Source organism: Aphanothece hegewaldii CCALA 016 (assembly GCF_003007785.1).
Lineage (GTDB): Bacteria > Cyanobacteriota > Cyanobacteriia > Cyanobacteriales > Microcystaceae > Chroococcus > Chroococcus hegewaldii.
The window spans coordinates 57,672-115,342 of sequence record NZ_PXOH01000004.1 but is presented as its reverse complement, the minus strand read 5'-3'; the positions used below and the strand labels follow the sequence as shown (position 1 = coordinate 115,342).

57 protein-coding genes and 1 pseudogene (1 of these 58 only partly in view) are annotated in these 57,671 nt (G+C 36.6%); 30 read left to right on the top strand and 28 right to left on the bottom strand.

Translation table 11 applies throughout. The annotated features are described in order from the left end of the window. The first annotated feature begins 170 nt into the window (after positions 1–170). Together C7H19_RS05185 and C7H19_RS26990 are read left to right on the top strand one after the other, a co-directional pair. Positions 171–650, top strand: coding sequence for a calcium-binding protein (locus C7H19_RS05185; protein WP_106455827.1), 480 nt, complete (start codon positions 171–173; stop codon positions 648–650). Between the two features lie 85 nt (positions 651–735). After that, positions 736–864: a hypothetical protein gene (locus C7H19_RS26990; RefSeq protein WP_281261714.1), complete on the top strand. Its 129-nt coding sequence runs from the start codon at positions 736–738 to the stop codon at positions 862–864. A gap of 195 nt (positions 865–1,059) precedes the next feature. On the opposite strand, the gene C7H19_RS05180 is transcribed toward C7H19_RS26990, so the two are convergent. Beyond that, complete coding sequence (locus C7H19_RS05180; RefSeq protein ID WP_106455826.1) at positions 1,060–1,521, bottom strand: CBS domain-containing protein; 462 nt, start codon at positions 1,519–1,521, stop codon at positions 1,060–1,062. 183 nt (positions 1,522–1,704) lie between these two features. Here C7H19_RS05180 and C7H19_RS05175 point away from each other — a divergent pair, with 183 nt between their 5' ends. From C7H19_RS05175 to C7H19_RS05160, 4 genes are all read left to right on the top strand, one after another. After that, entirely contained in the window at positions 1,705–2,733 is a 1,029-nt protein-coding gene (locus C7H19_RS05175) for a glycosyltransferase (RefSeq protein ID WP_106455825.1), read from the top strand. 62 nt (positions 2,734–2,795) lie between these two features. Then, on the top strand, positions 2,796–3,671 hold the full coding sequence (locus C7H19_RS05170; protein WP_106455824.1) for a Tab2/Atab2 family RNA-binding protein: 876 nt from the start codon (positions 2,796–2,798) through the stop codon (positions 3,669–3,671). Between the two features lie 49 nt (positions 3,672–3,720). Next, positions 3,721–4,380 carry a hypothetical protein gene (locus C7H19_RS05165; protein ID WP_181280534.1) on the top strand — a complete coding sequence of 220 codons (660 nt, stop codon included), beginning with the start codon at positions 3,721–3,723 and terminating at the stop codon, positions 4,378–4,380. Continuing rightward, positions 4,373–5,098, top strand: a complete 726-nt coding sequence (locus tag C7H19_RS05160) for a pantothenate kinase (RefSeq protein WP_106455823.1) — start codon at positions 4,373–4,375, stop codon at positions 5,096–5,098. Before C7H19_RS05165 ends, C7H19_RS05160 begins: the two co-directional genes overlap by 8 nt. Here the strand turns inward: C7H19_RS05160 and C7H19_RS05155 are convergent. Further along, positions 5,093–5,314 (bottom strand): hypothetical protein, encoded by a 222-nt coding sequence (locus C7H19_RS05155; RefSeq protein WP_106455822.1) that lies wholly within the window; start codon positions 5,312–5,314, stop codon positions 5,093–5,095. The genes C7H19_RS05160 and C7H19_RS05155 overlap by 6 nt on opposite strands. A 130-nt stretch (positions 5,315–5,444) precedes the next feature. On the opposite strand from C7H19_RS05155, the gene C7H19_RS05150 reads away from it, so the two are divergent. After that, on the top strand, positions 5,445–6,257 hold the full coding sequence (locus tag C7H19_RS05150; RefSeq protein WP_106455821.1) for a TlyA family RNA methyltransferase: 813 nt from the start codon (positions 5,445–5,447) through the stop codon (positions 6,255–6,257). Here the strand turns inward: C7H19_RS05150 and C7H19_RS05145 are convergent. The 11 genes and pseudogenes from C7H19_RS05145 to C7H19_RS05095 all read right to left on the bottom strand — a co-directional run bounded on the left by C7H19_RS05145 (position 6,254) and on the right by C7H19_RS05095 (position 17,123). Beyond that, entirely contained in the window at positions 6,254–6,835 is a 582-nt protein-coding gene (locus C7H19_RS05145) for a Uma2 family endonuclease (protein ID WP_106455820.1), read from the bottom strand. The genes C7H19_RS05150 and C7H19_RS05145 overlap by 4 nt on opposite strands. Before the next feature lie 101 nt (positions 6,836–6,936). Continuing rightward, entirely contained in the window at positions 6,937–7,686 is a 750-nt protein-coding gene (locus C7H19_RS05140) for a HEPN domain-containing protein (RefSeq protein ID WP_106455819.1), read from the bottom strand. Further along, positions 7,670–8,743 (bottom strand): ParA family protein, encoded by a 1,074-nt coding sequence (locus C7H19_RS05135; protein ID WP_106455818.1) that lies wholly within the window; start codon positions 8,741–8,743, stop codon positions 7,670–7,672. Before C7H19_RS05135 ends, C7H19_RS05140 begins: the two co-directional genes overlap by 17 nt. A 284-nt stretch (positions 8,744–9,027) precedes the next feature. Further along, positions 9,028–10,467, bottom strand: a complete 1,440-nt coding sequence (gene gltX / locus C7H19_RS05130) for a glutamate--tRNA ligase (protein ID WP_106455817.1) — start codon at positions 10,465–10,467, stop codon at positions 9,028–9,030. 34 nt (positions 10,468–10,501) lie between these two features. After that, complete coding sequence (gene ggt / locus C7H19_RS05125; protein WP_106455816.1) at positions 10,502–12,301, bottom strand: gamma-glutamyltransferase; 1,800 nt, start codon at positions 12,299–12,301, stop codon at positions 10,502–10,504. Positions 12,302–12,386: 85 nt separating this feature from the next. Then, positions 12,387–12,986, bottom strand: coding sequence for a Uma2 family endonuclease (locus C7H19_RS05120; RefSeq protein WP_106455815.1), 600 nt, complete (start codon positions 12,984–12,986; stop codon positions 12,387–12,389). Positions 12,987–13,034: 48 nt separating this feature from the next. After that, positions 13,035–13,634 carry a Uma2 family endonuclease gene (locus C7H19_RS05115; protein WP_106455814.1) on the bottom strand — a complete coding sequence of 200 codons (600 nt, stop codon included), beginning with the start codon at positions 13,632–13,634 and terminating at the stop codon, positions 13,035–13,037. Positions 13,635–13,682: 48 nt separating this feature from the next. Next, positions 13,683–14,258: pseudogene (locus C7H19_RS05110) on the bottom strand (Uma2 family endonuclease). Positions 14,259–14,330: 72 nt separating this feature from the next. Continuing rightward, positions 14,331–14,930: a Uma2 family endonuclease gene (locus tag C7H19_RS05105; RefSeq protein ID WP_181280532.1), complete on the bottom strand. Its 600-nt coding sequence runs from the start codon at positions 14,928–14,930 to the stop codon at positions 14,331–14,333. Positions 14,931–14,996: 66 nt separating this feature from the next. Then, positions 14,997–15,881, bottom strand: coding sequence for a hypothetical protein (locus C7H19_RS05100; protein ID WP_106455812.1), 885 nt, complete (start codon positions 15,879–15,881; stop codon positions 14,997–14,999). A 6-nt stretch (positions 15,882–15,887) separates the two neighbouring features. Continuing rightward, entirely contained in the window at positions 15,888–17,123 is a 1,236-nt protein-coding gene (locus C7H19_RS05095) for a tRNA nucleotidyltransferase/poly(A) polymerase-related protein (protein ID WP_106455811.1), read from the bottom strand. An 86-nt stretch (positions 17,124–17,209) separates the two neighbouring features. Here C7H19_RS05095 and C7H19_RS05090 point away from each other — a divergent pair, with 86 nt between their 5' ends. Together C7H19_RS05090 and C7H19_RS05085 are read left to right on the top strand one after the other, a co-directional pair. Continuing rightward, on the top strand, positions 17,210–17,458 hold the full coding sequence (locus C7H19_RS05090; RefSeq protein WP_106455810.1) for a Ycf34 family protein: 249 nt from the start codon (positions 17,210–17,212) through the stop codon (positions 17,456–17,458). Between the two features lie 57 nt (positions 17,459–17,515). After that, positions 17,516–17,833 carry a DUF3067 family protein gene (locus C7H19_RS05085; RefSeq protein WP_106455809.1) on the top strand — a complete coding sequence of 106 codons (318 nt, stop codon included), beginning with the start codon at positions 17,516–17,518 and terminating at the stop codon, positions 17,831–17,833. Here the strand turns inward: C7H19_RS05085 and tatC are convergent. The 3 genes from tatC to C7H19_RS05070 form a co-directional block, all read right to left on the bottom strand. Further along, positions 17,830–18,594, bottom strand: coding sequence for a twin-arginine translocase subunit TatC (gene tatC / locus C7H19_RS05080; protein WP_106455808.1), 765 nt, complete (start codon positions 18,592–18,594; stop codon positions 17,830–17,832). The two genes, C7H19_RS05085 and tatC, sit on opposite strands and share 4 nt — an antisense overlap. A 246-nt stretch (positions 18,595–18,840) precedes the next feature. Next, a complete protein-coding gene (locus C7H19_RS05075; protein ID WP_245927315.1) occupies positions 18,841–19,593 on the bottom strand; it encodes a hypothetical protein in 753 nt (250 codons plus the stop codon). Positions 19,594–19,677: 84 nt separating this feature from the next. Next, entirely contained in the window at positions 19,678–19,950 is a 273-nt protein-coding gene (locus tag C7H19_RS05070) for a hypothetical protein (RefSeq protein ID WP_106455807.1), read from the bottom strand. Positions 19,951–20,117: 167 nt separating this feature from the next. Between C7H19_RS05070 and C7H19_RS05065 the strand changes: the two genes are divergently transcribed. Further along, positions 20,118–21,038: a LysR family transcriptional regulator gene (locus tag C7H19_RS05065; protein ID WP_245927313.1), complete on the top strand. Its 921-nt coding sequence runs from the start codon at positions 20,118–20,120 to the stop codon at positions 21,036–21,038. Here the strand turns inward: C7H19_RS05065 and C7H19_RS05060 are convergent. Further along, positions 21,025–21,777 (bottom strand): GAF domain-containing protein, encoded by a 753-nt coding sequence (locus tag C7H19_RS05060; RefSeq protein WP_106455806.1) that lies wholly within the window; start codon positions 21,775–21,777, stop codon positions 21,025–21,027. The two genes, C7H19_RS05065 and C7H19_RS05060, sit on opposite strands and share 14 nt — an antisense overlap. 153 nt (positions 21,778–21,930) lie before the next feature. Here C7H19_RS05060 and C7H19_RS05055 point away from each other — a divergent pair, with 153 nt between their 5' ends. The 8 genes from C7H19_RS05055 (at position 21,931) to C7H19_RS05020 (ending at position 31,998) form a co-directional block, all read left to right on the top strand. Continuing rightward, positions 21,931–24,426, top strand: coding sequence for an EAL domain-containing protein (locus C7H19_RS05055; protein WP_106455805.1), 2,496 nt, complete (start codon positions 21,931–21,933; stop codon positions 24,424–24,426). Between the two features lie 86 nt (positions 24,427–24,512). Continuing rightward, a complete protein-coding gene (locus C7H19_RS05050) occupies positions 24,513–26,663 on the top strand; it encodes an EAL domain-containing protein (protein ID WP_106455804.1) in 2,151 nt (716 codons plus the stop codon). A gap of 443 nt (positions 26,664–27,106) precedes the next feature. Then, positions 27,107–28,915, top strand: coding sequence for an EAL domain-containing protein (locus C7H19_RS05045; protein ID WP_106455803.1), 1,809 nt, complete (start codon positions 27,107–27,109; stop codon positions 28,913–28,915). Between the two features lie 285 nt (positions 28,916–29,200). Further along, entirely contained in the window at positions 29,201–29,980 is a 780-nt protein-coding gene (locus C7H19_RS05040; protein WP_106455802.1) for a hypothetical protein, read from the top strand. 5 nt (positions 29,981–29,985) lie between these two features. Continuing rightward, positions 29,986–30,831 carry an urease accessory protein UreD gene (locus tag C7H19_RS05035; RefSeq protein WP_106455801.1) on the top strand — a complete coding sequence of 282 codons (846 nt, stop codon included), beginning with the start codon at positions 29,986–29,988 and terminating at the stop codon, positions 30,829–30,831. A 52-nt stretch (positions 30,832–30,883) separates the two neighbouring features. After that, on the top strand, positions 30,884–31,186 hold the full coding sequence (gene ureA, locus C7H19_RS05030) for an urease subunit gamma (RefSeq protein WP_106455800.1): 303 nt from the start codon (positions 30,884–30,886) through the stop codon (positions 31,184–31,186). Between the two features lie 11 nt (positions 31,187–31,197). Further along, positions 31,198–31,533, top strand: a complete 336-nt coding sequence (locus tag C7H19_RS05025) for an urease subunit beta (protein ID WP_106455799.1) — start codon at positions 31,198–31,200, stop codon at positions 31,531–31,533. 36 nt (positions 31,534–31,569) lie between these two features. Next, positions 31,570–31,998, top strand: coding sequence for a hypothetical protein (locus C7H19_RS05020; protein ID WP_106455798.1), 429 nt, complete (start codon positions 31,570–31,572; stop codon positions 31,996–31,998). 8 nt (positions 31,999–32,006) lie between these two features. On the opposite strand, the gene C7H19_RS05015 is transcribed toward C7H19_RS05020, so the two are convergent. From C7H19_RS05015 to uvrB, 3 genes are all read right to left on the bottom strand, one after another. Then, positions 32,007–32,465 (bottom strand): hypothetical protein, encoded by a 459-nt coding sequence (locus tag C7H19_RS05015; RefSeq protein ID WP_106455797.1) that lies wholly within the window; start codon positions 32,463–32,465, stop codon positions 32,007–32,009. After that, on the bottom strand, positions 32,440–34,596 hold the full coding sequence (locus C7H19_RS05010) for a cation:proton antiporter (RefSeq protein WP_106455796.1): 2,157 nt from the start codon (positions 34,594–34,596) through the stop codon (positions 32,440–32,442). The genes C7H19_RS05015 and C7H19_RS05010 overlap by 26 nt, the downstream gene beginning before the upstream one ends. 183 nt (positions 34,597–34,779) lie before the next feature. Beyond that, a complete protein-coding gene (gene uvrB / locus C7H19_RS05005) occupies positions 34,780–36,783 on the bottom strand; it encodes an excinuclease ABC subunit UvrB (RefSeq protein WP_106455795.1) in 2,004 nt (667 codons plus the stop codon). A 149-nt stretch (positions 36,784–36,932) separates the two neighbouring features. On the opposite strand from uvrB, the gene C7H19_RS05000 reads away from it, so the two are divergent. Continuing rightward, positions 36,933–37,361 (top strand): hypothetical protein, encoded by a 429-nt coding sequence (locus C7H19_RS05000; protein ID WP_106455975.1) that lies wholly within the window; start codon positions 36,933–36,935, stop codon positions 37,359–37,361. A gap of 231 nt (positions 37,362–37,592) precedes the next feature. Here C7H19_RS05000 and C7H19_RS04995 read toward each other — a convergent pair whose 3' ends face one another. From C7H19_RS04995 to coxB, 6 genes are all read right to left on the bottom strand, one after another. After that, a complete protein-coding gene (locus tag C7H19_RS04995) occupies positions 37,593–38,192 on the bottom strand; it encodes a Uma2 family endonuclease (protein ID WP_106455794.1) in 600 nt (199 codons plus the stop codon). Positions 38,193–38,201: 9 nt separating this feature from the next. Then, complete coding sequence (locus C7H19_RS04990; RefSeq protein ID WP_106455793.1) at positions 38,202–38,666, bottom strand: DNA phosphorothioation-associated protein 4; 465 nt, start codon at positions 38,664–38,666, stop codon at positions 38,202–38,204. Between the two features lie 98 nt (positions 38,667–38,764). Next, positions 38,765–39,619, bottom strand: coding sequence for a sulfotransferase (locus tag C7H19_RS04985; protein WP_106455792.1), 855 nt, complete (start codon positions 39,617–39,619; stop codon positions 38,765–38,767). 167 nt (positions 39,620–39,786) lie between these two features. Then, entirely contained in the window at positions 39,787–40,410 is a 624-nt protein-coding gene (locus C7H19_RS04980) for a cytochrome c oxidase subunit 3 (protein WP_106455791.1), read from the bottom strand. A 70-nt stretch (positions 40,411–40,480) separates the two neighbouring features. Continuing rightward, the gene (ctaD, locus tag C7H19_RS04975; protein ID WP_106455790.1) at positions 40,481–42,148 is read right to left on the bottom strand and encodes a cytochrome c oxidase subunit I; all 1,668 of its coding nucleotides are present in this window, start codon (positions 42,146–42,148) and stop codon (positions 40,481–40,483) included. A gap of 14 nt (positions 42,149–42,162) precedes the next feature. Beyond that, positions 42,163–43,092, bottom strand: a complete 930-nt coding sequence (gene coxB, locus C7H19_RS04970) for a cytochrome c oxidase subunit II (RefSeq protein WP_106455789.1) — start codon at positions 43,090–43,092, stop codon at positions 42,163–42,165. 313 nt (positions 43,093–43,405) lie between these two features. Here coxB and C7H19_RS04965 point away from each other — a divergent pair, with 313 nt between their 5' ends. The 8 genes from C7H19_RS04965 (at position 43,406) to C7H19_RS04930 (ending at position 54,725) form a co-directional block, all read left to right on the top strand. After that, positions 43,406–44,338, top strand: coding sequence for a COX15/CtaA family protein (locus C7H19_RS04965; protein WP_106455788.1), 933 nt, complete (start codon positions 43,406–43,408; stop codon positions 44,336–44,338). A 4-nt stretch (positions 44,339–44,342) separates the two neighbouring features. Further along, complete coding sequence (locus C7H19_RS04960; RefSeq protein ID WP_106455787.1) at positions 44,343–45,308, top strand: heme o synthase; 966 nt, start codon at positions 44,343–44,345, stop codon at positions 45,306–45,308. Positions 45,309–45,420: 112 nt separating this feature from the next. Beyond that, entirely contained in the window at positions 45,421–46,461 is a 1,041-nt protein-coding gene (cobW, locus tag C7H19_RS04955) for a cobalamin biosynthesis protein CobW (RefSeq protein WP_106455786.1), read from the top strand. A gap of 19 nt (positions 46,462–46,480) precedes the next feature. Then, the gene (era, locus tag C7H19_RS04950; protein WP_106455785.1) at positions 46,481–47,437 is read left to right on the top strand and encodes a GTPase Era; all 957 of its coding nucleotides are present in this window, start codon (positions 46,481–46,483) and stop codon (positions 47,435–47,437) included. 120 nt (positions 47,438–47,557) lie between these two features. Continuing rightward, positions 47,558–50,749: a hybrid sensor histidine kinase/response regulator gene (locus tag C7H19_RS04945; protein WP_106455784.1), complete on the top strand. Its 3,192-nt coding sequence runs from the start codon at positions 47,558–47,560 to the stop codon at positions 50,747–50,749. 160 nt (positions 50,750–50,909) lie between these two features. Then, the gene (locus tag C7H19_RS04940; protein WP_245927310.1) at positions 50,910–52,427 is read left to right on the top strand and encodes a SpoIID/LytB domain-containing protein; all 1,518 of its coding nucleotides are present in this window, start codon (positions 50,910–50,912) and stop codon (positions 52,425–52,427) included. 238 nt (positions 52,428–52,665) lie between these two features. Further along, complete coding sequence (locus C7H19_RS04935; RefSeq protein ID WP_106455782.1) at positions 52,666–53,175, top strand: MgtC/SapB family protein; 510 nt, start codon at positions 52,666–52,668, stop codon at positions 53,173–53,175. 113 nt (positions 53,176–53,288) lie between these two features. Beyond that, positions 53,289–54,725, top strand: a complete 1,437-nt coding sequence (locus C7H19_RS04930; RefSeq protein WP_106455781.1) for a phosphoglucomutase/phosphomannomutase family protein — start codon at positions 53,289–53,291, stop codon at positions 54,723–54,725. 2 nt (positions 54,726–54,727) lie between these two features. Here the strand turns inward: C7H19_RS04930 and C7H19_RS04925 are convergent, their stop codons facing one another. Continuing rightward, entirely contained in the window at positions 54,728–55,333 is a 606-nt protein-coding gene (locus C7H19_RS04925; protein ID WP_106455780.1) for a PEP-CTERM sorting domain-containing protein, read from the bottom strand. A gap of 183 nt (positions 55,334–55,516) precedes the next feature. Here C7H19_RS04925 and rdgB point away from each other — a divergent pair, with 183 nt between their 5' ends. Continuing rightward, entirely contained in the window at positions 55,517–56,092 is a 576-nt protein-coding gene (gene rdgB, locus C7H19_RS04920) for an RdgB/HAM1 family non-canonical purine NTP pyrophosphatase (protein ID WP_106455779.1), read from the top strand. 18 nt (positions 56,093–56,110) lie between these two features. On the opposite strand, the gene C7H19_RS04915 is transcribed toward rdgB, so the two are convergent. After that, positions 56,111–56,446, bottom strand: a complete 336-nt coding sequence (locus C7H19_RS04915; protein ID WP_106455778.1) for a hypothetical protein — start codon at positions 56,444–56,446, stop codon at positions 56,111–56,113. Here C7H19_RS04915 and aat point away from each other — a divergent pair. Beyond that, a complete protein-coding gene (gene aat / locus C7H19_RS04910; protein ID WP_245927308.1) occupies positions 56,445–57,062 on the top strand; it encodes a leucyl/phenylalanyl-tRNA--protein transferase in 618 nt (205 codons plus the stop codon). The two genes, C7H19_RS04915 and aat, sit on opposite strands and share 2 nt — an antisense overlap. Before the next feature lie 11 nt (positions 57,063–57,073). Beyond that, positions 57,074–57,671 carry the 5' portion of a potassium channel family protein gene (locus C7H19_RS04905; protein WP_106455777.1) on the top strand. It continues 77 nt past the right edge of the window, so only the first 598 of its 675 coding nucleotides appear in the window; its start codon is at positions 57,074–57,076; its stop codon lies beyond the right edge, outside the window.

Genomic DNA, 57,671 nt, shown 5'->3' with positions numbered 1-57,671 from the left:
TTATTTTGTCAATAAATTTAGATTTACCTAAAAGACTATTGCATTTTTTGATTGAGCGCATATAATATCAGGGTGAGCATCTCAAATAATATATTTCTATGTTGTTGAGTTACTGCTCAGGTTCGTGATATTTACTTAATCTAACCAATTTTACATAACAGGGGAAACTAATGTCAGCAGTTATTGATAATGTTGAAATCGAAGAACAGTTAACGGACGGGTTCTTGGTTATTGGATCTGGTGATCTAGGTGATTCTACCGTCAGTCTTCCTGGTGCTACTAACGATGTGATTTATACTTCGACATTCTTTGCCAGTAATGATGATATCGACGCTGGCTTTCTGGATGATGTGGTCAATGCTGGTGCTGGGGATGATGTCATCAACGGTGGCAACGGTAACGATGCTCTAGTTGGTGGAACGGGCGAAGATACATTCGTTTTCGAGTTTTTCGACAATGCTCAAAGTGATTCTATCCTTGACTTTACCCTAGGTGAAGACAGCATTGTGATTGATGGTGAGACTGTTTCCGATTCATTTTTCATAGATAACGGAATTGGAGACGGCGAACTCTCAGTCGAAATCAGTGCCGATGGTGATGTGACTATCAACGGGTTTGAAGTTGATGATGATGATTTTGAACTTCTCTAATGAGTCAAAAGGCTTAAGCAACAAAGGTTATGACAATTTTTTTTGATTTATCTAAAAAAAAATACAGTCAGTTTATATGTCTTAAGTGGTTTTCGCACTCTGGTATATAAGCTTTGTTGCCCAAGCTTTATTGACAACATCTCACAAGGTTACAACAATTAATTATGCGGCAGCTAAACCGATGTTGCTTATTCCTGAAGTCTATCGTCAGTAGACTTTTAGGAATTTTTTATAGTTAAATGGTCTGAGAGTTAAAGCAAAATCACCTCCTATATATCAAGGTTTTGTGACAAAACTCAGCTAAAGATCAAGTTAATCAGCAAAAGGGGTCGAGGGAGAAAGTTCTCTTTTCCCCTTTTTTCCTAAACTTGAAGGCGTACTATCTGAAGGCGTATTATCTGAAGAAATTTTAGTTACTAGCCATTGCTTTAATGATATCACCACGAGTGACAATCCCGCTTACTGTTCCGTCTGTTTCATCCGTTACAATTAGACGGCCAATTTTTCGCTCAGTCATCAAATGGGCGGCTTCTCGCAGGGTTTGATCTGGTTTAATAGTAATAGGCCTATCGGTCATCACTTCGCCGACAGTTTGCCCTAAAACCTTATGAACCAGCTTTTCATGACGGTTAGGATTTTGTAAATAAATTACACTATCAAGAAACATAATGTAAGGTGGCGGATCAATTCCAGTTTCTTGCCACATTAAATCAGCTTCTGAGATTACACCGACTAATTGTCCTGAATCATTGACGACAGGCAACCCGCTAATGTTTTTTTCAGCGATAATTTGAATTGCCTCTTGTAGTGAGCTTTGAGGCGTTACCGTGATCGGATTAGGGGTCATGATTTCGGCAACCGTTTTGGTCATGGTTTACCTGAAAATAAGACTTTCATTTTTTTATTGTAGGGGATTGCGTCACCTAAACCAAGCAGCGATATAAATATATATGTTGGAGGGGGGAACAAAAAATGCGATCGCTTCGTTGACCTAAGAATCTAGATTTGACCGATTTGTGATAGCCTAAGATCAAATTTTTTTCTTTAACATAATATGTCTCAGACTTTTTCGACTCATTTAATATCTTCCAATTCCCGCTCACAACCAGAGTTATTTTTATCGATCGTCATTCCGATTTATAATGAAGTGGATAGTCTACCGCAATTAATTAATACGATCGCAACGACCCTACAAACTCATCAATATAAATATGAAATTATTTGTGTAGATGATGGTTCAACCGATGGCTCTGGTGAACTTTTAACGAATTTAGCACGATTTCGTCATGATCTAAAAGCAGTAATTTTACGGCGTAATTATGGACAAACTCCCGCTATGGCTGCTGGTTTTAAACACGTTCAAGGTCAAATTATTATTACTTTGGATGGTGATTTACAAAATGATCCACAAGATATACCTAAATTGATTAATAAACTTCAGGAAGGATATGATTTAGTTAGTGGTTGGCGCAAAAATCGCCAAGATGATCAAGTTAAACGTTTACTTCCTTCTAAAATTGCTAATTGGTTAATTGGCGAAGTCACTGGAGTTAAATTACATGACTATGGTTGTTCTCTAAAAGCTTATCGCGCTGAAGTTGTCGCCGATCTAAATCTTTATGGTGAATTACATCGTTTTCTTCCCGCATTAGCTTATATTGAAGGGGCAAAAATCGCCGAAATTCCCGTACAACATCATGCCCGCCGCTATGGTAAAAGTAAATATGGTTTAGATCGAACCTTTCGCGTTTTAATGGATTTATTTACCATATTTTTTATCAAAAAATTTCTCACGCGTCCGATGCACATTTTTGGCTTATTTGGACTAATCACTACTCTTTTAGGTATTGCATTAGGAGCATATTTAACCTTTTTAAAAGTTTTTTTAGGAGCCAGTATTGGTCATCGCCCTTTACTCATTTTAGCTGTACTTTTATTTATGACGGGGGTACAATTGTTTAGTTTTGGTTTATTGGCTGAACTAGGTATGCGAACCTATCACGAATCCCAAAAACGACCTATCTATCGAATTCGGGAAGTGGTGGGATCTCAAGAAATAGAAAGCCAAAATCAACCCGATTAATTTATAATAAATATTAGTAAAAAAATTAAAGTATTATAGTTCAAAGTGAGCGACTTAAACAAATGGGTAAAATTTGGGAATTAGATTTTTATTCACGTCCAATTTTAGATGACGAAAAAAAGAAATTATGGGAAGTCTTAATCTGTGAAACCCTTACCGAAATTGATCAAAAACCCGAAAGTTTGTTTAGATATTCGGAATTTTGTGCCAGTAAAACTGTTAATTCTCTGTGGTTACGAGAAGCTATAGAAAAAGCTGTTGCTCAAGCAGGAGAAACACCGAAAAAGATTCGTTTTTTCCGTCGCCAAATGAATAATATGATTCTAAAAGCCTGTGAAGATAGCAATATTATAGCAGCCCCTAGCCGTCGTACCTACACCTTGAATGCTTGGATTGACCAGAGAAATAAAACTTTTTATCCTTCTCAACCTGGCTATGATGAAAATGCGGCAAAGTCTTTATCTGTAAAATATCCTCCTCTAGCAGCGATCGCGCTACCCGATGCGGTTAGAGTAGATAAAGGGGATAAATGGGCGTTTGTCAATTTAGAAGCGTCAGCATTTGCCGATATGAAAGAGTGGGATATTGCTTTTGGTGAAGCGTTTCCTTTCTCGATGACAGAAATATCACCTGATACCAAAATTCCAGGATTAATTATTTTTTCATCTCGCGCTTTACCTCTAGCCGCCTGGATGTCAGGATTAGAATTAGGTTATCTTCAGTTTGAAGCGGGATCACGTCCAATTATGCGCTTAGAAACAGGATCTAGTGACAGTTGGATTTTAACAAATGTCAGTGATGCTAAAACTCTAGCAGAAGCAAAAGGGTTTGAAGCAAAAAAAGAGAATGCAGCAAAAGTACATTTTTTAGCGATTCAATCCTTACCTGAATCTGAATCTTTTGCAGGTTTTTGGTTATTAAAAGAAGAAGATTTTTAAAATAAAAGCAATTAATCGTTAAGATTAATATTTATTGTGGGTTAAGTCTGTGTTTTTAATTAACCTAATTTCACCACACAACATATTACAACCAATTTGGGCAATTATTGTTAATGATAATTGGCAACCAAGTATCGGTGATCCCTCTTTCATGGGTTGGGTTACAGTAGGTATCTATTTTATTACCGCTTTTCTTTGTTCTTGGTGTGCTTGGCGAACTTTTCAACTTTTATCTATATATCGATTTCATCATTATTATTGGCTATGGTTAGGATTTAGTATCTGTCTGATTATTTTGGGCATTAATAAGCAGTTGGATTTACAATCATGGTTCACAATTGTTGGCAAAAATCTCGCAATTTCCCAAGGTTGGTATCTACAGCGTCGTTATATTCAAGTGGCTTTTATTAGTGGTATTGCCTTCCTTTTTATAGCTTGCTTTTTTTATTTAAGTAAATTAGTTAAAAAAGATTGGAAAATTTTTCGTTTAACTTTTTTCGGTTTTCTTTTTCTAAGTAGTTTTATATTGATTCGTGCTTCCTCATTCCATCATATTGATCAACTGATTGGTTTACAGATTGTTGGATTTCGCTTGAATTGGTTTCTCGAAATTGGTGGATTACTTTGTATTAGTTTATCCTGTTTTAATTATCTATCTCATCTGCAACGTCTAAAAATTAAATCTCAGACAAAAATAGATAATGAATAATTCTTTAGAATGGTTAGCCCTAATTATTGGTAATTCTCGCTTACATTGGGCATGGTTTGAGCAATATCATCTCAAAAAAACTTGGCATACTCCCCATTTAACCAATGTTTTCACTTCTATTGAAAATTGTTTAGACTTACCTATTTATTTAGCTTCTGTTGTTCCCTCACAAACGACTTTTTTTCAAAATTATCCCCATTTCATTGAAATTAAATTAGAACAGATTCCTTTAAAAAAACTATATCCTACTTTGGGAATAGATCGAGCAATAACGGTATTAGGCGCAGGTGAAAGTTATGGATATCCTTGTTTAGTTATTGATGTTGGTACGGCTTTAACTTTTACTGGAATTGATGCCCAAAAAAACTTTATTGGTGGGGCAATTTTACCAGGATTTCGGCTACAATTTCAATCATTATCGAGTCAAACGGCTGCTTTACCGACTGTTGCTTTACCAGACAAATTACCTCATCTTTGGGAAAATACAACTCAAACAGCTATTGAAAGTGGAATAATTTATAACACTTTAGCAGGTGTTCACTATTTTATTAGCGACTGGCTCACGCAATTTCCTAATGCTAAAATATTAATCACTGGGGGTGATGGTTTAATCATATTTAATTATTTACTAAATTTATTTCCTTATTTAAACAAACACATTAAATTTGATGCTGAATTGGGATTTTGGGGAATGCGATCGCTAAGACAACTTTTATAAGCCAATTTTTTCTTTATGTCTGGCTTTAGCAGAAGATAATAACCACAATGAACCCGAAATTAAAGAAGGCGCAATGACAAAAATAGTTGCAATAATCACGGGATGTTCTCTCGCCCAAGGAGATGATAGCATAATAGCCAAAATGAGAGCGCAATACGCCAAACCTAATAGGGGAATTCCTAAAACTAATGCAGCAAATTTAGTATCTTTATTCATGATCTATCACTCAATAAGTAAGAGCGTTATTTCTTTTAGCTTACATTAATAAATTTAAATCCGAAAAAACTTGACTTTTTTGTCAAAGTATGGTAATTTTTTAATTGTATTAGACAAATAGTGTTTTTCATTGCCCAAGCAGCGACTCGATACCCTATTAGTAACGCTTAATCTTTGTTCTTCGCGTCAACAAGCACAAACCCTCATTCGCGCAGGAGAAGTCAAAGTTAATCAGCAAACGATCGATAAACCTGCAACCGAAATCGATCCCAATGCCAAAATAGAATTACTAGCAAAACCAAAGTTTGTTTCTCGTGGTGGCGAAAAATTAGCTAAAGCTTTAGAATTGTTTCAAATTTCGGTAAAAGATCGGATTTGTTTAGATGGTGGCATATCTACAGGTGGTTTTACAGACTGTCTTTTACAAGCAGGTGCAAAACAAGTTTACGGGGTAGATGTTGGATATGGTCAAGTTGCTTGGAGTTTGCGTCAAGATGAACGGGTTATTTTAAAAGAACGCACAAACTTTCGCTATGTAACCCCAGAAAGTTTATACGAAAGTAACACACCCGCAGATTTAGGGGTGATGGATTTATCCTTTATTTCCCTCACCTTAGTTTTACATCCTTTATGGGATTTGCTCATACACCCAAAAGAAGTAATTTTACTCGTGAAACCACAGTTTGAAGTCGGAAGAGAAAAAGTCGGTAAAAATGGCGTTGTGAGAAATTCTTTAGATCAAGCTGAAGCTATTTTAAATATATTACAAGTTGCTCAGAATTTGGGATGGTCATACGGTGGTTTAACGTGGTCGCCGATTACTGGGCCAGCCGGTAATATAGAATATTTATTATGGTTAAAGATTGCTGATCGATCGTTTTTTCCGACACTCAATAATATTCATGAGATGACCGATACTGCATTTAAACAACTAAATAGTTAACTTTCGGTGTTCTCGAAACTAACCCCCGTATAAAGCTCATTTAGCGGAATTGTAAAATTAACTGAATTGAGCGTGATAATAGCATTTTTATCTTCATATTCAGTCAATAACCATTGATTTTCGCTTGTTTTCGTATATTGCATGACATGATATTGTTTTTGGTCAATTAAAAGATATTCCTTCAATTCTGGAATTGAGCGATAATACATAAATTTCTCACCTTGATCATAATTTTGGGTAGAAGGCGACAAAACCTCAGCAATTAATATAGGATTCATAACAGTAGTCGTTCCTTTTTCTGCATAAATAGGTTCTCCTTGAATAATCATGACATCAGGATAGGTATACTGACGATAACGCGGTATCCATAAACGAACATCACCGATATAAACGCGATAGTTTTTGCTTCTGAGGGCAAACTTGAGATGAGCATACAAGTTTCCGGCGATTTCGTTATGATTCGTGGTTCCACCTGTCATAGCTACAATTTCTCCATCTCTATATTCATTTTTGTATTCTGCTTTCTCTTCGAGTACTAAGTATTCTTCTGGGGTGTAATAGCGGGTTTGAGTTTGCATAGCTGTTTTATGATGTTGGCGATGATAATCTAATGTTAGCTTTGGCGTTAGTATAATCTGAAGAATAAGTTGCTCATTTTACCTTACTTTTTATGATTTTTTTACAAAATTTTATGAATACTCTCAACAACTTGCTCAATAAAGTTAACTGCATCATCAACTAAAATTTCATCAATATTCCAACGGCTACCGATATTAAAAGTAGGGTCTATATCGGCTTCATGAGCAATTTTATTTCTACGATCAACTATAGCACTAAGTTGCTGTTTAACATCTTTCGTCGGCTTTCCAAGTTGAGTAGCCACTTCATCCCATAATTTTTTATCTGAAATCAACCTAATTGCTTCAGCTATTTTCTCTGGTTGCTGAAAACTTTGATAACTAAGGCGTTCTCTAATTTCATCTTCTAACCAAGAAACATTATTAAGTCGATTAAGAATACTATTCGATATAACTGGGAGCAAAGCTGAGATAATATAGGGTTGTTGTAAAAATGAATAACCTTGATTTTGTATAATTTCATTTTCTAGCCAAGAAGCAATATCAAGTGCTATTAATCTTTCTTGCCGTGCGCCACCCAATGAAACTTGAAAACGAGAAAATGCTGATGAAGAAGTGTTAGCAGAAGATGGGGGTTCTGGGCGTTGACCTCGATGAATTTCCAACATTCCTAACGTTACAATCTCATGCACATAATAGTCTAAAGCACTTACAGCTAGAACTAAAGCTGCTCTCAAAATATCGGATAAATCCAGTGCAGGAGTAGCTTGAGCTTTAATAGAGTTATGAAGAGAAATAAGGTCACGAACACGACCAATACTAATACGAAATTGATCAAGTGCTGACTGCATATTGAGGAGCGGTTAACCCGATTACTTTATCGGCTAAATCTAAAAATGTTTCTCGAAATTGTTTTTGCTGATATTGAAAATTTGCTAGTACATTTCCCTGCCATTTAGAATCACTTAATTGATCTTGTGTCAGAGCATAAATAGGAGTTCTATACTCTTGTGATAAAGCTATTAAACTATTAAAATTAGGTATTTTTGTCAGAGTAAAGCTGTCACTAATATTTTGTTGACTATAAAGTAGATCAGGCAGCATCATATTATGTTGACGAAGGGTTGGAACTAGCTTATAAGAAACACTTCCTTCTATTCTTTGTATCCAAGTTTGGAAAGCGGCTGTTGGTTTGCTTTTGTTAGTTCGATAATTTTGAACAATAGTACCTAAAAAACGCAGCGTAATATCAGGGAATGGATAGGCGGCTTCTTTCAAAATTGGTAGTGAACTTGCTGCTTTTGCCCATGCGTACCATTTGGGTAAGACTTTAGTTAGAGAGTCAATCGCCATTACCGAAAAAAAATCAGGCATTGTCGGAACGATAAAAAAATCGCTCGTCATTAGTAAATTCTGATTAATTGCCCCTAAACTAGGACTCATATCAATTAAAATGTAATCTGCATTAAATTTTTTTGCCGTTTTGTCCAGCAAATCCGTAATAGCACCAGGTAAATTCCTAAGAGCTTGAATTGAACCACTAAGTTCTTGTGCAATCCCAAGCGTTACTTCATATTCCGCAAAGCCAACATGACCAGGCAGTAAATATAATCCTTTTATACCTTCAATCTCAATACAGTCTACAGCATCGATCGCTTTTGGTTGCGATTCAAAGGCGGGTGCTAAACCTGTTTTAATATTTGAGTGTGTTTTATAAACCTCTTCTAATCTTGCTTCGTCGTCTTCTGTATCTTCTCCCAATGCCATACCAGTCAGATTACATTGTGGATCAGTATCTACTAAAATTACTTTTTTCCCTTTAGAGGCAAGCATCCAACCAAGGTTAAATGTAGTGGTTGTTTTACTGACACCACCTTTATGATTAAATAGAGCGATTTTTTGAACCATTTAATTTACTATCTTTTTCGGTTTTTTACATCAATATTGGCTAGTTAGCAGAAAAAATTATCTCTATTATAACCTAAAAAAACTATTATTTAAAGTTTTTAATATCTATTTTTAGGTAATTTTTACTTCTCTTAAAAAAAAGTTATTAAGGGTTTGGATACCAAACTGCACCGCTCACGGAATTTAAAATTCCGTGATACGGCGTGCAGTCGACGGGGCTTACAGGGTACCGAACAAGTTCGGCACACAGCCCCTTGCCTTCCGCGACCCCTACACAAGTTGAATTACATCGCAGACAAAGATTGTTGTAAACGTAACTTATCCCAACCTTTTTGATGGAGTAATACCCAAGATTGCATCAAATCTGGCCCGTGTGATTCTCCCATTAAACCAGCGCGGAGAGACTTCATAACAACGCCTTTTTTAACACCTTGAGATTTCGTAACTTGATTAACAATTTCTTTGGCAGTTTCTTCGGTTAATTCTGCTTCAATTTTGCTTAAAATCTCTTGCAAAATTTCTTTAACTCCAGTAGTTTTAAGTTGATTTAGTGCATCTTCGGTAAAATTTAGTGTTTCACCAAATAGCAAACGACTTTCTTTTACTGCATCCGTCAAACGGGTTAAACTGGGGCCAATTAGTGTAGCAAGCTTTAACAACCAAGTGCGATCGCCTAAGTCTTGATATCCTGCTTCTTGCAAATAAGGAATGATCAAATCGACTAATTTTTCTGGTGGTAAATGATGCAAATATTGACTATTAACCCAGTCTAATTTATCCCAATCAAACTTTGCACCCGCTTTATTAACTCGTTCTAAAGTAAAGACTTTAGCTGCTTCTTCTAGTGTAAAGATTTCTTGCGTTGAGTCGGGGGCTGTCCAACCAAGCAACGTCATATAATTTGCCATTGCTTCGGGTAAAAATCCCATTTTTTTGAAATCATCGATCGAAGTTACACCATCTCTTTTAGACAGTTTTCGCCCTTCTTGATTCAAAATTAGGGGAGTATGGGCAAATTCTGGGACAGATGCGCCATAAGCTTCATACAATAAAATCTGTTTAGCAGTATTAGCGATATGATCTTCACCTCGAATAACTTGGGTGATCTTCATATCAATATCATCGACAACGACGGCTAGGTTATATAATGGTTGTCCGAACGCTTCATCTTGGCTATCTGCGGCACGTGCAACCACCATATCACCACCTAGATCACTCCCTTTCCACGATACTTTGCCTCTTATCGCGTCATTCCAGACAATTTCACGATCGTCATCAATCATAAAACGAATCACAGGTATACGACTTTCAGAGATAAACGCTTCCTCTTGTTCTGTGCTTAAATTGCGATGACGGTTATCGTAGCGGGGTGCTTCACCTCTTGCTTTTTGGGCTTCCCGCATTTGTTCGAGTTCATCGGGGGTACAATAGCAACGATAGGCTAAACCTTTATCTAGCAGGGTTTGGATATATTGACGGTAAAGATCTAAGCGTTGAGTTTGATAAAAAGGGCCTTCATCCCAGTTTATACCAAGCCATTGTAAACCCGATTTAATATTATCGGTATATTCGGGGCGCGATCGCTCTATATCAGTATCTTCAATTCTTAGTATAAATGTACCACTGTGATGATGAGCAAACAACCAATTAAAAATTGCTGTTCTAGCGGTTCCGATGTGTAGGTTTCCCGTTGGACTAGGTGCAATACGAACTCTAACGCTCACGATATCCTCTTATGTATTTGTGCAGTCTTATATTCTAGTCTAGTGCTTGTCCTGCTGGTTTCCGTTGATCATTTACGCCATAAATTAAGTCTTTTTCAGGATCGATTAAAATTGATTCAGCAGCACCCCAGTTATAAAAAGGATTAATTTTATATCCCATTTCTGATAATTTTTGGATCGTTGTATCGTTTAACCCATTTGGTTCATTTAAGACAGCATTGGGTAAACCCTGATAATGAATTCGAGATGAATTAACCGCCTGTTCCAAATTCATTTGATGATCGACTAAATTAGTAATAACCTGTAAAATTGTCGTGGGAATTGTTGAACCACCAGGACTACCCGTAACTAAAAAAAGTTGACCATTTTTCGTAAGGATTGTCGGTGACATCGAACTAAGGGGCTGTTTTTGCGGTTCAATTAGATTAGGATTTCCTTGTATTAAGCTAAATTGATTTGCTTCACCCGGTTTACTGGTAAAATCATCCATTTCATTATTTAATAAAAATCCTGTATCACTTGCTATTACAGCAGCACCAAAATTAGAATTAATGGTATAAGTTACAGCGACAGCATTTCCATCTTTATCTACTACAGAATAATGAGTTGTGTTTGTTCCTTCTGGTTGTAGAATGGGTTGATAGAGTTCTTCAGGATTTCTCGCTTTATTGGGTAATATTTTTGTTCTAATTTGTTCAGCATATTCTTTCGACAAAAGTATATCTAAAGGTATATTGACAAACTTTGGATCACCTAAATAAATATTGCGATAGGCATAAGCATACAACATCGCTGATAACATTAAATGTAAGTTTTGGGGAGTATGAAAGCCTAATTTTTTTAGATTATATCCCTCTAATATATTGAGCATTTGACAGAGTGTGGTTCCTCCTCCTGGGGGTGGTGACGAAATCACCTTATAACCTCGATAATTACAGCGTAAAGGTTCTTGTTCTGTAATTGAATATTGCTGAAAATCTTTTAGACTCAAAATTCCCTGATTTTCTTGACTTGCTTGTACAACTTTTTGAGCTATTTCTCCATTATAAAAAACATCTGAACCATTTTGAGAAATGAGTTTAAGAGTTTTAGCTAAGTCTTTTTGAATTAAGCGATCGCCTACTTGATAAGTTGTTTTACCGTTTTTAAGAAAGATAGCAGCTACATTAGATTGTGTAAACTTTTTCTCGTTTAATTTTAAAATGCGTATATCACCTTCAGTTAGAATAAATCCTTTTTCTGCTAACTGTATCGATGGTGAAATCACTTGCTCTCTCGATAAAGTTCCATATTGATTTAAAGCATAGTCTAACCCTTTTACTGTACCTGGAACACCTACTGCTAAATATCCTTTTCTACTTCTGTCAGTAATAACTTTTCCTTGTTTATCCAAGTACATATTAGGAGTAGCTGCGAGAGGTGCTTTTTCACGAAAATTGATAAAAATTTCTTTACCATTTGCTAAACGAATTAGCATAAATCCACCACCTCCTAAGTTACCACAACAAGGATCAGTGACAGCAAGTGCATAACCAATAGCAACCGCAGCATCGATCGCATTACCACCTTGATTCAGTATTTGTATTCCTACTTTTGTCGCTTCATGTTGTGTCGTTACAACCATTCTATTTTTAGTAGAAACGGTCATTTTAGAAGCAGGATTATTCGTTGTTTGAGCAGAAGTGGAATTAGTAGTAATTAACCAGCTTAAAAATTTGTAGGGATAAATGAGAGGATGATATAAACTTTTTGCAATAATGATATCGAGAAAAGTTACAAATATTAAAAAACTTGTAATTATGGTTATATATTTTGATAACTTAAAAATTTTCATGACAATCTTTTCCCGTAACTCATCTGCTAAAGAACTTCTATATAATTAATTTGATTATGAAATAATAAAGCTAACACTACAGAAATTACTGCCAAATTGTGCTTAAATTTAATAGAAATCCAGGTAACACCTCATCACAATTGACTTCTGTAGGAGAGCGCAAAATTTCCACCTCTTGATTTAATCGATAAATCTCGACTTGCTGCACTTGAGGATTAATCAGTAAACCCAAGCGAACCCCATTCGCACGATACTCTAACATTTTTTCTTGCAGATCAGATAGGGAGTCAGTACGAGAACGTAACTCAATAACAAAATCTGGTGCAATGGGGGGGAATTTTTGCTGTTGAGAGGGGGTTAGTGCATTCCAGCGTGAGAGTTCTACCCAAGAAACATCAGGCGATCGCTGTCCACCGAGAGGGAGTCGAAAAACCGTAGAAGAGCTAAAAACTTTCCCTAGTTGAGTTCTGCGGTTCCAGATGGTTAGATCTGTTCCTAACTCTAACTCATAATTTCCACTTTCTCCACCCACTGGGGACATAACGATTAATACTCCTTTTGCAGTTAGTTCTAAAGGTTGCTCTGGATTAGCAATACATAGCTGATAGAATTGTTCGTCAGTAAGATGGATACTGCTGAAATCAAGTCGAATTGGTTCTATGATTGAAGATTCTGCTAAAGTCATAAAATCCTCAGATATTTTTGCTAAGTATGATTAAAATTTATTTTTAAATTACTGCCAAATTGTGCTTAAATTTAATAGAAATCCAGGTAACACCTCATCACAATTGACTTCTGTAGGAGAGCGCAAAATTTCCACCTCTTGATTTAATCGATAAATCTCGACTTGCTGCACTTGAGGATTAATCAGTAAACCCAAGCGAACCCCATTCGCACGATACTCTAACATTTTTTCTTGTAAATCAGATAAGGAGTCAGTACGAGAACGCAACTCAATGACAAAATCTGGTGCAATAGGAGGGAATTTTTGTTGTTGTTGTGGGGTTAGTGCATTCCAGCGTGAGAGTTCGATCCAAGCAACATCAGGCGATCGCTGTCCACCTAATGGAAGTCGAAAAACCGTAGATGAGCTAAAAACTTCACCTAACTTAGTTTGACTGTTCCAATTATAAACTTGACTACCTAAGTTTATCTCACGCTCTCCACTTTCTCCACCCACTGGGGACATAACGATTAATACTCCTTTTGCAGTTAGTTCTAAAGGTTGCTCTGGATTAGCAATACATAGCTGATAGAATTGTTCGTCAGTAAGATGGATACTGCTGAAATCAAGTCGAATTGGTTCTATGATTGAAGATTCTGATACAGTCATAAAATCCTCATATATTTTTGCTAACTATGATTAAGATTTATTTTTAAATTACTGCCAAATTGTGCTTAATTCTAACAGAAAACCAAGTAACACCTCATCACAATCGACTTGTCTAGGTGATTGTAATATTTCCACTTCTTAATTAATTCGGTAAATCTCGACTTGTTGCGCTTGTGGATTAATCAGTAAACCTAAACGTACTCCATTCGCTCGATACTCTAACATTTTTTCTTGTAAATCAGATAAGGAGTCAGTACGAGAACGCAACTCAATAACAAAATCTGGTGCAATAGGAGGGAATTTTTGTTGTTGTTGTGGGGTTAGTGCATTCCAGCGTGAGAGTTCGATCCAAGCAACATCAGGCGATCGCTGTCCACCGAGAGGGAGTCGAAAAACCGTCGAGGAACTAAAAACTTCACCTAACTTAGTTTTACTGTTCCAATTATATAACTGTGCGATTAAACTTGCTTCAGACCTTCCACTTTTTCCACCAACAGGGGACATAACGATTAAGACTCCTTGTGCAGTTAGTTCTAAAGGTTGTTCTGGATTAGCAATACATAGCTGATAGAATTGTTCATCAGTAAGATGGATACTGCTAAAATCAAGTCGAATTGGTTCTATGATTGAAGATTCTGCTAAAGTCATAAAATCCTCAGATATTTTTGCTAACTATGATTAAAATTTATTTTTAAATTACTGCCAAATTGTGCTTAAATTTAATAGAAATCCAGGTAACACCTCATCACAATTGACTTCTGTAGGAGAGCGCAAAATTTCCACCTCTTGATTTAATCGATAAATCTCGACTTGCTGCACTTGAGGATTAATCAGTAAACCCAAGCGAACCCCATTCGCACGATACTCTAACATTTTTTCTTGCAGATCAGATAGGGAGTCAGTACGAGAACGTAACTCAATAACAAAATCTGGTGCAATGGGGGGGAATTTTTGCTGTTGAGAGGGGGTTAGTGCATTCCAGCGTGAGAGTTCTACCCAAGAAACATCAGGCGATCGCTGTCCACCGAGAGGGAGTCGAAAAACCGTAGATGAGCTAAAAACTTTCCCTAACTTAGTTTGACTGTTCCAATTATAAACTTGACTACCTAAGTTTATCTCACGCTCTCCACTTTCTCCACCAACAGGGGACATAATAATTAATACTCCTTTTGCAGTTAGTTCTAAAGGTTGTTCTGGATTAGCAATACATAGCTGATAGAATTGTTCATCAGTAAGATGTATAGTGCTGAAATCAAGTCGAATTGGTTCTATGATTGAAGATTCTGCTAAAGTCATAAAATCCGCTCCAAAATATCTAGCTAACATACTCATGATAGGTTTTTTTAGCGATGATTATAATATTTATTTTTTAGGATTGCCGTTTTTATCTAAATATCCTCTCTCAATTAAAAATACTTTTAAAGCTGTAGGAAAATCTGGATGTTTTCCAACAATATTTTCACCTTTATAAATATCTAATCCCCAGTCTGACGAACGATCATAATTAGATAACATAAATTTCCAACCTGATTCATATTCACCTAAAAGAATTTTTTGAGCGACATAACCCGATAAGACTCCATTACGTTCATAATCTTCTTTCTTAGCGGTTAAATAAGCTTGATACATATCTTGTAATCGTTCTATTAAAAGCTTTGGATGATTGCGAGTGACATCGATAAATTTACCATCATCAAACTGATAAATAAGTGTAGGTGGATAAGAACCCGCATAAGAACTAAATTGATAAAGAAAAGAATTATCTGAGGTAATAAATTCAATTTTCTTGTCATTATTCAAGTCTTCAAAAACGCCACCTTCACCATCTATAAAACCTGTATCGATTTTATTAAACTTATTGTTCTGCCAAGTATAAATATAATAACTTGTACAACAATGCGCCCCACCGCTAAAGGTTCTAATAATGACTTCATCTGTTCCATTATTATCTAAATCTTGTAAATCTATTCCGACAGGTGCAAACATATTGTATGCTTTATCATTAACATATAAAACATCTTTATAATAAATTTTATAAGACAAATTTTCTATCGAATCACCATTAGTATCTTGTGCTAAATTATTCGGTTGATAACTTACTCTAACTTTGATGAATCCTGATTTAATTTCTTTATCTTTGAGTGGTTTATCACCGTCAATTTCTAAACTTGCTTTGGCAAAAACTGGAAGAATAATTAATAAAGGAGAAAAAGCGAATAATATTTGAATAATATTTTTGATTTTCATAGTTATTTATAAAACATCTAAAATTAACCAATTTTTTGCTAATTGAATAGCTTCATCTGCTGTGGTTATTTTTCCTTCAATTTGGGCGATTTGAAGTTCGGTTAAAAGTTTTCCGATTTTTGGACTGGGAGGAATTTTTAAACACTGAATTAAATCATTTCCTTTAACTAATGGTTTAGGATGTGCAACGGGATCTAATGGATCGAGATAACGATTCATTAAAAAGATAATCCAATCTAAATCAACTTTATGTAAGAGAGCAAAAAGAGCTAAATAAGGAAAAATATTTCCTGTTGATTGAAATAAAAAATATTGTTGTCTAAGACTTTTATCAATGCTGACATCTTTCAACTGAGAAAATGTTCTTAAAATGGTTGTAATTGTCCGAATATCATTACGAGAATACTTGATTTTATTTAATTCTAGTTCTGCTTCTTCAGGAATAGGACAAACCAAACAGGTTAGTTTAACAGTGAGAATTATTTCTGATGTAAACTGAAAAGAATAAGCCAGTTTTTGTGATAAAATTTGAGCAGTAGATTCAAGATGAGAAATCTTGTCTAAGCTTAATTGGGTGATATTTTTGAGCCAATATTCTAAGACATGATCTTCCCAAGCAATAGCTAACCAATAATTACCCAGTGCATTTCGTAATAAATAATTTAATTCCGATTGAAATCTTTCGGCAGCAACTTTACCAACAAGTGGGGCTAAACGACAAATTGTCGATCGCGTCTCATAATCTATCTTAAAATTGAGTTGGGCTGCTTGACGATATGCCCGCAACAATCGTAATGGATCATCTTCTAAATTAGCGGATGATACCATTTTAATAATACCCCGTTTTAAGTCTTCTAATCCGTTTAAAGGATCGATCAATGTTTGAGTATGAAGATTATAAGCGATCGCATTAATTGTAAAATCTCGTCGTTGTAAGTCTTTTTCTAAAGTATTTCCTTCTTGTTGAGCAAAATCTACTGTTCCTTGGGGAAAAACCACTCTAGCAATTTGTCTTTCTTGATCTAATACTACAAAACCAGCATTGTAGTGATTGGCAATTTTTTTCGCTGTACAAAGAGCAAATTCTGGAATGACAAAATCTAAATCAATATACTCTTTTTTACGACAAAGTAGCGCATCTCGTACAGCCCCACCGACTAAATAAGTATCAGAAGATAACCAGTCTAAACTAAACGGTAATTCAGAAAATCTCAGAGTATCTATTTTTTCGTATCGAACCATTTATGTTACAAAAATAAAAGTAAAGATCAACCCATAACCTCGCCGTTTGAGTTAGATTAACAGAAAAGTAGAAGAGTAGTAGGACTATGTGTATTTGTGTAAACTGCTATTTCGTAGATCGCTGCACCACCTATCACGCTGTTGAAATTCAACATCAACAACCCCATTTAACTGAAAATCCCGACTTTGAGGCAACAGAACCGACGATTAATGTTAACATTCGTCCCAAAGAAGATTATATCGAGATGGAATGGGATGTCGTCGGTTGCAATAGTTTTTTGTGCGAAACAGGTAAATGGGCTAAACTTCGCCCTGGTGAAGCTGTACCGACTTAGGATTGACCATCTATCTCATAGTGTATAAACTATTGTAATCAATTCTAATGCAGCCTCATGACCGGATCAGAACTCCATCAACTTTTGCTTAATAAGTGGGGATATTCCTACGATATTCAAGTTAGACGCATCAAGGGAAGGATCTTTGTTCAAGTCATGTGGAAATACTTAGAACAGGTTTCCTTTCCTTTGTCTCAACAGGAATACATCGAACATCTTAACGCAATTACTAATTATCTCAATGCTTGGGGAGGCGTTGAACAGGTAACATCATTTATTGCTAAAACCCGCGAACGTCCCCGACTCGGTAAAGCAGTTAGCATTCCCTTAGATTTGGGTGATCGAGCTTCGGAATGGATCTTAGATGATGGTTAATGTCCCGTCAGTTTAACCATCCCTATACCCCCAAAATATAGCCCTAGAACCGCTCCTGCTAAAAGAGATTGAGTTAAAGGATCAGTCGAAGGAGTTAAAACAGCGCCTAAAACCACTGAACCCAGTACGACGAAACGCCAACCCGATAACATTTGTTGTGACGAAACAATGTTTAAAAAGCCTAAAATTAGCTGAATAATCGGAATTTGGAAGGCTAACCCCGTACTAAACAGAAGCAACAAGACAAATTCAAAATAGCGATCGATTGACCATGCTTGTTCAACTACATCCGCACCATAACTAATAAAGAATTGTAACGCAGCCGGAATCAACGCAATATAAGCAAAAGCCAAACCAGCAAAAAATAGTACACTTGAACCGAAAAAAACTGGAGCAAGTAAACGACGTTCCCGACGAGTTAACCCTGGTAAAACAAATTGAGCAATCTGATAAAGAATGTAAGGACTCGCTACAAGTATGCCACTATAGCCAGCAACTTTAATCGAGACAAAAAAGAACTCACCAGGAGCTAACTGTAAAAATTTAACGCCATTTGCCGGAATTTGAAGCAACTGCACCAACGGTTTAACGAAGATAAAACAGCCAATCATCCCTACACCTACAGCAAGGAGACAATAGAAAATACGCAGGCGTAATTCTTCGAGGTGATCAAACAATGACATTTCGACCTCATCTGGAAGCTCATCAAGATAAGTGTCGTCGTTTAATTTAGGAGGGGTTTTAACTTCTGTCTCTGCCATAGGATCAAGCAATAAAATAAGCTTTTACCTAATTCTATCGGTTCCACTGATGTTATAGGTTCACGATTTCTTGATGGCATCTACGATGAGTTGATGTCTTTTTTCTGAAGAATCTTTGACTGAAAGAACTGTGACATCATTACGGGTAGCCAGTTCCGCGACAATATCAAAGCAAAGATCGGCCTTTTTCTTTTTCTATTTTGATCCAAGTTTGAATCTGGTCGAATGGAATGTCTTTAACACTACTCATAATATATTTCCTTTACGACGTGTTTTTAAGACCAATAAACCGACACCAACCACAATAAACATTAAAGAACTCGAAGACTCTGGAACCGCAGGATTATTAATGCTTAAAGTATTAATACCGATCGCTCTATCGCTCACAGAACTACTAATCTCAATTCGTTTAATTTCTGCGTTAGTGCTGCTGACTCCCAAAAAGATCGCAGAATTATCGAGGGCAAGGGATGAGATACCGAAGAGTGAAAAGGTTCCCAGTAAGCTGTTATTGACATCATAAGCCGAGATAAACCCAGTAAAGTTAAAAACGTCATCTACAGCGATCTGTGTCCCTGCGGCTCTTACAGGTTGAGCAAAACTGATACTTAATGCCCCTGGATTTCCGGGGGAAGGAAAAACCATCGGGGTTAACCCAGTTAGCAAAATAAAGTCACCATTGGCGAAATTTGTCGGAATACCAATAGGAGGGTTAGCGGTTTGAAAAACAAAAGGGGGAGTAATACCACTTGCAGGAAGTGGAATATCAACCTCTAACCCCAAACCTTGAGCAGAATTAGCTGTAAAAGAATTGCTCAAAAAGTCGGCAGGATTTGGATTAAACGGATTGAATACTTTACCTAAACTCGACCAATCAATTGAATCATTGCCATTGAGAGCTTGTCGATCGGTGATAAAATTAAGAGCCTGAGCCGATGAAGCAAGGGTAAGCCACAAAGGAATTATTAAAGCAGAGTAAGGTAAACGAATTTTCAGCATTTTATCTCAAGAATCTAAAATAATCATGTTTATTGTATGGCCTAGGCAGATTTTACATGATCATTTAGTAATCTTTTGTTATAACTATCGATAGTTTTGTTCTATCCAGATTCTCATCTGTTCTTCCGATATGTGATTAACAGATTGTTTCGTTTTTGGATTGTAAGCACTCCACCAAATATTACCTTGATGATCGACCATACGCCAAACTTGTAACTCTAAGGATGTATTAAAATAACGATTTATATTTTGCCAAATATTTTGTAAACTTAACCAAAATGTAGATTGAGTTTTTGGAGATAAAAGAAACAATAGTTCTGATTCTTGATAGTTTAGGGATTCGCTGTTGCATTTCATAATGAATCTCGTTTTTCAAATTGTTCTATACCCTCATCTTATGAATGGTTCATTATATAAACAATTCATGGATTGGATGATAATCTATCAATCCCACTGATAGATGCTTCTCTAGTTCTTCTCTTTTTCTTACAATAATGTCCCTAACCAGGCACCTTAGAAATGTGATGGCTAAAACGATGAATCATGAGCGTTCCAACCACTTAAAACTATCCCAACTACAAATCTTAATTGCGGTCACAGATTATGGTAGTTTTAGCGAAGCCGCTTTACAACTTCAGATGTCCCAATCTGCTATTAGTTATGCGATCGCTACACTAGAAGAAGATTTAGGGGTAGTTTTGTTCACCAGAGGACGTTATGGAGCTAATCTTACGCCAGTTGGTCAACAAATTGTCGAACGAGCGCGACAAATTTGTTATCTCATGGAAGATATTATTAAACAAGCTGATTTAGCCAAAGGATTAAAAGGGGGACAAGTCCGGATCTCTTCGTTTCGCAGTGCAGCAACTCACATTTTGCCAGAAGTAATCGCCGAATTTTGCCAACTTTATCCAGCGATCGCTGTTAGTATTGCTGAATATGATGATTGTATTCATGTCGAGAGTGATTTACGAGAAGGACGAGCCGATTTAGGGATTATTTATTATTATTTACCGACTCATAAAGATCTCGAAATTATCGAATTGATGCGAGATGAATTTGTCGTCTTAATTCCGCCCGATTTCCAACTCAAAGGACAGAATTTAACTTGGGAAGAATTAACCAAATATCCTTTAATTATGGCTCCTGATGGTGATACTTGTGATGCGATGGTTTATGCTCATAGTGCCAAATTTGGGGTGACTTTGAATGCGATTTATCATGTTCGTTCTGATGCGACAATTGTTAGTATGGTTGCTAAAGGTTTAGGTGCTGCTATTACTCCTCGTCTTGCGGCTGTACCCATACCAAAAGAAGTACAAATTTATAGTTTACCTGTACCTTTTTTTAGAATGATTGGTATTGCGATCCTTAAAGATGCACTATTAACCCCTGCTACTTTTGCCTTTTTGGATCTTTTAAAAGAACAATTTAATCATCTCTAGATAAACGTTGTCGGTGTTTAGCTAGGGTTAAATGAAGTAAATGTAAAACTTCTGTTGCTGTTTCAATGATTTGAGGTGGACTAAAACCTGCTTGAGTGACTTCACGAAAAAATGATTTAGCGACAATTTTAGCGAGTTTAGTAGGATGGGGATCAGCTTCTTGTGTTTCTTGTATTTCTCTGGCTACGGCTAAAGTGACAAATTTTGATTTTAAAATATTTTGTAAATAAGCGATATGAAGGGTTTGACTAGCAATTTTCGCAAAAAGACTCAATAAATCTAGATCCGTCTCTTCAAAATACTTTTTCTCTTCTGGATGCTCAACAATAATGGCTCCCATCATCTGATTATTTTGAAAAAGAGGAACAGCGAGCAAACTGGTTGACTTAAATCTAGCCACTTTCGGCCGTGGAAAAGGAAGAAATTTACTATTTTTAATAATTAAAGATTGTCCAGTTTCACTCAGATAAGTAGCGATCGCTTGTTCTAGCGGAGTAACTTGGGAAGTCACCGAATGAGGAAAATTAGCACAGTAACTCACCCCTAGACAACCAGAATGAGATTCAGTAAACAGCAAAATCGAACAGCGTTGCGCCTTTAGACATATAATAGCCTGAGCCGCAATCTCGCCGAGATCTGAAGAGCAGCGCGCTTGTAAACTCTCCTCACTCACTAGAGTGAGAGTGTCTTTCTTTGATTGAGTCAGTGCCTTGAGTGCCGTATTGTTGTTGCTATTCATTGCTTCTTTCTGTTGAGATCGGATAAAGGCTAGAGAAAACTTTATAAAAGAGATACAGTAAAGATGCGGATATTTCCTTGTTTGAGACTGTTATTTATCTGAAACTTTGGGGAACTCTATAATTGTAGCCTTTGGTCTAGTGGCAGTCCAAAAATGAGTAATGCACAAGATATCCGTCATGTCTTAGTCGTTGAAGACCAAAAATCAAAACGGATTGTTTCCCTCAAAGAAAGTACCTATTCAATTGGTCGAGATCCAACAAGTTCGATTATCTTATATGATCGTCAGGTTTCTCGCCATCATGCAACCTTATTACGAGTGACCGACTATCAAAATCATCAAGAGTATTATCGAATCATTGATGGTAGTTTACAAGGTAAAAAAAGTACAAATGGATTAACCGTTAATGGTAAGTATTGTTTTTCTCAAGAATTAAAAACAGGAGATGCTATTCGCTTTGGAAGTAAAGTTAAAGCCAGTTATCATTTAATTACCGATCTTGCTGAATTAGACAACCTCAAAGCATCTTTTAAAGATGAAGAAATACCTGAAATTACACAAATTCAAATTCCCGCGAATCTACCTTACAATGCGACTTTAGACTTTGAAGGAAATTCCTTGGTTTTTAAAGGGGTGGATGATGAAGCGACACAAACAGCTATCTTATCACCCATTCCCACAGTGGAAGGTAGTCCTTTTCCCATGTTTGAACTAAATTTCGCTGGTGAATTAATTTCTCTTAATGCTGCCGCTAAATACAAGTTTCCTGATTTAAAAAATGATAGCGCAAATCATCCTATTTTAGATGGATTAGTTCAAGAATCAACAACTAAAGAAGGAACTTCATATGTTCGAGAAATTCAAGTTGGTGATGATACTTTTGAACAGCATATCCATTATTTGCCAGATAGTAAGGTGGTGAGAAGTTATTTGTTTGAAATAACAAAATACAAGCGATTAGAAATTCAATTAAATCAGGATACTTCTTATTATCGTTTTTTAGTTGAACAAACCTCCGAAGGAATTTTACTCATCCAAAGTGACAGTAAAATAATTTTAGATGCTAATCCATCTTATTGTCGATTAACAGGATATGAATTAGATGAATTAAAACAACTTAATCTGTATCAAATTGTTGCCATAGAGCGAGAAATAATTGATGATGAATTAGCTCAAGTCGAAGCAAGTAAATCCTATCATGTCGAAGAATCATTACATCGGTGTCGAGATGGTTCACTGATTAGTGTAGAAGCGCGGATTAGTCGTGGAATCTTTAAGAAAAAAGATGTATTCTGCTTGGCGATTAGAGATATTAGTGAACGAAAACGTTCAGAAGAAAGAATGCAATATCAAGCTTTTCATGATGCCCTGACTAATTTACCTAATCGTGTTTTATTTAATAAACAACTAGCGATCGCTTTAGCTGAAGCACAAAGAAATCAAACACTTTTAGCAGTAATGTTTTTAGATCTTGACTCTTTTAAGCATATTAATAATACCTTGGGTCATAAGATTGGGGATGAAATATTGCAAAGCTTTTCTCGACGCTTAACCGCTTGTGTTCGTACGGGTGATACCGTTGCACGTTGGGAAAGTGATGAATTTACGGTGCTTTTACCAAGAATTAAAAATACAGAAGATACCGTTAAACTTTCTCATCGTATTTTTGATGCCCTTAAACAACCTTTTGTCATCGAAAAATATAAACTTCAGCTAAAAACAAGTATTGGAATTGCGATTTATCCACAAGATGGCGATGATCAAGAAACGCTGCTTAAAAACGCTGATGCAGCTTTGAGTCGTACTAAAAAACAAGGGCGCAATCATTTTCAATTTTATACACCAATGATGTCAGAAGAAGCCTCGGTTTTACTCAAAATTGAAACTCTACTTCATCAAGCATTAGATCGTCAAGAATTTTCATTAGTCTATCAACCTCAGATTAATATGAAAACGGGCGAAATAACAGGAATGGAAGCATTATTAAGATGGAATCATCCTGAACTAGGCGCGATCGCTCCGAGTAAATTTCTTCCTTTAGCCGAAAAAACCGATCTAATGCTACATATTGGTAAATGGGTTTTAACAACAGCTTGTCGGCAGAATTTAGCATGGCAAAAAGATGGTTTACCTCCGATATCAATAGGTGTTAATTTGTCAGGAAGAGAATTTCAACAACCTAATTTAGCCGAAACCGTTGCAAGAGTGCTTGATCAAATTGGTTTAGATCCCCAATGGTTAGAATTAGAATTTACTGAAAAAACCTTGCGACAACACTTAAATTCTGCACCGCAAATATTTCAAGATTTACAAAATTTGGGTGTACGCCTTTGTTTAGATGATTTCTGTACGGGTCCTTCAGCGATCGGTTATTTAAAACAATTCTCTTTAAGAACCGTCAAAATTAATCAAACTTTTATTAGAGATTTACGCGGCAATACACAAGACTTAGCTATAATTTCGGCTATTACTGCTTTAGGACGCGGTTTTAATACGAGAATTATAGCTGAAGCGGTAGAAACGCAACAACAAATTGAGCTTTTACAGAGTCAGAACTGTTACGAAGCTCAAGGTTATTGGTTTTCACGTCCTTTAAACACTGATAATGCAACTCAGTTTTTAATCAATGGTTATGCTGTAGTTATTTAGCTTTTAGAATGAGGATAAATGAATGTTAGTTTAATCAAAGTATCGGGAACTTTAAAATTGAGGGCTGTTTTTTGTCCAAAACCACAATGAATAATTTACCACCTTTTCGACATATTTTAGTCATTGAAGACCAAAAAGCACGAAGAATCGTCACCTTAGAAGATGCCACGTATTCTATAGGTCGAGAATCTACTAATGCAATTGTGATTTATGAATCTGTGGTGTCGCGTCGTCATGCTACTTTTCTACGGATCAAAAAATCACCCAATGGAAATGAGTATTATTACCGAATTATTGATGGTGATTTAGAAGGAAATAAAAGCACTAACGGATTAATTATTAATGGCATCAATCGTGAAGCTCATGATTTGAGGCACGGTGATGTCGTATTATTTGGCGGTCGAGCCAAAACAAGTTACTATATTGTACCTAGTTCTGTAGAAATTGCTTTATTTAATCCTATTGATTCGACGGCATTAGAAGAAATTATTGAACAAAGTCAATCAACTAATAATAGTAAATCCACCTTAGTTTCAGAACAAGAAAATACAAATCAATTAGAAAACAAAGATTTAATCCGTTTAGCTTCATTTCCTGAATTAAGCCCAAATGCCATTATAGAAATTAATTATAACGGAAAAATTACTTATACTAATTCAGTGGCAAATATGTTATTTAATGATTTACAAAAAGAATTATTAGATCATCCAATTTTAAAAGGATTAATTGAAGAATTTAAAAATACTGAAGGAAATCTTTTATTAAGAGAAGTTCAAGTTGGTGAGAAAATTTTTGAACAGTATGTACATTATTTGAGTGATTATGAATTGATCCGAAGTTATATTTTTGATATTACCGAACGTAAACAAACGGAACAAAAACTAAAATATCAAGCTTTTCATGATTTATTAACAGGTTTACCAAATCGAGCTTGGTTTAGTAAACAGTTACTAATTTCCCTAGAACAAGCAAAACGAAATAAAAATGTGATTGCCGTCATCTTTATTGATTTAGATGGCTTTAAAAATATTAATGATTCTTTGGGTCATTCCTTTGGCGATCAAGTGTTACAACACTTTGCTAAACGATTAGTAAATTGTCTTCGAGGTGGTGATACTGTTGCGCGTTGGGGTGGTGATGAATTTACTATTTTATTACCTCAAATGCGTGCTGAAGAAGATACAATTAAGTTAGCTCAACGAATTTTAGATAGTCTTAAACAACCTTTTATTATAAAAGAACATCAATTTTATCTGAAAACGAGTATAGGTATTGCTGTTTATCCCAAAGATGGAGAAGATGCGGAAACTCTCTTAAAAAATGCTGATGCTGCTTTATATCGTGCTAAAGAAAAAGGCAGAAATCGCTATCAATTTTATAGTTCTACAATAACTTCAAAAGCATTTTTATTAATAAAGTTAGAAAATTGGCTTCATCAAGCGATTAAAAAAAATGAATTTACTTTGCATTATCAACCGCAAGTCAACATATTAACTGGCGAAATAACAGGAGTAGAAGCATTATTAAGATGGTATCATTCCGAGATGGGTCAAGTTCCGCCAACTCAATTAATTACTTTAGCAGAACAAACTGATTTAATTATTCCAGTTAGTCAATGGGTTCTAAGAACCGCTTGTTTACAACATGTAGCTTGGCTAAAAGCGGGGTTGAAAGATTTTCCAATAACTGTTAATTTATCTCCCCGTCAATTTCAGCAACCTAATCTAGTTTCAATGATTAAAAAAACTTTAGAAGAAACTGGTTTAGATCCTCATTATTTAGAAATAGAAATTACTGAGACTAGCATTATACATGACGAAAAATTTGCCGCGCAAGCTTTTCATGAATTACGTTCTCTTGGAGTTTCTATCTCTTTAGACGACTTTGGGACGGGATATTCTTCTTTAAGTTATTTACAAAAATTTCCCTTTCACACTTTAAAAATTGATCAAACCTTTGTACAAGCTTTACAAAATCTACCTCAAGATACGGCGATTCTTTCAGCTATGATTATGCTAGGTCGTAGTTTTAATCTTAGAGTCGTTGCAGAAGGTGTGGAAACGCTACAACAACTAGAAATTCTTGAAAAACTTAATTGTAAAGAAGTACAAGGGTTTTTGTTTAGTCGTCCTCTTAAAACTGAGGATGCAACACAACTTCTTTTACAGCATTGTATTAGACGTGAAACCACTAATATTGCGTCTGAGTTAACTTATAAGTTAGACAAACAAAATTAGATAAAATCATAAAAAAGAGAAACGGTTGACTTAAATTAACGTTTTATACAGTACATTTGTATGTATTTAAAAGCGATTAAACAATGGTGATTAACATACCAGTTTTAAATTGTGGCTTACTGTGATATTGTTTTTGATCTGAGCATTAGATCAATTTTGTTGAGTAGTGATAGAAAGTTGAGTTAGTAAGCAAGCGATCGCTCAAAATTTACTAGCTCCTTTAACGTCTTCTTTCGAGCGACGAGCAAAAGTCACCGTTTCAAATGAATCTGTTTTGACATTTTCTTTGATGGTCTTACTCGATGTTTGTCCTAATGTCAGTGATTTAAATCACACTTTTAAGTAATAAATATCACTGCTCAATTTGACAAAATAACTGATGATTAAGTAGAGAGTTTCCTCAGCCTAAATTTGCTATTAATTCAAACCTTGGAGGTAGTTACATGATTTATTCTCCATTAAGTCAACATATATTTATCATCGAAGATCCTAAAGGTAGACGAACCATTTCTTTAGAAGAAGTTAAATACACTATTGGCAGACATTCAGATAATCAAATAGTTGTCTATTCAACGCAAGCATCTCGATATCATGCGACTTTAGTTAGAAAAACTAATAGCCAAACTCAAGATTATTCCTATTGGATTTTAGACGGTAATTTAGAAGGTTGTAAAAGTCAAAATGGCATTTATGTTAATGGAGAAAAATGCTTAGTACATGAATTAAAAAATGGTGATTTAATTAATTTTGGTTGTGATATTAATGCAAGTTATCATCAATTTAGCAATTTTTTCGATTCTCTGATGAACTTAGATGGATCGCCAGATGTTGAAATCACTGATCCCGATTTAGAAAATTATCCTATTGTTCCTAATCAATCCGACAGAACATTAGACGTTATTACTTATAATTCTTATGATAATAATAGTACCGAAGAAGTAACAATACTGCAAAACAACTATTTAGATCCAGTTACACAACTACCCAAGTTAAAACTCTTTAATGAACATTTATCATTAGCTCTCAACAATGCTAGACAATCTCGTAAAATTTTAGCAATATTTTTACTAGAAATTGAAAACTTAGCCAAAATTTATGAAAAATTTGATCAAGCAACTAGCAAACTACTTTTAAATGAATTTTCCAAAAAAATCAAACATTGTTTACGCTCAGGCGATATAGTTGGTCGAATTCAGGAAGATAAATTTGTTATTTTAATTTCTCAAATTAATGTTTTAGAAGATATACAAACGATTAGTCAAAGATTATTAAATAATCTTAAATCTTCAATAAATATTAATGAACAGCTTTTATTTCTAAGAAGTAATTTAGGAATTTCCACTTATCCAACTGATGGAGTTACTGGACAAAAGTTAATTGAAAAAGCCGAGAATAATTTAGAAATTAATAAACAAAAAGGCTATTCTAACCCGAACGAGCCAAAAGCAAAACCTTCACAAAATTTGCAGTTTTATCAAATTGAAAAGCTCTTGCATGAAGCGATAGAAAACGAAGAATTTTCTTTATATTATCAACCACAAGTTAATATAAAAACAGGGGAAGTTGAAGCATTAGAAGCTCTTTTACGTTGGGAACATCCAAAATATGGTCTACTTACTCCAGGAAGATTTTTACCTGTTGCTGAAAAAACTGAGCTTATAATACCTATTACTCAATGGGTTCTCAAAACAGCTTGTCAGCAGAATGTAGACTGGATTAAATTAGGATTGAGTTATTTACCAATTTCTGTTAATATTTCGCCGCGCTTATTTCAAAGTCCTTATTTGACTAAAATGTTAGAACAAATTTTATCAAAAACAGGTTTAGACGGTAGTTTGTTAGAGTTAGAAATTACGGAAAATAGCATGATTGATAACATCAGAGAATCATTACAAACGTTACAAACGATTCAAGACATGAATGTTCAAATTGCTGTTGATGACTTTGGGCTAGGTTATGCTTCTTTAAGCTATTTGAGTCAATTGCCGATGAGAAAATTAAAAATTGCTCAAACCTTAATTCATAATCTCAAAACACATCCCCACCAAACTGCTTTAGTCTCCGCTATTATTGCTTCAGGGCATATTTTTGGTTGGCAAGTCGTTGCTGAAGGAGTAGAAACACAACAACAGTTAGAAATTTTACAGTCTTTAAAATGTGAGAAAATGCAGGGTTATCGTTTTAGTCAACCTTTAATGGCTACAGAAGTCAGTAAATTTCTCTCCTTGCATCGCACATTAGTAAACAATTAATTTAGGTACAAAAAAACTATGTTTGTTTTTTGATGCTCTAAATAAAGTGATAAGCGTGAAATATTAAAATAATACAATGCTTTTCTAGTTCTTTAGTGATTAGAGGATATGTTTGTAGTTGAGTTATTAAATGCTCAATTATTTTCTCTTGTCAAATGGATTCTCTGGCCAAAAAAACTTAAAAAGCGAATTAAACGTCATTATTTTGCTCTGTATTGACTAAAGAGTCTAGACAAGATGTCAAATTCAATTTAAGTACTTTGATATTTGTCGATCTCTTAAAAAATGTTTACACTTTACATCACTCTCACTATTAGCTTATTATTTGGAGCATTGTTGCTTCATTTACTCCCTAAATTCAGTAAAATCGGTCAAGAATGGTCAGACAAACTTTGTTATGCACCAGGAATTGATTTAACTCTGAGCTATTTTATGTTGCTACCTCTTTTGATTGGTTTTTGGGTTCAAAAAAGTAGCGGTTTAGCAATTGGATTAGTTTCAGAAATTAGTGCATTATGGATATGGATTATCATTCATGAGTGGATTCATCGAGAACAGTGGCAAGACTCAAAAATCCATCGTACTAATAGTAAAATTTTTGGAGGATGGCGAAATCATCTTGCAGTTTGGATTACAGCTTTAGCCATTCCCGTTTTTTGGATTGTCCGATTTGCCGAACTTATTGTATATCCTCCTCTGACTCAATTAATTAAACTGCCAAAATACGAAGCTAAAGACTGGGTTAATGTTTCTCGCCATAAATTTGTCGGCTTAATCGGTTATGATTTGATTTGGTGTTTGTACTGCGATTGGATGACTGGCGTGTGGTCACTGGGAACTGAAATGTTAAGAAATGTTGAATCCTTTTGGTGTCCAATACGCTTTTATTCAGATAAAAAGTGCGCGAATTGTAAAATCGATTTTCCTGATATTGAAAAAGGTTGGGTATCGTGTGATAGTACGATGCAAGATGTAGAAAAATTGCTAAAAGAAAAATATTCAAACCAAAAAGAAAGTTCTTGGTTTAATCATCCAAGTCGTTTAGAAAATCTAAAAAATGATTAATTTTTATGACTAGATGGCATGGAGATTTAAACTTAGTTTACAGCTACCAAACGGATACAACGTTATTAACACATCGTTATACAAAAGCACCACTCAAAATTCAACGTTCTTTTTATCCTGAAGGAAAAGAAATTTGTCATAGTGTTTTATTGCATACGGCGGGTGGTGTCGTTGGTGGCGATGAACTAACGCAAACAATTCATCTACAACCCCATGCAAAAACCCTAATTACAACGGCGGCGGCGGCTAAGATTTATCGAAGTAACGGACAAATAGCGACGCAAAAAATTAGCCTTCAGCTTGAGGAAAATGCCTGTTTAGAATGGCTCCCCCAAGAAACCATCATTTTTGACGGCGCAGTGTATCAACAGGACATCAGGGTCGATTTAGGGCAAAATGCAACGTTTTTAGCTTGGGATATCACCCGTTTAGGGCGGAGTGCTAGGGGAGAACGTTTTCGAGAGGGAAAATGGCGATCGCATACGGAAGTCTGGCAACAAGGCTACCCCCTTTGGATCGATCGACAAGGTTTAGAAAACAGTGAAGAAATGCTAGATAGCCCCCAAGGTTTAAACGGATACCCTGTCATCGGTAGTTTAATTTGTCTCGGTCAACCGATTTCAGATACCATAATTGATCAAATTCGGTTACTCTTGAGCGAAGCTAATGATCAAGGTGAAATAGGCATTACCCAAACATTAAAACAGGGTTTACTGTGTCGTTATCGGGGATTTTCGACGATCAAAGCGCGTTATTGGTTATCCTTAGTTTGGCACTATTTACGAGAAATTTTATTCTTAAGATCGCCGATCATTCCTAGAGTCTGGGGCTCTCTGCATCTAATGGCTTGAAACGACTCCAACTATGACTTTATAGTATCTAAAACGGATGAACTAATACACCATGCAATTAACACCCCAAGAAAAAGACAAATTACTCATTTTTACGGCTGCCTTACTTGCAGAAAGACGCAAAGCTAGAGGGATTAAACTTAATTATCCTGAAGCAGTTGCCTATATTTCGGCCGCAATTTTAGAAGGTGCAAGAGAAGGAAAAACCGTCGCCCAGTTGATGAGTGATGGTACACATTTATTAACACGAGATGAAGTGATGGAAGGGATACCCGAAATGTTGCCCGAAGTACAAGTCGAAGCAACTTTCCCTGATGGCACAAAATTAGTAACCATACACAACCCCATTCAATAAGGAAAAAAAATATGATCCCAGGAGAAATTATTGCAGCATCTGGAGAAATTGAAATTAATGCTGGAAAAGAAACACATCGGATTTTAGTAGCTAATACTGGCGATCGTCCGATTCAAATTGGATCGCATTTTCATTTTTATGAAGTTAACGAAGCTTTACAATTTGAGCGTGAAGCAACAAAAGGGATGCGTCTTAATATCCCTGCGGGAACGGCGGTTCGTTTTGAACCTGGAGACGAGAAAGAAGTTGAATTAGTTGCCCTCGCGGGAAGTCGAGAAATTTATGGATTTAATGCTTTAGTTGAAGGTGCATTAGATGGGAAAAAAGGAACTCACAAGAAAAAGTAAAATATAAATTAATTTTTTTATTCCAAGAATTTGAATATGTCTGAGAACATCCAGATTAATCAATTTCGCCAACAACTGAATCGTAGTCTCAGTAAGCTTTCTCAAGAAAGACGCAAGCTTAAGATGTACTACAATACTCTTTTTTTTATGGCTTTAATTACTGGCACAATTGCCACTTTTTTAGCGGCTTTAGCGGCAGGAAGTCAAGGTAAAATTATGTTAGGAAGTGGTTCACAAGGTTGGCAGCTAACTTGTGCAATTATTGCGCTAATGTCATTGATTTCCACCTTAGCGAATAGCTTTCAACAAAATATTTGGATTAAAGATAAATTTTGGAAAATAGAAGATAGCTATGGTATTCTTAAATCTTTAATAACAGAAATTGATTTAGATCCCAGTGCGTATTCATCTATCCGCCGAGACTATCAACGTCTTATACAAAGACATCCTGATTTGTTAAGCTAATTTAAGCTTTAATGACTTTCTGGTGAAGATTCTTTAACAACTTCCTTTTTGGCGATAAAATTGGTTTTAGAAGTTGTTTGATCCCAAATAATTTCACCGACTAAAGTTTCATCTGTAACACTTGCTTGAATTTTTAAATTACTCTTTTGAGCAAATGAACAATCCGATAAAGCAGATGGTGTTCCTGTCAAACTAATTTGATTGTCTTTCATGCGTCCATCTAAAGTAATATTAGCTAAGTGGGCAAACAAAAATACACCAGACTGATCGATTTTTAGGGGTAAAGATTGAGTTTTGAGACAAGCTGGTAAGCTATCAGACTGAATTTGATAAGTACCAGAAATAGCAAGTGGAGCTTTTAGATAATTTTCCCCATAGGTACTAACAACTTTAAACAAGATGAGAACCGAACTAATCGCAATTGCATAAAAGCTTAAATGATTACGATCTAAGTGTATTTTCTTCATAAGTAAGGAGAGATTGCAAATGATTATTAACTGGAGAATAACGACGAGCAATGAGTAACGAGGATTGACATTCTTGAGCTAATCGATCAGTATATAAACCTAAAGTTTGACGTTCTATTCCCCAAGTTCGACTCGTTCCAGCAATAGTTAAATCAACGTTTTGAGACGCTTCAATTACGACTTGCATTGGTTCGGCTGATTCTAAATTAGTAATCTGTAATCTTGTTTTTACTTCGCTAGGTAAAAGCTCAAACATTTTTCTAAATTCATAACTACTCTCGACTTCACTAGAGGAACTTGGAAAAAATCGAAGAATTTCTAAATGTTTTTTTGAATCATTTACAAGCATTCTTAAAGCAAGAGATAATCCTAAATCATCGTGTACATTTTCCGCATAAGCAACTAATAATGATTTTAAGTTATTTGGTTTTTTATTCACAAAAACAGCAACATCAACAGGAGAAGTATTAAGAATTTTTCCAACTCTTCCTCCTAAACGATTATCACTAAAAGCGGGACGATGCCAACCGACTAAGATTAAATCCGTTTTTTCAATAAGAGCAATATTAGCTGTTTCTTGGGGAACATTATTAGAAACTCTAATAATAGGCTGGACAATTTTTCTTAATTCTGGCGGCTCTAAAGATTGAATTAAAGTATCAAGTTTTTCTTGTTTTTCTTTAATTAATTGATCTGCTGCTTCTGGTGTACTTTGATAAAGATAATCTTCGTCTAATTCGACTAAACTAAGAGGATGAACTATAGAGTTATTCATTCCTCCAATAGCAACAGCAACATTTAATAAAGCTTTTTGGCTTTTTGGGTTAGCAACTGGAACTAAAATAGAGTAAGCTGGCTGAATATTATATAAATTTTCTTCGACTGTTTCTCCTTCAATAATATCTTTTCTAATTAATGTTTTGGGATAGATTTTTTCAAGTAAAGGTGAGGTCATGAAAGTCGTCACTAATGCCATAATAACCAGCATTGTAAATAAAAGAGGTGAAATTACATTAAAACTTAAGCCAATATTTAAAACAATTAACTCAGTTAAACCTCTAGTATTCATCATCCATCCTAAAGCAGAAGCTTCTCGTTTAGGAATCTGACAAACTCTTGCAGATATATAAGTTCCGACATATTTGCCAATAATAGCAACAGCTATCACTAAACCACAAAGTAGCCAAGTTTGAGGATTATTCAGTAAGCCAATTTCAGTACGCAAACCACTATAAGCAAAGAAAACAGGTAGCAGAAAAATTAAAACAAAATCTTCGGTTTTTTCGGCGATTTCTTTAACTAAATCAGGATGTTTGGGTAAAGCTGCACCGAGTAAAAATGCACCAAAAATTAAATGAATCCCAATAAATTCTGTAATGAGGGCAGAAACTACAACCCCCATGTAAATACCAGCTAAAACAAATTGATTGAGTTTTCCTGCGCGTTGATAGTGAAATGCTAATTTATTGAGTAGCCAACGCACCGCCGTTAACATAAAAACAATATAAATAATTGATTCGATAATAGTCGGAATTGCACCGCTCATGCTATTGGTTCGAGTAACAGCGATCGATATTGCTAATAAACACCATGCGGTAACATCATCAACGGCGGCACAAGTTAAAGCAAGGGTTCCTAATCGTGTTTTTTGTAGGTTATTTTCAGTAATAATACGGGCTAAAACTGGGAAAGCCGTAATCGACATTGCCGAGCCTAAAAACAGTGCAAAAGCCGTGAAATTTACCGTATTATTTGAAAGTAGAGGATAAAGAATTAAAGCCAGTATACTACCTAGAGAAAAAGGAACTAAAATACTTACATGAGAAATCAAAATCGCTGTATTCAATTGACCTTTTAAATAGCTTGGATTTAATTCTAATCCAATCAAAAACATAAAAAATATTAAACCAATTTGGGATAATACATTGAGAAATGGTAAAGTGTCTACGGGAAATAAAGTTGTGGCAATCTCTGGTGATATTAATCCTAATAATGAGGGACCTAACATAATCCCTGCAATAATTTCGCCGATCACTAAAGGCTGTTTTATACTGCGACAAACTAACCCCATTAATCGGGATAAACCGATTACAATTACCACTTGAATTAGCACTAAAACAACAGTTTGCATAAAATTTTAATTATTTTATAAGAATTTATTTAGGCGAACTTACTTTTACTGCTACAAGTATAAGAGTAGTTGTCAATTATTGATCAATAAATTAAATTTATTAATTAAGCGTAGGGGTTAGGAAACCCAACCCTCATTAATTCCGCAATTTTTTGGTAATTTTAAACACAAAAATTACATAACTTATTTCCTCCCTAAAAGTTTATCTCTCAAATTTTTAATCCGATCTCTATATTTAGCCGCTTCTTCAAATTCTTGATTTTTCGCAGCATCTTTCATTTTTACTTCGAGTTGCTCAATTAATTCGGGAATTTTTTCTAAAGGTAATTCACCAACTTTCTCAGAAATTTCTTCGAGTTGTTGAGCATTCAAACGACGAGAAATATCTAAAAATTCTAAAATAGAATTGCTTTCTAATTTTTTCTGAATTGGCTGAGGAGTGAGATGATGTTTATCATTATATTCCATCTGAATTGTGCGTCGTCTTTCGGTTTCTTGCATTGCTTTAAGCATACTATCTGTAAGATTATCAGCATATAAAATCGCTTGACCTTTTATATGTCGTGCCGCCCGACCAATTGTTTGAATTAAAGAGCGTTCTGCCCGTAAAAAACCTTCTTTATCAGCATCCATAATCGCTACTAAAGAAACTTCGGGTAAATCTAAACCTTCCCTTAATAAGTTAACACCAATTAAAACATCAAATTCACCTTTTCTCAACGATTGTAAAATTTCAATTCTTTGGATAGATTGAATTTCGGAATGCAAATATTGTACTTTAACGCCTCTTTCCTGAAAATATTCCGCTAAATCTTCTGCCATACGTTTAGTTAGAGTTGTAATTAAAACCCGTTCATTAAGCTGAACTCGTTCTCGAATTTCTCCTAATAAATCATCAACTTGTCCTTCAGTGGGACGCACAAAAATTTCTGGATCTAAAACACCAGTTGGACGAATAATTTGTTCAATAACTCTATCTTCTGATTGTTCGATTTCCCATTGTCCAGGAGTAGCAGAAACAAAAATACATTGACTTACTTTTTGCCAAACTTCTTCAGCTTTTAGAGGACGGTTATCCGCCGCACTGGGCAACCGAAAACCATGATCAATCAAAACTTTTTTGCGAGCTTGATCGCCATTATACATTCCTCTAATTTGAGGTACACTTACATGAGATTCATCAACAATAAGTAGCCAATCTTTGGGAAAATAATCAACAAGACATTCTGGAGGTTCTCCTGCTTTTCGTCCCGCTAAATGACGCGAATAATTTTCAACCCCATTACAATATCCCACCTCTTTTAATAATTCCAAATCATAGCGGGTGCGTTGCGAAAGACGTTGAGCTTCTAATAATTTTCCTTCTTTTTCAAACTTTTCTAATTGCTCTTTTAACTCTTCGGCAATATCATCACACGCTTGCTCTAGCTGTTCTTCTGGGGTAACAAAGTGACGCGCTGGATAGATATTAATGTGGTCTAAACTTTGTAAAATTTCTCCTGTAATTGGATCAATATAACGAATTGAATCAATTTCATCGCCGAAAAAATCTGCACGAATGATCCGATCTTCATAAGCGGGAACAATTTCTAAAACATCTCCCTTAACTCGAAAATTCCCACGCTTTAACTCTACATCATTGCGGGTATATTGAACCGTTGCTAAATCTCGTAATAATTGACGCTGATCGACTTCTTTCCCAATAGCTAAAGGTATAGCCGCTTTTAAATATTCTGCGGGCATTCCTAACCCATAAATACAACTAATCGAAGCGACTACAATAACGTCTTTTCGCTCGAACAAAGAACGGGTAGCCGAGTGACGTAACATATCGATTTCTTCGTTAATAGAGGCGGTTTTTTCGATATAAGTATCGCTGACGGGGATATAAGCCTCTGGTTGATAATAATCGTAATAACTGATAAAATATTCGACCGCATTATTAGGAAAAAATTGACGTAATTCATTACACAATTGTGCGGCTAATGTTTTATTATGAGCCAGAACTAGCGTCGGTTTACCAATTTTTTCAATAACAGCAGCCACGGAAAATGTTTTACCCGTTCCAGTAGCACCTAAAAGCGTCTGAAAACGATGTCCTTGTTGGAGAGATTGGGTTAATTTTGCGATCGCACCTGGTTGATCCCCAGTCGGTTGAAACGGTGCTTGTAGTCGAAATAAACTCATAATTATTGCCGATATTACAAACGCTTATAAAGAATTGGGAAAGAAGGGTGTATCTTTATAGTAGGCAGGATTATAAAAAAAACATTAAACAACCCTGACTAAAAAAAAATATTCTGACTAATCGTAGGATGAGCGAAGGAGAAATCGCAATGACTGTAGAAAAACTAGAATCTAATGGTAATTCTAGCCCAGCCGAAGAGGAAAAAGCGACGACTACAAAGGCGAAAACGGCAACCAAAACCAGTAAACCCAAAGAGGAAGTTGTAGCTTTATCCGTAAAAAATCAAGTAGACGATGAAAAAGGGTTAAAATTAGCTCATGGTTCCGCAGCTTTACCAGGTAACCGTCCAGTAGAAGCTAGTCACCTTCATGTCGTGAGTACCTACACCTCTGTTGGTGGAATGCGTCCAATTACAGCGAGTGGCATGGAAGTTAGCGGAACTTTAGCCATCTCTGGAAATCGACCGATTGCAGCCAGCCATTTACAGGTTAGCGAAACTTACACCGTAATGGGCAATCGTCCTGTTGCATCCAATGAAATTGATGATCCAACCGCTTTAATGGGGTTTTTAGACTAATTTTGCTTTTTGAAAAACAAAATATTTTTGGTTAGTCCCCGTCAATAGCGGGGATTTTATTATATTTAGCTTCATTAATAATGAAATAATCATGACCCGATTTTTTCAGTACTATTATACCATAATATTGAGTTAGCAAACATTATTAAAATATTCGCCGCGTTTGTCTCAAGAAATTGGTGAAATTATGGAATTATGCTGTTGTGCTGTTAGTTTTGTTTTAAATGCGGCTTAAAATTCTAGTTCGGCAAATAGTTCGGCTACAGCCATTTGAAAGCCTGGAATAATATCCTCTCCATCCAACATATCTTGATTAGTTAAAAACCGATCGGGTTTAGGAGAATGATAAATTAGTACATATTCTTCTTCTGGATTAATCACCCAAACTAATTTTGTATCATTATCAAAATATTCAATAATTTTATTATGAATTTCTTCGACAGTATTACTAGGTGAAAGCACTTCTACTGCTAAATCGGGTGAACCTTGCCAAAATCCTCGCGGTAATTTTTTCAGTCCTTGTAATCGTTCTTTAGCAATAAATGATACATCTGGAGAGCGTTTATTCCCCGTTTTTAAAGTAAAAGCAGTACTAGAATCAAGTACTACACCTAATTTATGAGAACGGACAAAACTATATAAGATTGTACTTAGAATTACAGCAATATAACCGTGTTCTGCACCAGAATTACTCATAACTAATTCTCCATTTACTATTTCATATTGATTCCCATCATCTGGTAAAGCCATAAATGCTTCATCCGTCCATTGTTGATGAATAGTTTCTTCTGAATTAGGCACAGTTACTATTTTTTCAGTTGAAATGGTCATAAAACCCCCTTATAAAAATTTTCCTAAATCAAAATCACTGTCAGATATTTGCTCTTTTAATCTCTCAGTATTTAGCATTAATAATAATCGTTCTGTATAATCAACTGAACCTTTTAACTCTTCTTGCAGTTGTTCTAAACCACCATTGGCATATTCTTCAAAAATTTCCACTCTTTGCGCTTCCGCGATCGCATCATACACAGAGAGAATACTGAGATCTTGGGTTGCAGCAACCGCTAAGAGCTTTACTAAACTATCATAACCGCGTGAAATAAAAATTTCTAGATTAATTGGCGCAGGTTCTTTCGCTACCATTCCTAAAGCAACTCGTTTTTTAGCATTCATTCCTAACGCAGCCGCAAAAGCGATCGCATCTGCATAAGTTTGAAAAGGCCCATAATTTCCATTAAAATCAACTAAGGATTGAACGAACTCGGCTTTATCTTTCGCAATTCTAACCCGATGAATAGACATGAACAAGCTTTTATTTTTTTAACAAAAATAAGATACCTTATATTATCTTTACATCATAAATCAGTATTTATAAAATGTTTAAAAACTTTTCTTATAGATTACATATTAATTCCTCGACAATATTCGGATAAAGTTTGATAACATTGATCAAAAGCTTTTTGCGCTATTTTTACAGTTTCTGATGAGACTTGAAAATCAATTTTTCTGGCTTCTCTTACAATTTGCCCTGTAGTAATATTTTCTCTAGAATCTCCAAAATGATTTTTTCCTGTAGTTCTTAAAACTTGATAATTTTCGGTAAAACCCTCTTGAGTCTTTAAAAAATCCTGAAGTTCTTTAAAAAATAAACTTGTATTATTTAATACTTGCTCATAAGTAATCATCAAGCTTCGCTTTTTACTGTTAATTCGTCTAGCATATTGTTCTAAAGTAGCTAATCGATGAGTGTAATAGCCAAGCGCTTCATCTTCTGACCAGTGAGGTTTAAGATCAATTATGCTGACTAAAGTTCTTTTTGGTTCTCGAATTAAAAAAATTGAGTGAATCTGCTCAGACTCTAAAAAGCTTTGATCTAAAAATTTATTGTTATGTAAAACTTTATCATGAATATATTGATGATTCATTTTTAATTTTTTTAAATCTTGTAATTGACGAAAATCTTGGCCTTGCCAATATAATTTCATCAATAATTTTTTAAAATCTTCTGCTGAGGCATAATTAATATGAGTTTCACCAAATCCTATAATTTCTGGATTATTAACTAGCAAATGAGTTAATAAAGATGAGCCAGAACGCATATGGCTTAAAATAAAAAGAACTTTATAAGAAGTGGGTTTTAATAAAATTGTATAAGGTGTGCGGGGAGTATTAATTCTAAATTTGTAGTATTGATAAATAAAATTATTTTTTAAATGAGCAATTGATTGACGAAATTTTTGAGCAGTGAAGTTCATTAAACCTCTTGTTGTCTTTTTATTTTGTTACACATCTACTTTATTCGCAAAGCTCAATTTTGGCAAGAATCTAGTATATTGCTTGTAAAATCCAAAAAAAAGCTAGAAAAAGCCATATAAATAGAGACGCTTTGACACGTCTCTTTGTTTAAAATCTAAATGTATTTCTACAGCAAATACACCAAAATAAATAAAATCACCCAAACCACATCAACAAAGTGCCAATATAACTCAGCCGCTTCTACACCAAAATGAGATTGACTTGAATAATGTCCGCTTTTTCGAGAACGCCAGAGAACGGCTAGAATGAGTAATAATCCTAGCGTTACGTGCAAACCGTGAAAGCCAGTCAAAACATAAAAGAAACTGGCAAAAATATTCGTTTTTAAGCCAAATTCTAAATGTAGATATTCATAAGCTTGACCTATTAAAAAGATTGCCCCCATCAATGCCGTTAAGCCAAACCATAGTTTTAAACCCGCTTCATCATTCTTTTTAATCGCGCTTTGTCCTTGGTGCATCACAAAACTACTGGCAATAAGAATAATACTGTTGATGGCAGGTAATAACAATTCACGTTCGGGAGTGCCTTCGGGCGGCCAAACTTGTGAGGTTGAACGATAAATTAAATAGGCAGTAAAAAGACCTAAAAAGATGGCACTTTCTGCGATTAAAAAAGTAACCATACCAAACATCCGTAGGTCTTGATGTGCGCCATGATGACCGTTGACCGATTCTTCTTTGTGATAATCTAACGCAAGTTTTGTCTCATCGATCGCTGAACTCTGCATAACTTCTTTTTCCTAAATTTTCTAATAACGGAGGGTGGGCATGACCCACCGTTTCTACTTAACTATTTAACTATTTAGATTCTGCGCCGACTTCCGCGAGAAGATCAGAGATTGATTCTTCTTCATATTCTTCTGTATCAACTCCATAATCATAGGGTTTAGCCCAGAGAATAGGTTCTTCTTCAAAGTTTTCAATAATTGGAGGTGACGAGGTTTGCCATTCTAAGGTTAACGCACGCCAAGGATTACGACCTGCTTTTACGCCTTTAAAAACACTCCAGATTAGATTAATTGCAAAGGGAAAGGCCGCTAAACCCATCATATAGGCACCAGCCGTACTAAGCTGATTGAGACCTTGGAATTGGGGATCATAAAGAGCAATTCGTCGGTTCATTCCCATTAATCCGAGTTCGTGCATCGGCATAAAAGTTAGATTTAGCCCGACAAAGGTTAAAGCAAAATGGATTTTACCGAGGGTTTCATTGAGCATACGACCGGTCATCTTGGGATACCAATGATAAATACCCGCAAATAGACCTAGAACTGAGCCGCCAAACAGCACATAGTGAAAGTGACCGACGACAAAATAAGTGTCATGGACATGAATATCAAAGGGAACCGATGCGACCATGATTCCTGTAATCCCACCAATGAGGAAGGAAGATAGAAAACCGATCGCAAATAGCATCGAACTATTGAGGCTGAGTTTACCACCCCAAATCGTCGCACACCAACTAAATACTTTAACGCCCGTTGGTACAGCAATTAACATCGTAGCCGCCATAAAGAACATCCGTAACCAACCTGGAGTCCCACTGGTAAACATATGATGCGCCCAGACAATTAGGCCGAGAAAACAGATGGCTAGACTGGAATAGGCGATCGCACGATAACCAAAAATCGGTTTACGAGCATGAACGGGTAATACTTCGGAGATAATGCCAAAAAACGGCAAAATCATAATATAAACAGCCGGATGGGAATAAAACCAGAATAAATGCTGATAAACGACGGGATCTCCGCCACCTGCTGGATTAAAAAAGTTAGTCCCCGCCAATAAATCAAAAGAGAGGAGAATTAACGCGGCGGCTAAAACAGGGGTTGATAAAAGGATCAAAGTAGACGTAGCCAACATCGCCCAACAAAACAGGGGCATACTGTGGATATCCATATCTGGTATCCGCATTTTGAGGATCGTCGTCAAAAAGTTAATGGCTCCTAAAATGGATGACGTTCCTCCCCCCAACAGACTTAAGATCCAGATTTCCTGACCCCATTTTCCCGTTAATAGACTCAAAGGAGGATAGGAAGTCCAACCCGCTTGGGGTGCGCCCACTGCAAAACTGAGCAGCAGCAAAACGCCACCGATGGGAAACATCCAAAAAGCCACCGCATTGAGTCGAGGAAACGCCATATCTTCCGCCCCAATCATTAGAGGAATCAGATAATTAGCAAAACCTGCGCCCGCCGGAACAATCCACAAAAAGATCATGACTGTGCCGTGCATCGTCATAAACTGATTATATAGATCGGGACTAACGAAATCAGGATTAGGCGTAGCGAGTTCGGTGCGAATTACTTCGGCAAATGAGCCGCCAAAGGCCGCAAAGATGAACGAAACAACAAGATATTGAATACCGATCACCTTGTGATCAGTATTGAAGGTAAAATAATCGATCAACTTCCGTTCTTTGTGGTGGGAAGTTGACGGCGTTGTCGTGACTTCGGCTGTCGTCATAAAAATTAGGAGATTTAGAGTTCGTGATTATGTTCGGAATGAAGTTGAGCGAGAACATCTGAGGATAAGCCCATTTCTTCAGCGTAGGGGGCTAGATATTCTCCGTCATTAAGCTTGGTGGGATTAACGGCGACTTTTTCGGGTGCATTAGCTTGTACCCATTTACTATAGTCTTCCCCAGTTTCGACATAAAATGTTGATTTCATACCACCGTGATACGCTCCACAAAGTTCGGCGCATATGATGGGATAAGTTCCAATGAGATTGGGGGTAAAACCGAGAGTTGTTTCTCGACCTGGAATTGCATCTTGTTTCAGGCGGAGTTGAGGAACCCAAAAAGCATGAATCACATCACCTGCTGCAATTTTGAGTTGAACTGGACGATTAACTGGCACATGAAGTTCACCCGAAACAATTCCCGTTTCAGGATAGGTAAATATCCATGCGTATTGAATGCCATTTACATTAATAATAAGGGGTGAGCCTTCGCCTTTGTCATCCATCGATGGGCCGATCCCTAATGCCATCATATGGTTATGACCCGCCATCGCTACCTGATTTGTGGTCGTATTACGCGACGCAGCAGGATCAAGCCCGCCTAGATTGTTATAAATTTCAAAACTATAAACGGCGAGTATAAAAACAATGACGGTGGGAATGGCTGTCCAGAAAATTTCTAAAGGCACATTTCCTTCAATGGCTGGCCCATCAGTTTGATCGCCCTTGCGTCGGCGAAAGCGAATCACACAAAAGATTAAAACGCCTTCGATGAGCAAAAACAGCCCAGTACTGATGGTCATCATCAAGTTGAAAATAGCGTCTACCTCTTGTGCGTCTTTTGAAGCAGCAACAGGTAGCAATCCGTGATTTTGACCATACCAAAGGCTGACGAGAGTCAAAACAATACCGATAACTAGAGTAAGGATACTCGATGGAATATTCACGGTCTTTTTATCAATTTAATTTAGTCCTATATATCAAGGTAAAACAATCTTCTCGGAATGATTGAAGTCGAAAGAACATTCTAAGGATATTTTTAGATTTTCTTTGGGATCGATTGCTAGTACTGGAACTTTAAAAAAATGTTACTGTTAAATTCTATTAAGAATCTTTAGGGAAATCTGAAGAATATATAAAGGGTTGTCGCAATCATCAAAAAAGTCATTCAGATTGATAAATAGAGGGAAAAAAACCTCTGATCAATGAGAGGAAGACACAGTGAGTCATGACTCACAAAAAATAACAGGATAAAATTCTATGACCGAATCGGTTCTTCAGCATCAGAAAACGCTGACACGCAACTCTTCACCTAATGCGATCGTCTGGATTCGCCGTTTGGTGTGGAAGATAGCGATCGCAACTCTGTTACTCATGGCTGTGGGAAGTGCAACACGGGTCATGAATGCAGGTTTAGCTTGTCCTGACTGGCCGTTGTGTTATGGACAACTGGTACCAAGTCAGCAAATGAATCTACAAGTTTTTTTAGAATGGTTCCATCGTTTAGATGCAGCATTAATTGGACTAAGTACGATCGCTTTAGTCGGACTATCGGTATGGTTTAGATCCGTCTTACCCCGATGGCTCCTTCCTGCATCATTATTATCACTCTTCTTAATCGTTTTTCAAGGTGTTCTCGGCGGTTTAACCGTTACACAACTGCTGAGATTTGACATCGTTACTGCCCATTTAGGAACAGCCCTTCTTTTCTTTGCTACTCTGATTATCATTGCAATTTATCTCACGCCCTATCAAGGAACAGGTGTAGCAGGAAAACTACGCTGGTTTGGTCTAACAGCAGCCATTTTAATCTATTTACAAAGTTTACTCGGTGGACTGGTTGGCTCGCGTTGGGCAGTTCATCAGTGTTTAGCCGACACTCAACTTTGTACAATAATGAATAGTCACTTGTTAGGAGTCATTCCCGCTACCCTAAGTACTCTGACAGTCGTATATCTAGCTTGGCGTACTCCTAGTTTACATCCTACTTTGCGAAATCTAGCTTACAGCGCGGGTGGTTTAGTATTTTTACAGATTCTTTTGGGTGTCGCAACGCTACGATTACGCTTACAAGTCGAACCTCTGACCGTCGCTCATCATACTGTAGGTGCAACCTTATTCGGTATTCTCGTCGCCTTTACAGCCTATACCATACGCGATCGTCTGCTTCCTTCTAACCCAAAAATGGTGTGAATAAATGACAGTTACAAATGCAACGCGTCTTCATAACAACTTTTTACAAGTTATTAAAAGTTATTATCAACTCACTAAACCGCGAATCATTCCCCTACTCCTCATTACGACAGCCGCCGCCATGTGGATCGCATCTCAAGGTAGGATTGATTCATTTTTGCTTTGTCTGACGCTTCTAGGTGGCACTTTAGCCGCCGCCTCAGCCCAAACTCTAAATTGTATCTACGATCAAGATATCGACTATACCATGCTCAGAACGCGGGCGCGTCCCATTCCATCCGGACGAGTTCAGCCCCGTCATGCTCTAATTTTTGCGATTATTCTGGCTTCTTTATCCTTTACACTATTTAGTCTTTTTGTCAATCTTTTGAGTGCTTTTTTGGCTCTCTCTGGCATTGTTTTTTATATGCTCATCTACACCCATTGGCTAAAGCGTCATAGTTCCCAGAATATCGTGATTGGTGGGGCAGCAGGAGCGATCCCAACCCTAGTCGGATGGGCAGCCGTCACGGGGGATCTCAGTTGGACGGCTTGGGCTTTATTTGCACTGGTTTTTCTCTGGACTCCGCCTCATTTTTGGGCATTGGCTTTAATGATCAAAGATGATTATGCTCAGGTTAATATCCCGATGATGCCTGTGGTAGAAGGAGAAGAATCAACCAGTCAACAAATTTGGTGGTATACGCTAATTGTGGTGCCCTTTTCCTTAGTTTTAGTTTATCCTTTGGGATCATTGGGGATTATTTATATGGCGATCGCTCTATATTTAGGCATCACTTTCTTAGTTAAAGCATGGTCTGTTAAACAACAACCTTTTGATAAAGATAAAGCGCGATCGTTGTTTAAATATTCCATTCTTTACATGATGTTACTCTGTACAGGAATGGTCATCGATACTTTACCAATTTCTCGTCATTTAACTGCTCTAGTTAGCTCACAGTGGACACATTTAGTTAGTTTGATTTTTTAGATGAAATAAAACATACAACGACTTTAGGGTGGGCATTGCCTACCTTTTTTTACATCAATTCATCAAGTGATTTCCTGATACTATAGGAATGACCCATCTAGACGCTTCATTTATGCACAAAATTCCCGTCACTGTTATTACTGGATTCTTAGGCGCAGGCAAAACAACCCTAATACGTCATTTACTGCAAAATAATCAAGGAAAACGGATCGCAGTATTAGTGAATGAATTCGGAGAAGTGGGAATTGATGGCGAACTCTTAAAAGATTGTCAGATTTGTGAAGATGAAGAAAACCCGACGAGCAATATTGTCGAACTGACTAACGGCTGTCTCTGTTGCACCGTACAAGAAGAATTTTACCCGACGATGCAGCAATTGTTACAAAGACGTGAAAATATTGATTGTATGCTCATCGAAACCTCTGGATTAGCTTTACCTAAACCTTTAATCCAAGCGTTTCGTTGGCCTGAGATCCGAAATGGTGCTACTGTTGATGGCGTAGTGACTGTGGTTGATTGTGAAGCATTAGCTGATGGTCGTTTAGTCGGTGATTTAGATGCACTTTTGGCTCAAAGACAAGCTGATCCCAACTTGGAACATGAAACCCCACTTGAAGAATTATTTGAAGATCAGTTAGCTTGTGCAGATTTAGTTTTATTAACCAAATCCGATTTAGTCGATGCTGCAAATTTAACTAAAGTTAAAGATTGGTTACAAACCGAGTTACGCTCAGGTGTTAAAGTGCTTCCTTGTCATCAAGGTAAAATGAGTACAGATGTTTTATTAGAATTTAATGCAAGCGTCGAAGATGATTTAGTTAATCGTCCGAGTCATCATGATCTAGAAGAAGAACATGATCACGATGATGAAATTAATTCTGTACAAATTGTTACAAATAAATCCTTTGAGCCACAACAATTAATTCAAACCTTGCAGACTCTTTTACAGCAAAATGAAATTTATCGGGTAAAAGGATTTGTTAATGTAGTGAATAAACCGATGCGAATGGTTATACAAGGTGTCGGAACTCGCTTTGATACTTTTTATGACCGTCCTTGGCTGACTGACGAACCTCGTCAAACTAAGTTAGTATTGATCGGACGATCGCTATCCCAAAAATACATACAAACCGCTATTTGTCAAGATTTTTAAGCCCATTACCACAGACGATATGACAGATGAAACAAACATTCTTTCAAACTTCCTAGATCCTCCTAGCATCCCCATTGCACCACCAGGATTTAAATCGGGATTTGTCGGCATTATTGGTCGCCCTAATGTGGGAAAATCAACTTTAATGAATCAGTTAGTCGGGCAAAAAATTGCGATTACTTCTCCCGTTGCACAAACCACCCGTAACCGTCTCAGAGGAATTCTAACCACCGAAAAAGCCCAGATTATTTTTGTTGATACCCCAGGCATTCATAAACCCCATCATGAACTCGGCAAAGTAATCGTTAAAAATGCTCAAACTGCGATCGATTCAGTCGATTTAGTGCTATTTGTTGTAGATGGTTCAGTATCGGCGGGTGGTGGCGATCGCTTTATTATCGACTTATTAGAAAAGGCAGAAAGTCCAATTATTTTAGGACTCAATAAATGTGATCAACAGCCATCAGATCCAGAAGCCATCAATCAATCCTATTTAACCTTAGCAAAACCCTTTAACTGGCCGATCCTGAAATTTTCGGCACTCGATGGCACAGGAATCGAAGCTTTACAAACCGCTTTAATCGAACACTTAGACACGGGTCCCTATTATTATCCACCCGATCTCGTTACCGATCAACCCGAACGATTTATCATGGGGGAACTGATTCGAGAACAAATCCTCCTACAAACTCGCCAAGAAGTCCCTCACTCAGTCGCTGTAGTCATTGAAAGGGTAGAAGAAACGCCGACACTTACTAAAGTTTTTGCCGCCATCAACGTCGAACGAGATTCCCAAAAAGGGATTATCATCGGGAAAAAAGGAGCTATGCTTAAAGCGATCGGCACTAGCGCTCGAACCGCGATTCAAAAATTAATTGCGGGTGAAGTCTATCTTCAGCTATTTGTCAAAGTTGAACCAAAATGGCGACAGTCACGGATGCTCTTGTCAGAATTCGGCTATCGTCTTGAAGACTAAAAAAATCTATGATAAAAATAGCAGTTCTATAAAAGAAATTGGGTACTCTTGATCTTGAAGTCGTATTCAACGTCATTTAATCTTAAACTGCGATTAACGCACACTAGGCAGGAAAAAGTTATGATGAGCCAAGAGCCTGATAATTTCTTTAACGAAGATCTTGCAGATTTTTTCAACTTTACGGAAAATGAAGCCAGTAAATCCTCTACTGACGACGTTTTAGACGACTTAGCAAGTCTGTTCGAGCAGGATTTTACATCTTTAGAAAATAGTGTGCAAGCTCATCAAGAACCACATTCAGACCAAGAAAAATTTTCAGCAAAGCAAGAGCAAATTCAAATTCAAGAACTATTTGGCAGTGATTTGACATGGGAAGAGGACACGGTAAAACCTCCTTTAAAAACACCAAATCAGCAATCTAATTTAAATTTAGAAGACTTATTTAATTTACAAGACACAAAAACAAACGTTTTTATACCCCCATCAACACAAACCTTAAATGATGATGATTGGAATGAATTAGAACAACTGCTCTCAAGTGAGCCATCACCTCAAACACAAGCTGAACTTTCACCACCGGCACCATCTTTTTACTTAGCTTTAGAAGACTTAGATTATTTAATTAATCAACCCGCTTCATTACTGGCTCAAGAACTCGATCAATCTTCTATTTTTATGGGTTTAGAAGCCTTAATTGGACAAACAGTAATATTACCCGAAACTGAACCAACACTCGTTTTAGAGGAAATAGATGACGAATTTAAAGACCTAGAAAAACTACTAGAAGCTACTAATCAAAACCTTATTACACCAAGCAATAGTAGTAATGCTGGCGAACAATGGTTACAACCAAGATCAAGAATTCCCAAAGTCAAATCTTTTGAACAAACCATGCGAGTTCCCATCAAGCAACTCGATAATCTGAGTAATTTGATTGGGGAATTAGTTGTCAAACGGAATCGTTTAGAAGAAGATCAAGAACGCCTGAGAAACTTTTTAGATAATCTTCTTAACCAAGTTCAAAGTCTTAGTGATATCGGCGGTAGAATGCAAGATCTCTATGAGCGAACCCTTCTAGAAGGTGCATTACTAGCTAGTCGTCATCGTTCTCGTCAATTAGCTGTATCTGGTAAACTGACAACCTCTAGCCCTTCAGATCATACAGATCCTTTACATAATCAAGGTCTAGATGCTCTCGAAATGGATCGCTTTACAGGTTTTCATCTACTCTCTCAAGATATTATTGAACTGATTGTCCGAGTTCGGGAAGCTTCATCGGATATTCAATTCGTGGTAGATGAATCGGAACAAGTAACCCGTAGTTTACGTCAAGCAACGACTCAGTTACAAGAGAGCATGACCAAATCAAGAATGGTGCCTTTTGCTCAAATTGCTGATCGTTTACCTCGTGCGATTCGAGATATTTCTCTTAAAATCAATAAACAAGCTAAACTTCAGGTGGACGGGCGAGATGTTTTAATTGATAAGATGATTCTCGAACATCTTAACAGCCCGATGGTGCATTTAGCAAATAATGCGATCGCTCATGGGATTGAATCGCCAGAAGAACGCATAAAGGCAGGTAAACCGCCTATTGGCACGATTACGGTACGAAGTTTCTTACAAGGCAATCAGACGGTGATTGTGGTAACTGATGATGGTGCGGGAATTGATGCCGAAAACGTTAAAGCTAAAGCGATCGAAAAAGGTTTAATTACTCCAGAAGAAGCTAGAATTTATACATCACAAGATGTATATGAATTGCTCTTTCATCCAGGTTTTAGCACGAAAGATAAAGCGGATGATTTTGCGGGTCGAGGTGTGGGTCTTGATGTTGTCCGCACCAGTTTAACCGAAGTTCGCGGAACCGTCAGCATTGATTCTGTTCTTGGAAAAGGAACGACTTTTACAATTCGTCTACCTCTGACGCTCACCATTTGTAAGGCTTTATATTGCTTGAGTAATCATGCTCGCATCGCCTTTTCTATGGATGGTGTGGAAGATATGAAAGATTTTAACGCCCATGATATTCGCCTCAATGACGATGGTCAAAAATGTATTGTTTGGTCGGGAAATCTTTTACCAATTCAGCCATTAGCCGATTTACTCTCCTATAATCGTCAAATTAGTCGTAGTAGTGTTTATGGCGGGAAACCCGAAGATGATCATCTAGCGATCGTTATTCTGCGAGGTGGTACATCATTACTAGCTGTTCAAGTCGATCAAGTGTTAGGTGAGCAGGAAATTGTTATTAAGCAAATTGAAGGTCCCGTCCCCAAACCCCCAGGAATTGCAGGGGCTACGGTTTTAGGTGATGGTTCAGTCATGCCCATTGGTGATGTTTTAGAATTAATTGAAATTGCCCAAGGTAGACTCAGAACCGATCTCGGTAATCCTTGGCGTAAGGTAAATCTGCCTCCTGTTGTCGAGATGGTACCCAAACAGGAATCAACGGTACTCATTGTTGATGATTCGATTACGGTTAGAGAATTACTATCTTTGAGCTTTAGTAAAGCTGGTTATCGGGTAGAACAAGCTAGAGATGGTCAAGAAGCATGGGAAAAACTGCGATCGGGTTTGCCTTGTGATATCGTTTTCTGTGATATTGAAATGCCTAGAATGAACGGTTTAGAGTTATTGTCCAATCTTCTAAAAGATGAACAACTGGCACAAATTCCGATCGCTATGTTGACCTCTCGTGGGGCGGAACGTCATCGCCAAGTTGCAGCTAAATTGGGGGCGAGTGGTTATTTTACTAAGCCATACACCGAAAAAGATTTACTCGATGCCGCACAGCGTATGATTAATGGTGAAGTGCTGTTGACTAATAGCATAAAAGCGAATAAAAGTCAATATATTCGTTCCGCTTCGACCGCATCGGATGGAATAGCCAAAAAAAATCGAGAGCCAAAAACGGGTAATTTGGTATTAATTATTGATGATTCGGTGGTTGTCCGCGAAATGCTCACCATGACGTTTACTAAAGGCGGCTATCAAATCGAACAAGCCAAAGATGGTCAAGAAGCATGGGAAAAATTGCAATCGGGTTTAGCCTGTGATTTAATCTTGTGTGACATCGAAATGCCGAGAATGAATGGCTTAGAGTTATTATCTCGACTTCAAGAAGATGAAAATCTGATTTCTGTGCCAGTAGCGATGATTACATCTCGTGGCGCACAAAAAATGCAGAATCGAGCCGCAGAATTAGGGGCAAAGGGCTACTTTGTCAAGCCCTATATTGAGGAAGTGTTGCTAGATGCCGCAAAACGTTTGATTGCAGGGGAGATTTTACTCGAAAAAAATGATAGTTGAAACAATTTTCGCTTCAAAACCTTCTGTGTTATGAGTGTATATTAAAAATAGTCTTATAAGATTGCAATTTATCCTTATGCCGAAAAATAGCACAAGGACAAGCCTGTACTTTTTGGTTTCCTTGATTCTTCTGATTGGACTAGAGCTATTCTCTGACCATATGGCGAAAGCTTCAGAGATATTGCTCAAAGTCGGCATTGTTCAACGTTTTGGCGAAAGTAACAATAGTGAATTGACCCTTAAAAGTACATCGGGGCATTTCCTCTCACTAAACTTTAAAGATGAACAGGGGAAACCGAAAAAATTACAAGTCAGTCAGGTAAAATTAGAAGTTTTGCCTCGACCTTTACCTAAACTTGCTGTCGAAGAACGATTAGTTTTAAGCGATCATGCTACATTTGAAACAGCCGAAAACAGTGCCAAACAGTGGCGAAAACAAGGCATTCAAGTCGAAATTACTCAACCTGGACGATGGCAAGTTTGGGCGAAACGAGATGTTTATCCAACGCCTTTACTCAAACGTTGGTTACTCGAAAGTTTAAAGCAAAAAGGATATACAAAAGCCTTTTTAGATTCTAGTGTTGTCTCGACTCATCCTCAAGTTTCTTTTATTATTAATGGGGTTCGCTACTATCCTAATCAATTAGAAATTAGTAGTAGTCAAAATCTAGTTAATGTCATTCAAGACAAACAATCACCGCGTCTTTATTCAGGTAGTTTAATTGTTCAACCTAACGCTTATTCGACTTACACTTTAGTCAATAATGTTCCCTTAGAAACTTATTTGCGGGGTGTGGTTCCCCATGAAATTGGACCGAATGCACCCTTAAATTCGGCTAAAGCACAAACTATTATTGCTCGGACTTATGCCCTGAGAAATTTACGCCGTTTTCAAGCGGATAATTATGAACTTTGCGCGGATACCCATTGTCAAGTTTACTATGGATTGACGGGAACTAATCCGATCGCTGATCAAGCCATTACATCAACAAAAGGACAAGTTTTAACCTATCAAAATGAATTAGTTGATGCGCTTTATTCTTCAACAACAGGCGGTGTAACGGCTTTTTTTAGTGATGTTTGGGATGGGGAAGAACGCCCTTATTTACAAGCTTTGGTTGACTCACCTCGTCAAGTTTGGAATCTTTCACAACAATCTTTAGCCAATGAAGATAAATTTCGTCAATTTATTAATTTAAAAGATGGGTTTAATGAAACAGGACGAACCGTATTTCGCTGGAAAAAAGAAAGCACTATTGAAGACTTAAATAAAGATTTAAAAAAATATTTAGCTCGACGCAAAGACCCTTTAGCAAACTTTAAAACGATTCTAGGAATGGAGGTAACAAAACGTTCCCCATCAGGGCGAATTCTTACAATGACGATTCAAACCGATAAAGGTATCCTAGAACTTTATAAAAATGAGGTACGAAGTGCTTTTACGCCACCCCGTAGTACATTATTTTATATTGACCCGATTTATGATGAGAAAAAGAAATTAATAGCTTATTCTTTTGTGGGTGGTGGTTTAGGTCATGGCGTTGGTTTAAGCCAATATGGTTCTTATAATTTAGCTCAACTCGGTTGGACAGCAGAGAAGATTTTATCTTTTTATTATCCAGGTACAAAGATTTTACCTCTTAGTCCTTCTATTGTTTATTGGAAAGACAAAAATTGATATGTATAATTAACATATTTTGTATCATTTGTCAAGACGCTTCACTCCGAAATGTCTCTACTGATTGATATAACAGGTTTTGCTCAGGGTATAGATACCTTACCCCTACTAATGTTTTAGATCATTTAGCACCCGAATTGTATTGAATTTTGATTACAAGTTATTTAGAATACGATTACGATTTAACCTTGTGTTAACTTTTCATTAAAAATAACTTAATCAAAAAGGGGGTGTAGAGATGTTTTTTAGCCCTGATGATTGGCCAAGCATCATTTTTCGCTTAGTGCTGGCTGTTTTAGTTGGTAGTGCTATTGGGTTAAACCGTCAGCGTAGTGGTCGTCCAGCAGGATTAAGAACCTTTATGGTAGTTAGTTTGGGGGCGGCCTTATTTGTCATGATTCCCTTACAAGCTGAAAGCGATGTTGGATACGCTTCATCGAATGCACTCAGTCGTACTATTCAAGGAGTAGCTTCAGGCGTTGGATTTTTAGGAGCAGGAATTATATTACAACAGTCCCATCGAGACTTAAATAAGATTGAAGTGAAAGGATTAACTTCAGCAGCAGCGATTTGGTTAGCGGCAGGACTGGGAGCGGCGGCAGGTTGCGGATTATGGCGTATGGTATTAGTGGGGCTGCTTCTAGCTTTAATGACTCTCAGTGGCGTAAAAAAATTGAAGAAGAAAAAACTTTCTCGGCTGGTTCATCGGTCAGATAGCTCGAAAATTAAGGATCAAGAAATAAAATAATTTAAGTTTTGCCTGTCTTTTAAAATATTAGAGAAAAAAAGGCTAAGAATATTGATTGGCTTGATAATCACCTCTACAATTTGTGGATAAATAAAAATAGTTGAGTCGGTTTCATGTTTACCGTAAATCCTATCAAATTTGGGACAGATGGCTGGCGAGGTGTGATTGCAGCCGATTTCACTTTTGAGCGAGTCGCCCTTGTTGCTCCCCTTGCGGCTCAGATATTAGCTGATAATTATGGCTCTTTTTCTGATCGCTGTATCATAGTTGGTTACGATCGCCGTTTTATGGCCGAAGATTTCGCCCTAATTGCAGCACAAGCCATACAAGAGGCGGGTTTTGATGTTTTGCTCTCTGAGTCTTATGCTCCTACACCTGCGTTTAGTTGGGCGGCTAAAGCTGAAAATGCTCTTGGTGCGATCGTTCTTACAGCAAGTCATAATCCCGCGAAATATTTGGGTTTAAAGGTTAAAGGCTATTTTGGCGGTTCGGTTTCTCCAGAGATTACCCAACAGATTGAAGAAAGACTATCTCAACCTATACCCAAAGCAACACAACCCGGAACTCTATCTTATTTTGAACCTTGGTCGAGCTACTGTGAAGGACTCAAGAAAAAAGTCAATATCGATCTAATCCGTCAAGCTATTACATCGGGTAAACTTACCGTGTATGCTGATGTAATGCACGGAGCCGCCGCAAGTGGTTTAGAACGTCTTCTAGATTGTCCGATTCAAGAAATTAATAGTAACCGTGATCCCTTATTTGGTGGTGGCGCACCCGAACCTTTACCCCGTAACCTAACTAAGATTATGGAGATGATTGCTACAGCAGCGAGTCAGGGTGAAGAATCTTTACGGGTTGGTTTGGTGTTTGATGGAGATAGCGATCGCATTGCGGCTATTGATGGACAAGGTAACTTTCTCAGTTCTCAAATCCTGATTCCCATTCTAATTGAACATCTCGCAACTCATAAAGGGATGACGGGAGAAGTCGTTAAAACCGTCAGTGGCTCAGATTTAATTCCTCGCGTTGCTCAAAGCTACAATTTAGAGCTTTTTGAAACGCCCATTGGTTATAAATATATTGCCGATCGAATGTTAACAACTCCTGTTTTAATTGGTGGCGAGGAATCTGGAGGAGTTGGCTACGGTACACATATTCCTGAGCGAGATGCTTTATTATCCGCTTTATATGTCCTAGAAGCCGTCGTCGAATCAGGAAAAGATTTATCTACGCTTTATACCCAACAACAAGAAAAAGCCGGTTTTAACTCAGCTTACGATCGTATTGATTTACCTTTAGCTAGTATGGATGTTCGCTCTAGATTACTTGAATCTTTGCTCAATGAACCCCTTAAAGAAATTGCAGGGTTAAAAGTCATTGATTGTTTAACTGTTGATGGTTATAAATTTAGATTAGCCGATCAAAGTTGGTTACTGATCCGTTTTAGTGGAACTGAACCCGTTTTGCGCTTGTACTGCGAAGCACCCACCCTAGAACAAGTTCATAAAACTTTAGATTGGGCGAAAGAATGGGCTAATTCGGTTTAAATTTAGCCAGATTTTTTGACTCCCATAACCCTTTTAAAAAGGGTTAAAATTCCAATAGCAAAAAGTGAGCCTAATATAGTAGGGGGTTCGGGAACACCATCAGAGGGTACATCTGGAGTATCATTATCCACTAAGGATGCTACCCATTTACCCCCTAATGGTTCCTTGGAAGTCAGAACTGTGAAACTTTGTTGACCCATAATTAAAGCGGGACTAGAACCGAATTTATGATCCCCCATAATCCATTGATTAATGATATTAGGATCACCATAGGTGTTGTAAGAAATAGAAAAAGTTTGTTTATTTTCTGAGTCCCAAATTCCTAAACTCGGTAAACCCCATGACATATTTTTTACAGTTGCTTCAAAACTTTTAATATAAAACCATTTTTTGACTATACCGATTTGTATGTCGTTATGTTCACCATTAATCGCTTCGATGGGGGCTTCATCATCGTAGCTAAATGAACCTTTACCTATTTGTTCTTTTGATGAATTAATAAAACTTAAATTCATATTTACTATCGCCGCTTGTGCTAGATTAGGCGTACTAACATACCATCCTATAGCAGTTCCAACAGCAAAAATTAAAACTTTTGCATTTCTCATTCATCCTACCCATTTCAGTTTTAAAATTGAGCTAAACTGTTTTTTAGCAGTTTTTTTAATAGTTTTTAATCATATTTTAATTGCTCGATGTATATTTTAATGTACAACTTAATTAAAATTTGTTGAACTTCATGTATGACTTTTTAATTTGGTAATTAGAAAAAAATTAGGGAATTTACTTTCATGAAATTAATTGTTGCTACTAGCAATCCTGGAAAAATCAAGGAACTGCAAGACTATCTTAATGAGGACAAATGGGAACTAGCATTAATGCCAAAAGACATCGAAATTGAGGAGACAGGACAAACTTTTACTGAAAATGCTTGTATAAAAGCGTCTGGTGTGGCGCAAAGACTCGGAGAATGGACGATCGCTGATGATTCGGGTTTGTCGGTTGATGCTCTTGATGGCGCACCGGGCCTGTATTCGGCACGCTACGGAAATACGGATCAAGATCGCATTACACGATTATTACGCGAATTAGGCGATCATTCTCATCGTCAAGCTCAGTTTATTTGTGCTATTGCGATCGCTCGTCCTGATGGAACAATCTATATCACAACTGAAGGAATTTGTCAAGGAAAAATACTGTATCAACCGATGGGTACAGGTGGTTTTGGTTACGATCCGATTTTTTATGTTCCTCAACTCGATCAAACTTTTGCTCAAATGCTACCTGAAGTTAAACGAAAAATTAGCCATCGCGGACAAGCTTTTAAAAAATTATTACCTGAATTGGCAAAAATCTTGAATATTTAATCTATTTATCGCAAAATTTTAGCTTTGTCCACAACAACGATCAATACCAAGACTATCCAAAATAAGCTCACTCACTGCATTAGCGATCGCAAACTCACTATAAAAACTTTCTCGAAAGTCAAACGCTTGCATTTCTGTAACAATAGCAATGACTAAAGAACCGAGATCGTTTTCTCCTTCCATGCGTTGTCGGGTGTAAATTTGAGTCGCCCTTTCTGCTATCGTTTCATTTATAGGCTCAGGAATAAATTCTTGATCTAACCAATGATGTAACGCCAGACGTAACCACATCCCCTCTTGTTGGGGATCTCTCATCGGAGGTAAGGTTATGGGGGGAATGGGTTCAACGGTCATGACAAGATTTGAGTTGATGAGTGATCAAGAAAAAAGGGTGATCAAGGTGGATATTGCATCTATTATACAAGGCTATGCTCATGGTTATTTTCTCATGGCAGACGATCGCAGTCAATTGGGATGGTATACCAGTCGTAAACGAGCTTTAATACCACTTGATCAACGATTTCATTATCCTAAGTCTTTACGTCGTATTTTAAATCAAGATCGTTTTACAGTCGCTATTGATCGTAATTTTAGAGGTGTTTGTGAAGGATGCGCTAACCGCGATACAACATGGATATCGTCCGATTTGATGAATGTTTATCTAAAATTAAATCATGCTGGTTGGGCCCATAGTTTTGAAACGTGGCAAGATGGACAATTAGCAGGAGGTATTTTAGGAATAGTAATTCGTGGTGCATTTATTGGCGAATCGATGTTTTATCATGTTCCTGATGCTTCTAAGGTGGCGATGGTTAAATTAGTTGAGCATCTAAGACAACGCAATTTTATCTTATTTGATGCCCAGTTACAAAATCCTCATTTAGCTCGTTTTGGTGCTTATCTTGTTAATGATAAAGAATATAATAATCTTTTACAAAAAGCTTTGGCTCGTCATTGTGTTTTTAATTGAGTGAAATTACAATGTTTAGAGAAAAGTTTTTAAGTAATCTTTATACTCAACTTTTAACGGTTCTCATTTTTCTCGCAATTGCCTCAAGTTTTATTTCTAATAGTCTTGGCAAAGTCATTTTAAGTTTTATTCTTGTTGTTTTTATCTATATTATTATACATTCATTAGTTTCTCACAAAAAAATCTACCAATTTGCTTATTTAAGTCTTGCTGTTCTAACCCTTAGTTCTCAAATTTTAATTGAAACTCAACCTGAATTTTTAGGAAGACCTTTTTTAATCATTATTGTTGGTATCATCAATTTAAGTTTTTTAGGATTAGCCATTTATATTATTGGTAAAAAAATTTCCCAAACTGAGCGAGTGACTGATGATATTTTAAAAGGTGGAATATGTATTTATTTTTTATTAGGTATTTGGTTCGGTTTTTGGTATGACATGATTTATTATTTAGATAAAACATCTTTTTATATAATTTCTTTCAATGAACAGCCTGTTTATTTTCAACCCATTTATTATAGTTTTGTGACTCTAACAACCCTAGGCTACGGAGATATTGTACCAGTTAGTAGAATCGCTAAAAACTCAGCAGTATTAGAAGCAACGCTCG

Coding starts and splice junctions, on each gene's coding strand:
- C7H19_RS05185 (WP_106455827.1), top strand. CDS start 171: ATGTCAGCAGTTATTGATAATGTTGAAATCGAAGAACAGTTAACGGAC.
- C7H19_RS05180 (WP_106455826.1), bottom strand. CDS start 1,521: ATGACCAAAACGGTTGCCGAAATCATGACCCCTAATCCGATCACGGTA.
- C7H19_RS05175 (WP_106455825.1), top strand. CDS start 1,705: ATGTCTCAGACTTTTTCGACTCATTTAATATCTTCCAATTCCCGCTCA.
- C7H19_RS05170 (WP_106455824.1), top strand. CDS start 2,796: ATGGGTAAAATTTGGGAATTAGATTTTTATTCACGTCCAATTTTAGAT.
- C7H19_RS05160 (WP_106455823.1), top strand. CDS start 4,373: ATGAATAATTCTTTAGAATGGTTAGCCCTAATTATTGGTAATTCTCGC.
- C7H19_RS05155 (WP_106455822.1), bottom strand. CDS start 5,314: ATGAATAAAGATACTAAATTTGCTGCATTAGTTTTAGGAATTCCCCTA.
- C7H19_RS05145 (WP_106455820.1), bottom strand. CDS start 6,835: ATGCAAACTCAAACCCGCTATTACACCCCAGAAGAATACTTAGTACTC.
- C7H19_RS05140 (WP_106455819.1), bottom strand. CDS start 7,686: ATGCAGTCAGCACTTGATCAATTTCGTATTAGTATTGGTCGTGTTCGT.
- C7H19_RS05135 (WP_106455818.1), bottom strand. CDS start 8,743: ATGGTTCAAAAAATCGCTCTATTTAATCATAAAGGTGGTGTCAGTAAA.
- ggt (WP_106455816.1), bottom strand. CDS start 12,301: ATGAAAATTTTTAAGTTATCAAAATATATAACCATAATTACAAGTTTT.
- C7H19_RS05120 (WP_106455815.1), bottom strand. CDS start 12,986: ATGACTTTAGCAGAATCTTCAATCATAGAACCAATTCGACTTGATTTC.
- C7H19_RS05115 (WP_106455814.1), bottom strand. CDS start 13,634: ATGACTGTATCAGAATCTTCAATCATAGAACCAATTCGACTTGATTTC.
- C7H19_RS05105 (WP_181280532.1), bottom strand. CDS start 14,930: ATGACTTTAGCAGAATCTTCAATCATAGAACCAATTCGACTTGATTTC.
- C7H19_RS05100 (WP_106455812.1), bottom strand. CDS start 15,881: ATGAAAATCAAAAATATTATTCAAATATTATTCGCTTTTTCTCCTTTA.
- C7H19_RS05095 (WP_106455811.1), bottom strand. CDS start 17,123: ATGGTTCGATACGAAAAAATAGATACTCTGAGATTTTCTGAATTACCG.
- C7H19_RS05090 (WP_106455810.1), top strand. CDS start 17,210: ATGTGTATTTGTGTAAACTGCTATTTCGTAGATCGCTGCACCACCTAT.
- C7H19_RS05085 (WP_106455809.1), top strand. CDS start 17,516: ATGACCGGATCAGAACTCCATCAACTTTTGCTTAATAAGTGGGGATAT.
- tatC (WP_106455808.1), bottom strand. CDS start 18,594: ATGGCAGAGACAGAAGTTAAAACCCCTCCTAAATTAAACGACGACACT.
- C7H19_RS05075 (WP_245927315.1), bottom strand. CDS start 19,593: ATGCTGAAAATTCGTTTACCTTACTCTGCTTTAATAATTCCTTTGTGG.
- C7H19_RS05070 (WP_106455807.1), bottom strand. CDS start 19,950: ATGAAATGCAACAGCGAATCCCTAAACTATCAAGAATCAGAACTATTG.
- C7H19_RS05065 (WP_245927313.1), top strand. CDS start 20,118: ATGGCTAAAACGATGAATCATGAGCGTTCCAACCACTTAAAACTATCC.
- C7H19_RS05060 (WP_106455806.1), bottom strand. CDS start 21,777: ATGAATAGCAACAACAATACGGCACTCAAGGCACTGACTCAATCAAAG.
- C7H19_RS05055 (WP_106455805.1), top strand. CDS start 21,931: ATGAGTAATGCACAAGATATCCGTCATGTCTTAGTCGTTGAAGACCAA.
- C7H19_RS05050 (WP_106455804.1), top strand. CDS start 24,513: ATGAATAATTTACCACCTTTTCGACATATTTTAGTCATTGAAGACCAA.
- C7H19_RS05045 (WP_106455803.1), top strand. CDS start 27,107: ATGATTTATTCTCCATTAAGTCAACATATATTTATCATCGAAGATCCT.
- C7H19_RS05040 (WP_106455802.1), top strand. CDS start 29,201: ATGTTTACACTTTACATCACTCTCACTATTAGCTTATTATTTGGAGCA.
- C7H19_RS05035 (WP_106455801.1), top strand. CDS start 29,986: ATGACTAGATGGCATGGAGATTTAAACTTAGTTTACAGCTACCAAACG.
- ureA (WP_106455800.1), top strand. CDS start 30,884: ATGCAATTAACACCCCAAGAAAAAGACAAATTACTCATTTTTACGGCT.
- C7H19_RS05025 (WP_106455799.1), top strand. CDS start 31,198: ATGATCCCAGGAGAAATTATTGCAGCATCTGGAGAAATTGAAATTAAT.
- C7H19_RS05020 (WP_106455798.1), top strand. CDS start 31,570: ATGTCTGAGAACATCCAGATTAATCAATTTCGCCAACAACTGAATCGT.
- C7H19_RS05015 (WP_106455797.1), bottom strand. CDS start 32,465: ATGAAGAAAATACACTTAGATCGTAATCATTTAAGCTTTTATGCAATT.
- C7H19_RS05010 (WP_106455796.1), bottom strand. CDS start 34,596: ATGCAAACTGTTGTTTTAGTGCTAATTCAAGTGGTAATTGTAATCGGT.
- uvrB (WP_106455795.1), bottom strand. CDS start 36,783: ATGAGTTTATTTCGACTACAAGCACCGTTTCAACCGACTGGGGATCAA.
- C7H19_RS05000 (WP_106455975.1), top strand. CDS start 36,933: ATGACTGTAGAAAAACTAGAATCTAATGGTAATTCTAGCCCAGCCGAA.
- C7H19_RS04995 (WP_106455794.1), bottom strand. CDS start 38,192: ATGACCATTTCAACTGAAAAAATAGTAACTGTGCCTAATTCAGAAGAA.
- C7H19_RS04990 (WP_106455793.1), bottom strand. CDS start 38,666: ATGTCTATTCATCGGGTTAGAATTGCGAAAGATAAAGCCGAGTTCGTT.
- C7H19_RS04985 (WP_106455792.1), bottom strand. CDS start 39,619: ATGAACTTCACTGCTCAAAAATTTCGTCAATCAATTGCTCATTTAAAA.
- C7H19_RS04980 (WP_106455791.1), bottom strand. CDS start 40,410: ATGCAGAGTTCAGCGATCGATGAGACAAAACTTGCGTTAGATTATCAC.
- ctaD (WP_106455790.1), bottom strand. CDS start 42,148: ATGACGACAGCCGAAGTCACGACAACGCCGTCAACTTCCCACCACAAA.
- C7H19_RS04965 (WP_106455788.1), top strand. CDS start 43,406: ATGACCGAATCGGTTCTTCAGCATCAGAAAACGCTGACACGCAACTCT.
- C7H19_RS04960 (WP_106455787.1), top strand. CDS start 44,343: ATGACAGTTACAAATGCAACGCGTCTTCATAACAACTTTTTACAAGTT.
- cobW (WP_106455786.1), top strand. CDS start 45,421: ATGCACAAAATTCCCGTCACTGTTATTACTGGATTCTTAGGCGCAGGC.
- era (WP_106455785.1), top strand. CDS start 46,481: ATGACAGATGAAACAAACATTCTTTCAAACTTCCTAGATCCTCCTAGC.
- C7H19_RS04945 (WP_106455784.1), top strand. CDS start 47,558: ATGATGAGCCAAGAGCCTGATAATTTCTTTAACGAAGATCTTGCAGAT.
- C7H19_RS04940 (WP_245927310.1), top strand. CDS start 50,910: ATGGCGAAAGCTTCAGAGATATTGCTCAAAGTCGGCATTGTTCAACGT.
- C7H19_RS04935 (WP_106455782.1), top strand. CDS start 52,666: ATGTTTTTTAGCCCTGATGATTGGCCAAGCATCATTTTTCGCTTAGTG.
- C7H19_RS04930 (WP_106455781.1), top strand. CDS start 53,289: ATGTTTACCGTAAATCCTATCAAATTTGGGACAGATGGCTGGCGAGGT.
- C7H19_RS04925 (WP_106455780.1), bottom strand. CDS start 55,333: ATGAGAAATGCAAAAGTTTTAATTTTTGCTGTTGGAACTGCTATAGGA.
- rdgB (WP_106455779.1), top strand. CDS start 55,517: ATGAAATTAATTGTTGCTACTAGCAATCCTGGAAAAATCAAGGAACTG.
- aat (WP_245927308.1), top strand. CDS start 56,445: ATGACAAGATTTGAGTTGATGAGTGATCAAGAAAAAAGGGTGATCAAG.
- C7H19_RS04915 (WP_106455778.1), bottom strand. CDS start 56,446: ATGACCGTTGAACCCATTCCCCCCATAACCTTACCTCCGATGAGAGAT.